Annotated in this window: 53 protein-coding genes and 1 pseudogene; 31 read left to right on the top strand and 23 right to left on the bottom strand. The window is 62.9% G+C overall.

The features are described 5' to 3' along the window. Positions 1–747 precede the first annotated feature (747 nt). Positions 748–2,670 carry a potassium transporter Kup gene (locus H3V53_RS18375; RefSeq protein WP_336599176.1) on the top strand — a complete coding sequence of 641 codons (1,923 nt, stop codon included), beginning with the start codon at positions 748–750 and terminating at the stop codon, positions 2,668–2,670. Positions 2,671–2,737: 67 nt separating this feature from the next. Here H3V53_RS18375 and H3V53_RS18370 read toward each other — a convergent pair whose 3' ends face one another. From H3V53_RS18370 to H3V53_RS18360, 3 genes are all read right to left on the bottom strand, one after another. Beyond that, the gene (locus tag H3V53_RS18370; protein WP_336599175.1) at positions 2,738–2,884 is read right to left on the bottom strand and encodes a hypothetical protein; all 147 of its coding nucleotides are present in this window, start codon (positions 2,882–2,884) and stop codon (positions 2,738–2,740) included. Between the two features lie 174 nt (positions 2,885–3,058). Next, positions 3,059–3,775, bottom strand: a complete 717-nt coding sequence (locus tag H3V53_RS18365; protein ID WP_054924571.1) for a PIG-L family deacetylase — start codon at positions 3,773–3,775, stop codon at positions 3,059–3,061. Positions 3,776–4,106: 331 nt separating this feature from the next. Continuing rightward, positions 4,107–4,694, bottom strand: coding sequence for a nucleotidyltransferase family protein (locus tag H3V53_RS18360; protein WP_336599174.1), 588 nt, complete (start codon positions 4,692–4,694; stop codon positions 4,107–4,109). 251 nt (positions 4,695–4,945) lie between these two features. On the opposite strand from H3V53_RS18360, the gene H3V53_RS18355 reads away from it, so the two are divergent. Beyond that, a complete protein-coding gene (locus H3V53_RS18355; protein WP_336599173.1) occupies positions 4,946–6,367 on the top strand; it encodes a DUF1254 domain-containing protein in 1,422 nt (473 codons plus the stop codon). A gap of 142 nt (positions 6,368–6,509) precedes the next feature. On the opposite strand, the gene H3V53_RS18350 is transcribed toward H3V53_RS18355, so the two are convergent. The 7 genes from H3V53_RS18350 to H3V53_RS18320 all read right to left on the bottom strand — a co-directional run bounded on the left by H3V53_RS18350 (position 6,510) and on the right by H3V53_RS18320 (position 16,334). Continuing rightward, positions 6,510–8,735 (bottom strand): xanthine dehydrogenase family protein molybdopterin-binding subunit, encoded by a 2,226-nt coding sequence (locus H3V53_RS18350; protein WP_336599172.1) that lies wholly within the window; start codon positions 8,733–8,735, stop codon positions 6,510–6,512. Continuing rightward, a complete protein-coding gene (locus tag H3V53_RS18345) occupies positions 8,732–9,733 on the bottom strand; it encodes an FAD binding domain-containing protein (protein ID WP_336599171.1) in 1,002 nt (333 codons plus the stop codon). The genes H3V53_RS18350 and H3V53_RS18345 overlap by 4 nt, the downstream gene beginning before the upstream one ends. Before the next feature lie 11 nt (positions 9,734–9,744). Beyond that, positions 9,745–10,521 (bottom strand): (2Fe-2S)-binding protein, encoded by a 777-nt coding sequence (locus tag H3V53_RS18340; protein WP_336599170.1) that lies wholly within the window; start codon positions 10,519–10,521, stop codon positions 9,745–9,747. A gap of 498 nt (positions 10,522–11,019) precedes the next feature. Next, positions 11,020–12,312, bottom strand: a complete 1,293-nt coding sequence (locus H3V53_RS18335) for an aspartate carbamoyltransferase (protein ID WP_336599169.1) — start codon at positions 12,310–12,312, stop codon at positions 11,020–11,022. A gap of 232 nt (positions 12,313–12,544) precedes the next feature. Beyond that, positions 12,545–14,614 carry a putative bifunctional diguanylate cyclase/phosphodiesterase gene (locus H3V53_RS18330; RefSeq protein ID WP_336599168.1) on the bottom strand — a complete coding sequence of 690 codons (2,070 nt, stop codon included), beginning with the start codon at positions 14,612–14,614 and terminating at the stop codon, positions 12,545–12,547. Between the two features lie 212 nt (positions 14,615–14,826). Next, positions 14,827–15,252 carry a rhodanese-like domain-containing protein gene (locus tag H3V53_RS18325; protein ID WP_336599167.1) on the bottom strand — a complete coding sequence of 142 codons (426 nt, stop codon included), beginning with the start codon at positions 15,250–15,252 and terminating at the stop codon, positions 14,827–14,829. A gap of 107 nt (positions 15,253–15,359) precedes the next feature. Next, positions 15,360–16,334, bottom strand: a complete 975-nt coding sequence (locus H3V53_RS18320; protein ID WP_336599166.1) for a D-2-hydroxyacid dehydrogenase family protein — start codon at positions 16,332–16,334, stop codon at positions 15,360–15,362. Positions 16,335–16,664: 330 nt separating this feature from the next. Here H3V53_RS18320 and H3V53_RS18315 point away from each other — a divergent pair, with 330 nt between their 5' ends. From H3V53_RS18315 to H3V53_RS18305, 3 genes are all read left to right on the top strand, one after another. Next, on the top strand, positions 16,665–16,961 hold the full coding sequence (locus H3V53_RS18315) for a hypothetical protein (protein WP_336599165.1): 297 nt from the start codon (positions 16,665–16,667) through the stop codon (positions 16,959–16,961). A gap of 80 nt (positions 16,962–17,041) precedes the next feature. Then, the gene (gene ftrA / locus H3V53_RS18310; RefSeq protein ID WP_336599164.1) at positions 17,042–18,007 is read left to right on the top strand and encodes a transcriptional regulator FtrA; all 966 of its coding nucleotides are present in this window, start codon (positions 17,042–17,044) and stop codon (positions 18,005–18,007) included. Between the two features lie 63 nt (positions 18,008–18,070). Next, a complete protein-coding gene (locus H3V53_RS18305; RefSeq protein ID WP_336599163.1) occupies positions 18,071–18,649 on the top strand; it encodes a nitrogen fixation protein NifQ in 579 nt (192 codons plus the stop codon). A gap of 51 nt (positions 18,650–18,700) precedes the next feature. Here the strand turns inward: H3V53_RS18305 and oxlT are convergent, their stop codons facing one another. From oxlT to H3V53_RS18285, 4 genes are all read right to left on the bottom strand, one after another. Further along, positions 18,701–19,978 (bottom strand): oxalate/formate MFS antiporter, encoded by a 1,278-nt coding sequence (oxlT, locus tag H3V53_RS18300; protein ID WP_336599162.1) that lies wholly within the window; start codon positions 19,976–19,978, stop codon positions 18,701–18,703. Between the two features lie 108 nt (positions 19,979–20,086). Then, positions 20,087–21,718, bottom strand: coding sequence for a gamma-glutamyltransferase family protein (locus tag H3V53_RS18295; protein WP_336599161.1), 1,632 nt, complete (start codon positions 21,716–21,718; stop codon positions 20,087–20,089). Positions 21,719–21,853: 135 nt separating this feature from the next. After that, a complete protein-coding gene (locus H3V53_RS18290; protein ID WP_419539519.1) occupies positions 21,854–22,525 on the bottom strand; it encodes a GntR family transcriptional regulator in 672 nt (223 codons plus the stop codon). Between the two features lie 65 nt (positions 22,526–22,590). After that, a complete protein-coding gene (locus H3V53_RS18285; protein WP_054924553.1) occupies positions 22,591–23,157 on the bottom strand; it encodes a MarR family transcriptional regulator in 567 nt (188 codons plus the stop codon). 321 nt (positions 23,158–23,478) lie between these two features. Between H3V53_RS18285 and H3V53_RS18280 the strand changes: the two genes are divergently transcribed. The 9 genes from H3V53_RS18280 to H3V53_RS18240 all read left to right on the top strand — a co-directional run bounded on the left by H3V53_RS18280 (position 23,479) and on the right by H3V53_RS18240 (position 32,852). Then, entirely contained in the window at positions 23,479–24,741 is a 1,263-nt protein-coding gene (locus H3V53_RS18280) for an amidohydrolase/deacetylase family metallohydrolase (protein ID WP_336599160.1), read from the top strand. A gap of 17 nt (positions 24,742–24,758) precedes the next feature. After that, positions 24,759–27,167 (top strand): xanthine dehydrogenase family protein molybdopterin-binding subunit, encoded by a 2,409-nt coding sequence (locus H3V53_RS18275; protein WP_336599159.1) that lies wholly within the window; start codon positions 24,759–24,761, stop codon positions 27,165–27,167. Then, on the top strand, positions 27,164–28,000 hold the full coding sequence (locus H3V53_RS18270) for an FAD binding domain-containing protein (protein WP_336599158.1): 837 nt from the start codon (positions 27,164–27,166) through the stop codon (positions 27,998–28,000). The genes H3V53_RS18275 and H3V53_RS18270 overlap by 4 nt, the downstream gene beginning before the upstream one ends. Beyond that, a complete protein-coding gene (locus tag H3V53_RS18265; protein ID WP_336599157.1) occupies positions 27,997–28,515 on the top strand; it encodes a (2Fe-2S)-binding protein in 519 nt (172 codons plus the stop codon). The genes H3V53_RS18270 and H3V53_RS18265 overlap by 4 nt, the downstream gene beginning before the upstream one ends. 25 nt (positions 28,516–28,540) lie before the next feature. Further along, complete coding sequence (locus tag H3V53_RS18260) at positions 28,541–29,164, top strand: SRPBCC family protein (protein ID WP_336599156.1); 624 nt, start codon at positions 28,541–28,543, stop codon at positions 29,162–29,164. Positions 29,165–29,166: 2 nt separating this feature from the next. Continuing rightward, complete coding sequence (locus H3V53_RS18255; RefSeq protein WP_336599155.1) at positions 29,167–30,360, top strand: oxamate carbamoyltransferase subunit AllG family protein; 1,194 nt, start codon at positions 29,167–29,169, stop codon at positions 30,358–30,360. Then, positions 30,357–30,746, top strand: coding sequence for an oxalurate catabolism protein HpxZ (hpxZ, locus tag H3V53_RS18250; RefSeq protein WP_336599154.1), 390 nt, complete (start codon positions 30,357–30,359; stop codon positions 30,744–30,746). Before H3V53_RS18255 ends, hpxZ begins: the two co-directional genes overlap by 4 nt. Then, positions 30,743–31,948, top strand: coding sequence for an amidase (locus tag H3V53_RS18245; RefSeq protein WP_336599153.1), 1,206 nt, complete (start codon positions 30,743–30,745; stop codon positions 31,946–31,948). The genes hpxZ and H3V53_RS18245 overlap by 4 nt, the downstream gene beginning before the upstream one ends. A 73-nt stretch (positions 31,949–32,021) precedes the next feature. Next, a complete protein-coding gene (locus tag H3V53_RS18240; protein WP_336599152.1) occupies positions 32,022–32,852 on the top strand; it encodes a phytanoyl-CoA dioxygenase family protein in 831 nt (276 codons plus the stop codon). Between the two features lie 52 nt (positions 32,853–32,904). On the opposite strand, the gene H3V53_RS18235 is transcribed toward H3V53_RS18240, so the two are convergent. The 6 genes from H3V53_RS18235 to H3V53_RS18210 all read right to left on the bottom strand — a co-directional run bounded on the left by H3V53_RS18235 (position 32,905) and on the right by H3V53_RS18210 (position 39,108). Then, positions 32,905–33,804, bottom strand: a complete 900-nt coding sequence (locus H3V53_RS18235; protein WP_336599151.1) for an amino acid ABC transporter ATP-binding protein — start codon at positions 33,802–33,804, stop codon at positions 32,905–32,907. After that, complete coding sequence (locus H3V53_RS18230; RefSeq protein ID WP_336599150.1) at positions 33,801–34,460, bottom strand: amino acid ABC transporter permease; 660 nt, start codon at positions 34,458–34,460, stop codon at positions 33,801–33,803. Before H3V53_RS18230 ends, H3V53_RS18235 begins: the two co-directional genes overlap by 4 nt. Next, positions 34,457–35,101, bottom strand: coding sequence for an ABC transporter permease subunit (locus H3V53_RS18225; protein ID WP_054924541.1), 645 nt, complete (start codon positions 35,099–35,101; stop codon positions 34,457–34,459). Before H3V53_RS18225 ends, H3V53_RS18230 begins: the two co-directional genes overlap by 4 nt. Before the next feature lie 21 nt (positions 35,102–35,122). Further along, positions 35,123–35,992 carry a transporter substrate-binding domain-containing protein gene (locus H3V53_RS18220; protein WP_336599149.1) on the bottom strand — a complete coding sequence of 290 codons (870 nt, stop codon included), beginning with the start codon at positions 35,990–35,992 and terminating at the stop codon, positions 35,123–35,125. A 538-nt stretch (positions 35,993–36,530) separates the two neighbouring features. Continuing rightward, entirely contained in the window at positions 36,531–37,223 is a 693-nt protein-coding gene (locus H3V53_RS18215) for a phosphatase PAP2 family protein (RefSeq protein WP_054924544.1), read from the bottom strand. A gap of 220 nt (positions 37,224–37,443) precedes the next feature. Continuing rightward, complete coding sequence (locus tag H3V53_RS18210; protein WP_336599148.1) at positions 37,444–39,108, bottom strand: alpha-amylase family protein; 1,665 nt, start codon at positions 39,106–39,108, stop codon at positions 37,444–37,446. A 48-nt stretch (positions 39,109–39,156) separates the two neighbouring features. On the opposite strand from H3V53_RS18210, the gene H3V53_RS18205 reads away from it, so the two are divergent. Together H3V53_RS18205 and H3V53_RS18200 are read left to right on the top strand one after the other, a co-directional pair. Then, complete coding sequence (locus tag H3V53_RS18205) at positions 39,157–40,737, top strand: alpha-amylase family glycosyl hydrolase (protein WP_336599147.1); 1,581 nt, start codon at positions 39,157–39,159, stop codon at positions 40,735–40,737. 304 nt (positions 40,738–41,041) lie between these two features. Further along, positions 41,042–41,452, top strand: coding sequence for a hypothetical protein (locus H3V53_RS18200; protein ID WP_336599146.1), 411 nt, complete (start codon positions 41,042–41,044; stop codon positions 41,450–41,452). A 57-nt stretch (positions 41,453–41,509) separates the two neighbouring features. On the opposite strand, the gene H3V53_RS18195 is transcribed toward H3V53_RS18200, so the two are convergent. Together H3V53_RS18195 and H3V53_RS18190 are read right to left on the bottom strand one after the other, a co-directional pair. Continuing rightward, positions 41,510–42,544: a DUF3466 family protein gene (locus H3V53_RS18195; RefSeq protein ID WP_336599145.1), complete on the bottom strand. Its 1,035-nt coding sequence runs from the start codon at positions 42,542–42,544 to the stop codon at positions 41,510–41,512. 361 nt (positions 42,545–42,905) lie between these two features. Beyond that, entirely contained in the window at positions 42,906–43,529 is a 624-nt protein-coding gene (locus tag H3V53_RS18190; protein ID WP_336599144.1) for a lipid-binding SYLF domain-containing protein, read from the bottom strand. Positions 43,530–43,970: 441 nt separating this feature from the next. On the opposite strand from H3V53_RS18190, the pseudogene H3V53_RS43660 reads away from it, so the two are divergent. From H3V53_RS43660 to H3V53_RS18120, 15 genes and pseudogenes are all read left to right on the top strand, one after another. Next, positions 43,971–44,792 (top strand): annotated as a pseudogene (locus H3V53_RS43660) (histidine kinase dimerization/phospho-acceptor domain-containing protein); the annotation flags it as partial. A gap of 301 nt (positions 44,793–45,093) precedes the next feature. Next, positions 45,094–45,306, top strand: a complete 213-nt coding sequence (locus tag H3V53_RS43655; RefSeq protein WP_419539518.1) for an ATP-binding protein — start codon at positions 45,094–45,096, stop codon at positions 45,304–45,306. Further along, positions 45,300–45,935: a response regulator gene (locus H3V53_RS18180; protein WP_054924533.1), complete on the top strand. Its 636-nt coding sequence runs from the start codon at positions 45,300–45,302 to the stop codon at positions 45,933–45,935. The genes H3V53_RS43655 and H3V53_RS18180 overlap by 7 nt, the downstream gene beginning before the upstream one ends. Positions 45,936–46,014: 79 nt before the next feature. After that, on the top strand, positions 46,015–46,413 hold the full coding sequence (locus tag H3V53_RS18175; RefSeq protein ID WP_336599142.1) for a response regulator transcription factor: 399 nt from the start codon (positions 46,015–46,017) through the stop codon (positions 46,411–46,413). Between the two features lie 259 nt (positions 46,414–46,672). Beyond that, positions 46,673–47,047, top strand: a complete 375-nt coding sequence (locus H3V53_RS18170; protein ID WP_054924531.1) for a DUF3302 domain-containing protein — start codon at positions 46,673–46,675, stop codon at positions 47,045–47,047. A gap of 12 nt (positions 47,048–47,059) precedes the next feature. Next, positions 47,060–48,214: an HlyD family secretion protein gene (locus H3V53_RS18165; RefSeq protein ID WP_054924530.1), complete on the top strand. Its 1,155-nt coding sequence runs from the start codon at positions 47,060–47,062 to the stop codon at positions 48,212–48,214. Further along, complete coding sequence (locus tag H3V53_RS18160; RefSeq protein WP_336599141.1) at positions 48,181–49,623, top strand: TolC family protein; 1,443 nt, start codon at positions 48,181–48,183, stop codon at positions 49,621–49,623. Before H3V53_RS18165 ends, H3V53_RS18160 begins: the two co-directional genes overlap by 34 nt. A gap of 407 nt (positions 49,624–50,030) precedes the next feature. Beyond that, entirely contained in the window at positions 50,031–50,414 is a 384-nt protein-coding gene (locus tag H3V53_RS18155) for a response regulator (RefSeq protein WP_054924528.1), read from the top strand. Between the two features lie 148 nt (positions 50,415–50,562). Beyond that, entirely contained in the window at positions 50,563–51,129 is a 567-nt protein-coding gene (locus H3V53_RS18150; protein ID WP_336599140.1) for a lipid-binding SYLF domain-containing protein, read from the top strand. Between the two features lie 164 nt (positions 51,130–51,293). Next, the gene (locus tag H3V53_RS18145) at positions 51,294–52,583 is read left to right on the top strand and encodes a paraquat-inducible protein A (RefSeq protein ID WP_336599139.1); all 1,290 of its coding nucleotides are present in this window, start codon (positions 51,294–51,296) and stop codon (positions 52,581–52,583) included. Beyond that, positions 52,552–54,192, top strand: a complete 1,641-nt coding sequence (locus tag H3V53_RS18140) for a PqiB family protein (RefSeq protein ID WP_336599138.1) — start codon at positions 52,552–52,554, stop codon at positions 54,190–54,192. The genes H3V53_RS18145 and H3V53_RS18140 overlap by 32 nt, the downstream gene beginning before the upstream one ends. An 89-nt stretch (positions 54,193–54,281) precedes the next feature. Continuing rightward, complete coding sequence (locus H3V53_RS18135; protein WP_336599137.1) at positions 54,282–54,779, top strand: PqiC family protein; 498 nt, start codon at positions 54,282–54,284, stop codon at positions 54,777–54,779. A gap of 49 nt (positions 54,780–54,828) precedes the next feature. After that, on the top strand, positions 54,829–56,019 hold the full coding sequence (locus H3V53_RS18130; protein ID WP_336599136.1) for a patatin-like phospholipase family protein: 1,191 nt from the start codon (positions 54,829–54,831) through the stop codon (positions 56,017–56,019). Between the two features lie 55 nt (positions 56,020–56,074). After that, complete coding sequence (locus H3V53_RS18125) at positions 56,075–56,521, top strand: glycine zipper family protein (protein ID WP_336599135.1); 447 nt, start codon at positions 56,075–56,077, stop codon at positions 56,519–56,521. An 89-nt stretch (positions 56,522–56,610) separates the two neighbouring features. Beyond that, positions 56,611–57,009, top strand: a complete 399-nt coding sequence (locus H3V53_RS18120; protein ID WP_336599134.1) for a hypothetical protein — start codon at positions 56,611–56,613, stop codon at positions 57,007–57,009. Positions 57,010–57,056: 47 nt separating this feature from the next. Here the strand turns inward: H3V53_RS18120 and H3V53_RS18115 are convergent, their stop codons facing one another. Then, on the bottom strand, positions 57,057–57,323 hold the full coding sequence (locus H3V53_RS18115) for a hypothetical protein (protein WP_054927303.1): 267 nt from the start codon (positions 57,321–57,323) through the stop codon (positions 57,057–57,059). Positions 57,324–57,671: the final 348 nt, after the last annotated feature.

Here is a 57,671-nt window from a genome sequence, read left to right as displayed (position 1 = left end):
CTGTCGGGCATGGCGGGCTCCCTGTTCGTCGATGAAACGCATCGCGCCGGCTCGTTGCGTCGGGCACGGCGCGGGTGTGGCGAAGTCCGGCGCAGCGAAGGGCAGCTGTCGAAACGGTATCGAACGTTCGCGGCGACGGGCGTACGCGGCGCTACACGCCACCTGCGTCACACGCGCACGCAGCCGCCGCGGCGAACGCAAGCCGATTGCGATACGCACAAGCGATACGCACACGGCAACGATCACGCGCGAACGCGCTGCGTCTGGGTGTCAAACCCAGAGACGTCAAACAGGATGCACGAAGGATGAGACTGCGACGCGCACCGTCTGCCTGCTGGCAAGACGGCGGCTAGATGAGGAAGGCGCGGACGTCTTGCCGTTCAGGCGGCGAAACTGTTCGAAAACGTACTACTGCAACTGTCCAAGGCAACGCCCCTCGAATTTCAAGATAAGAGAATTTTATGCCTGCGCGCGAAGCCAAGTCAATCGACTTTCTTAAGCAGAACGGAAATATGCGGCCCAGCGCACATCGCGCATGAGCACGTCGCGGACGCCCCCAAGGGCCAGCGCACCCCGTCGAACGGAGCCCCGCAGCGCCGCTGCGCATTTCGCCCGCCGCTTCCTATACTGGGATCAGCCGGAAGCACAAGGACTGGCCAAACGCGTTCAATAACGTCCGATTATTCATCCGGCTTTCAGATCGCCTGATAAAAGCTAACGAACGCGCCGCGATCAATGGAGGGAGACATGAGCCTGTCAGTCACGCATCCGGACGCGGGCGCCATCGGCGCGCCTGCACCGCATAAGCCGGCGCTGCGCTCGCTGGCGCTCGCGGCGCTGGGCGTCGTCTATGGCGACATCGGTACGAGCCCGCTGTACACGCTCCAGACCGTCTTCGAGCCGTCGAGCGGCCTGCCGCTCACGCCGCTGAACGTGATCGGCATTGTGTCGCTGATCTTCTGGTCGCTGACGGTGGTCGTGTCGCTCAAGTATGTCGCGCTGATCCTGCGCGCCAACAACCACGGCGAGGGCGGCATCATGGCGCTGCTCGCGCTGGCGGCGTCGTCGGTGGCGAACCGGCCGAGGCTGCGTCACGTGCTGCTCATCGTCGGCGTGATGGGTGCGTCGCTGTTTTACGGCGACAGCATCATCACGCCAGCCATCTCGGTGCTGAGCGCGGTCGAAGGTCTGGAAGTCGCCGCGCCGTTTCTGAAGTCCTGCGTGATACCCGTCACGCTGGCCGCGCTCGTCACGCTGTTCGTGATGCAGAAGCACGGCACGTCGGGGATCGGCGCGGTGTTCGGGCCCGTCATGGTGGTGTGGTTCGCCGTGCTGGCCGTGGTCGGCGTGAGCAACGTGATCGCCGCGCCCGCGATTCTCGCGGCGCTCGATCCCCTTGCCGGGCTGGCATTCTGCCTGCGTCACGAATGGCTCGCGTTCGTCGCGCTTGGCGCCGTGGTGCTGTCGCTGACGGGCGCCGAGGCGCTCTACGCCGACATGGGGCACTTCGGCGCGCGGCCAATCCGGCTCACGTGGTTCGGTCTCGTGTTCCCCGCGCTTGCGCTGAATTACCTTGGCCAAGGCGCGCTGCTGATCTCCGATCCCACCGCGCTGCAAAACCCGTTCTACCGGCTTTTTCCGCAATGGGCGCTGTATCCGATGATCGTGCTCGCGACGGTCGCCACCGTGATCGCTTCGCAGGCCGTGATTTCAGGCACCTACTCGATGACCAAGCAGGCGATGCAGCTCGGCTTCCTGCCGCGCATGAACGTCGTGTACACGTCGGAGCGGGAAATCGGCCAGATCTACGTGCCCGGCATCAACTGGACCTTGCTCGCCGCCGTGGTGGCGGCCGTGCTGGGCTTCGGCTCGTCGACGGCGCTCGGCTCCGCGTACGGCATCGCCGTGACGGGCACGATGCTGATCACGACGCTGCTGACCTTCTTCGTCGTGCGCTATGCATGGCATTACAACTGGCTGCTGTGCGTGTTCGCGACCGCGTTCTTCTTCGTGATCGACGCGATGTTCTTCTCGGCGAACCTGCTGAAGATCGTCGAAGGCGGCTGGTTCCCGCTGCTGATCGGCTTCGTGATGTTCACGATCATGGCGACGTGGGGCCGCGGATGGGAAATGATGCTCGCCGAAGCGCGCGTGCGCGCGGGCACGACGCCGCTGAAGACCTATCTGCACACGCTGCTCGCCCGCGACCCCGTGCGCGTCGACGGCACGGCGATCTTCCTGACGCCGAACCCCAACAGCGTGCCGCATGCCCTCGTCAACAACCTGATTCACAACCGTGTGCTGCACAGGCGCGTCGTGTTTCTCACGGTGAACAACGATGAAATACCGTGGGTCGCCGAACAGGAGCGCGTGAGTGTGACGCCCGTCTGCGAAGGCGGCTACCAGCTGACGATCCGCTACGGGTTCAAGGACGAAGTCGATCTGCCGAAGGCGCTCGAAGCGGCGAAGGCGCTAGGTCTCGACGTCGAGCCGTGCGAGGCGTCGTACTTCCTGAGCCGCGCGACGGTCGTGCCGACGCCGGGCGCGGGCATGGCGATGTGGCGCGAGCGGCTGTTCGCGGTGATGCTGCATAACGTCGGCAACGTGGCCGCGTATTTCAAGCTGCCTGCCAATCGCGTGATCGAAGTCGGCGCGCGCGTCGAGATATGACGCGGCGGCGCAGCGGCGCCGCGCGTGCGCGTCGCTGTCTCTGCGCCAGGTTACGCGCAACCGCGCGTCATCGAACGACGGGGTCCTTGTCGGGCGGTCCCTCCGGGCGTTGCGGCTCGTCGTTGTGATGACCCGGCGACGGCGGCGTGAGCGGGTCGCCTTCAGGGTCGCGCGTCGGATCGGCGTGCGGGTCGGGAATCGGAGTGGTATGCATAGTGACCTCGTGGCGTTGTCGTCGTGTAGCGTGGCGTTGCATGGCGGGCGTGGACGGATTCGCGCTGCTCGGGCGGCAGGGTTCGAAGCATCCTGCTCTCACTAGCGTAGGCGATGACGGGCGACGCTGCTGACGCGATCGGCCGTGTTTCGCTGCGGCGCCCGGATCGCTGATTCAATGCCCGGCCTTGCGTGGGCGCTGCCGGTCGACGGCCACCCGCCAGTAGCGCTCGGGGGCGAACACGTCGTCGTAGCCGCCGGGGCCGAAAGCGCGCAACTGGCTCTCGTACGCCGACACCGCCTCGCGCTTGAGCCATGCCTGACGTTCGCGGTCGAGCGTGTGATCGGCGGCAGGGCTGGCCGGCGTCGCGACGATGCCGCGCTCCGTCAGATCGACCAGCCGTTGCTGCACGAGCCCCGGGATCGGCCGGTAGATCGCTTCCTCGTACGCGAACCATTCGAGGTGCAGCAGGCGCGGCAGGATCTCGCAGCACGCTTCGAACACGCGGCCGTGATCGTCGTGAAAGAGGCCGAGCGGCATCAGCAGCGTGTTGGCCGTCGAGCCGTAGATCGCTTCTTCCAGCGCGGACGCGAGCCGGCTGATCGACGGCGAATCGCCGTACTGCGCGTCGCGAAACGGCAGCCGCACGGGAATGGCGTCGAGCACGGACAGCGCGTTGTTGTCCTCGACAGTGCGCGCGCGGATCGATTCGTGCGCGCTTGCGAAGCCTGCTTTCCCGTCCCATTCGGTGTGCATGTCCTGCTCGGGCGGCGCGGCGAACACGGTGCAGACGGCGGCATCGGCATGCGCGGCAAGCAGGGCGCCGCAACTGAAGACGGCATCGTCGAAATGCGGTGACACGATGAAAAGACGCGGGCTGGTTTCGCTCATGAGGTCCTGGCAAGAAGGCGGGCGGGTCGTGCGGCATGAGCGGGGGCGGGCCAACGTCGCTCCGCGGCATCGCGAAAGATGCATGGCTTCGAGGACAGCTTAGACCACCGGCGCAATGCCTGCTCGCCCGTTTTCGCGGTGCAGCAGTGTCGCAATCGGCATGCCCGGACGTCGCACACTCCTGTATTTCCTCACCTTTGGTTCGTCGCGCGCTCCCGGACCTTCTCACCCGAGCAGCCATCGTCGCGATCCGATCGGGCCGACAGGTCAGACGGTCAGACGGCCGAGCGCGTTGTCGGACTCGCGCAGTCGCGCGCGAGGTGCGGATGCTTTAGAGGCTGCGCAGGTCGTCGGGCGTATCCACGTCGCTCAGGATGCCGGGATCATCGACGTCGATGCGGTGCACCGCGTGCGTCGCGAACAGCGCCCGCGCGCCCGTGTCGCCGTCGAGCGCGAGCAGCGCGTCGCGATGCTCGATGCCGAAGCCGACGGGATGCCCGCGCTGTCCCCGATAAAAGGGCGCGACGATCGATGCGCCGGCGTCGACGGCCCGCGCAACGGCCTCGATGGTCGTCACAGCGATGCGCGGCATATCGGCGAGCGCGACGACCCAGCCATCGGCTTCGTCGCTTGCCTCGATCCCCGCCGCGAGACTCGCCCCCATGCCGCGCTCGGCGTCGGGGGAAAAGATCACGTGGCAGCCGGCGTCGTTGAGGACGCGGGCAAGCATTTCCGAGCCCGGACGCACGATTGCGATCACATAAGGCACGACGAGCAGCAGCCGATGCGCGGCTTCATGGGCGACGGGCGTGCCGTCCGGCAGACGCGAGAGGAGCTTGTTGTGGATGCCTTCCGGGTCGAAGCGCGTTCCGTATCCGGCGGCGAGGAGCACGCCGGTGGCGAGCGAAGCGTAAGCCATGGGCGGCACCAGATGGAGGAGTGAACAGTGATTGTGCGGCGCAACGGGGGACGCAGGCAAGGTGTTTGTTTTTTGCCTGTGGGCGCCGGACGATCCGTCGGCCGCCTGGATCACCGGAGATCGCGGCATCGAACCCCGCGTCGTCGCCGTTGCGGCTACGCGAGCGTGCAACTGTTCGACACGGAACTGGACGCTCCAATCGAACTGGTTTATTAAAAGTCGCACCCCTGATTAATTTCGAGAGTTGAACAATGCGAACCTGGTTGTTGTCGGCGCTTGGCGCCTGCCTGATCATGATGGCGCCGCTTCACGCGTCTTCCGCGCAGACGCGCATCACCGAACCCTACGCCCGCATGGTCGCGCGCGACGCGTACTTCTGGGCATGGCCCCTCGTCAACATCTACAACCGGCGCAAGGCCTTCGAGCAGGCGCCTGAGGTCGGCTTGATGAACGGTGTGCTTCCCTTCGCGCCTTTGAACCGGATGTCGATGCTGCATGACTACATCGAGCCCGATCAGCGCTGGGTCGCCTGTCCCAACCAGGACACCGTGTATGGCGCCGGCATCGCTGCACTCGACAAGACGCCTGTCGTGATCCAGGTGCCGGATTTCGGCAACCGGTTCTGGGTTTATCAGATTGTGGATCTCAGAACCGACAGCATCGCCGAGCTGGGCAAAATGTACGGCAGCAAACCCGGTTTCTATCTGATCGCGGGCCCCAACTGGAAAGGCACCGTGCCGAAGGGCATCCAGAAGGTGTTTCGCTCGACGACGGGAACGGCCTTTGTCGTTCCTCGCCTCTTTCAGGACGACACCGAACAGGACCGTCGCAAGGTGCAGGCGGTGATCGGGGGAATCGGCATGTATCCGCTTGCCGAATACGATGGCAAGGTCAAGTGGCGCGACTGGACGAAGCTGCCGCGCCTCGTGTCGCCGACGGCGGGCAACGGAAGCGGCGAGACGCAGTGGGTGTTCCCCGACACGTTCTTCGACGAGCTGCCCGCCGTGCTGCGAGACGCGCCACCCATGCCCGGCGAGGAAGCCAGATATGCAGAAGCGCTGGCCGTCGTGACGGCCGCGCAGAAAGATCCCGCCCTGAAGAAAGCGATCGTCGATGAGGCGGGCAAGGCCGACGCAGAGGTCGTTCGTCCCCTGCTGCAGTTCCAGAACTTCGGCCTGCCGCTGCCGTATCACTGGTCGACGATCGACAACGGCGCCGCGTTCGGCACCGACTACTTTACGCGAACGGCAGTCGCCAAATCCAACATCCTCGTCAACAAGGCGCGCGAGACGAAGTACTTCTATCAGGACCTGGATAGCGGCGGGCAGCGCCTGAATGGCGCCAACCGCTACACGATGACTTTCGGCGCGGGCCAGGCGCCGCCCGTCAGCGGATTCTGGTCGCTCACGCTCTACGACGCCGATCACTTCTTCGTCGAGAACGCCATCAAACGCTACTCGGTCGGGACGAAAACAAGGGATCTGCGCAAGGCAGCGGATGGCTCCGTGACCATCTACGTTCAACCCGACAAGCCTGCGGACCCCGCGCAGCGCGCGAACTGGTTGCCATCCCCCGCGAAGGGCGATTTCTCGCTCTATATCCGCACGTATGGACCGGCGCGGGCGATTGTGCAGGGAGCATGGACACCGCCTGCCGTGCGCAAGGTTCAGTAGCACGGCCTGCGATACCCGGTTCGCATCGAGCCGTCCCAAAGACCCGCCCTGGAGAAGCGATCTGTGGCGTGCCCCGCCGGCACAGGCATGCGATGCGACGCACAGGAACCGCTGACGGGTGCGCGTGTGCGGTACCCGTCAATCAAACCCTGACGGGCGCGATCACCTTGTCGAGCGTAATCGGCAGATCCCTCACGCGCACGCCCGTCGCGTGATATACGGCATTGCCGATGGCAGCCACCACGCCCGTGATCCCGATCTCGCCGATCCCGCGCGAACCCAGCGAGTTGATGTGCGGATCGGGCTCGTCGAGCACGACGACATCGAGCGTGCCGACATCCGCGTTCACAGGCACGTGATACTCCGCGAGATTGGCGTTGATGAAGCGGCCGTATTGCGCATCGAGCGTGGTCTGTTCTTCGAGCGCCGCGCCGATGCCCCATACGAGGCCGCCCATCAGCTGGCTGCGCGCCGTCTTCACGTTCAGCATCCGCCCGACGTTGTAGACGGCGGTGATCTTGGCCACGCGTATCGTGCCGAGGTCGGCATCGACGTGCACTTCGGCGAACACGGCGCCCCACGAATGGAACGAGTAGCGCTGCTTCTCGTCGCCGGGCTTCGTATCCGAGGTTGCTTCGATCGGCTGGCCGCCCGCGCGCGCCAGCACGGCCGCGATCGGGTCGCGCTTCGACGGGTCCGATCGGCTCGTCACCCAGCCGTTCTGCACGGTCACGTCGCCTTGCGACACGCCGAAGAGGGGCGAACCGCGATCGGCGAGCGCCATTGCGACGAGTTTGCCGCGCGCCTCGTCGCACGCGTCGCGCACGGCGGGCGACACGCTCGCGACCGACTGCGAGCCGCCCGACACGGGCGCCTTCGGCAGCGACGAATCGCCGAGTCCGAAGCGGATGTTCTCGGGCGCGATGCCGAGCGCATCGGAGGCGACCTGCGTCATCACGGTGTACGTGCCCGTGCCGAGATCCTGCGTGCCCGACACGACCATCGCCGTGCCGTCGGGCAGGATGCGCGCGATCGCCGACGCCTCGCTGCGATTCGCGGGATACGTCGCCGTGCCCATGCCAAGGCCGATCAGCGTATTGCCGTCGCGCATCGAACGCGGCTGCGGCTTGCGGCGCGACCAGCCGAAGCGCTCCGCGCCCACGGTGTAGCACTGGCGCAGCGCCTTGCTCGACCACGGCTTGTTTTCCTGCGGATCGGTTTCCGCGTAGTTCTTCAGGCGCAGCGCGAGCGGGTCCATGTGCAGCTGATACGACAGCTCGTCCATCGCCGTTTCGAGCGCCCACGAGCCCGTCGTTTCGCCCGGCGCGCGCATGAAGGTCGGCGTGCCCACGTTCAACTGCACGAGGCGGTGCGTCGTCACCTGGTTCGGCACGGCGTACATCATCCGTGTGACCATGCAGCAGGTTTCCGTCCAGTCCTCGATCGTCGACGTGTTCGAAAAGCTGTCGTGCCGCATGGCGGTGAGCGTGCCGTCGCGCTTCGCGGCGAGCACCATGTGCTGCTCGGTGAACGGCCGCCCGCCGACGGGGCCGAACATCTGCGGACGTTCCAGCGCGAGCCGCACGGGGCGTCCTGTCTGCCGCGCGGCCATCGCGCACAGCACCACGTGCGACCACGCGGAACCCTTGCTGCCGAAGCCGCCGCCGACGAACGGCGAGATCACGCGCACGTCGTCGGGCGAGATGCCGAGCGTCTTCGCCACCGCCGTGCGCGTGCCCGTCACGCCTTGCGTCGCGTCGTAGAGCGTCAGGTGCGGGCCGTCCCAGACGGCCATCGTCGCGTGCGGCTCCATCGGGTTGTGATGCTCCATCGGCGTCGTATAGACGGCATCGACGCGCACCGCGCCCGCCGCGAGCCCCGCGTCATAGTCGCCGCGCGACGTGTCGGTCTGCCGGCCCTGCGGCTTGTCCGGCGCGTGCGCGTTGGGCTTCGCCGCGTCGAAATCGAGCGCGGCTGGCTGCGCGGCATACGTGATGCGCAACTGGCGCGCGGCGTCCGTCGCATGTTCGAGCGTATCCGCGACCACGACGGCGACGGGCTGGTTGTTGTAATGAACCTGGTTGTCCTGCAGCAGCGACAGATGCCGTCCCGCCGGCGGCGCGAGCGCGGGCCGCCCGTTGTTCGGCAGCCGCGGCGCGTTCTGATACGTCATGACGAGCAGCACGCCGGGCAATGCCGACGCGCGGCTCGTATCGATCGACGCAATCGTGCCGCGCGCGATCGTGCTGGTGACGAGCACGCCGTGCGCAAGACGCGCTTGCGGAAATTCGGCCGCGTAGCGCGCTTCGCCCGTGACCTTCAGCAGACCGTCAGTGCGGTCCAGAGGATGACCGATCATCGTGCTCATGCGACACCTCCCGAACGTCCCGCTGCCTGATTGACTGCGCGCACGATTGCGTTTTGCGCGAGCTGCACCTTGAAGACGTTGTCGCGCTGCGGCCGTGCCTCGCTCAACGCGGCGGCGGCTGCGTTGCGCAGCGTGGCGTCGTCGAGAGGATGGCCCGTGAGCATCTGTTCGGCGGCCGTCGCGCGCCACGGTTTGTGCGCGACGCCGCCTAGCGCGATGCGCGCGCTGCGCACGTCGTTGCCGTCCATCTGCAACGCGGCCGCCACGGACACGAGCGCGAACGCATAGCTCGCGCGGTCGCGCACTTTCAGGTAATGCGCGTGCTCGCTGTAGATGGGCGGCGGCAGATCGACGGATGTGATCAGTTCGCCCATGCGCAGTGTGGTATCGAGATCGGGCCGTGCTTCGGGCAGCCGGTGAAACTCGCCGAACGGAATCACACGTTCGCCTTGCGGCCCGCTCACGCGCACGGTCGCGTCGAGTGCTGCGAGCGCCACGCTCATATCCGACGGATTCACGGCGATGCACTGGTTGCTTGCGCCGAGAATCGCGTGCGTGCGGTTGTGGCCGCTGATCGCGGCGCAGCCGCTGCCCGGCTCGCGCTTGTTGCAGGCGGTGAACGCGGTGTCGTAGAAGTACGGGCAGCGCGTGCGCTGCATCAGGTTGCCGCCGACGGTCGCCATGTTGCGCAGCTGCGCCGACGCGCCCGCGAGCAGCGCCTGCGACAGCAGCGGATAGCGCTCGCGCACGAGGGCATGGTTCGCGGCGTCGCTGTTGCGCACCAGCGCGCCGATGCGCAGGCCGCCGTCCGGCAGCGTCGACACGACATCGAGCCCCTGGATGCGCGTGATATCGACGAGCTTGACGGGGCGCGTCACGCCGCCCTTCATCAGGTCGAGCAGATTGGTGCCGCCGCCGATGAACATCGTGCCCGGCTGCTGCGCGGCGCGCACGGCGCCGGAGATGTCGCTGGCGCGTTCGTAGGAGATCGCATCCATGATGGCCTCCTTTAAGCGACGTCGCTCGTCTTGATGACGAACGTGGTGTAGGTGTCGCCCGTGCCCGCGCCGACCGTGCCGCGATGCGCGGACTGCACGGCGGCGACGATGTTCACGTACGCGCCGCAGCGGCAAATGTTGCCGCTCATGCGCTCGCGGATTTCCTCGTCGGTCAGTTGCGGCGGGCGTCGGCGCACGTCCGCCGTGACCGTGCTGGCCGTGCCGGCGTCGAATTCCGACAGCAAAGCGGTCGCCGAACAGATTTGCCCCGGCGTACAGTAGCCGCACTGAAACGCGTCCTGCTCGATGAACGCGCGTTGCACCGGGTTCAGCGTGCCGTTGCTGGCGAGCCCTTCGATCGTCGTGATGGCTTCGCCTTCGTGCATCACGGCGAGCGTCAGACACGAGTTGATGCGGCGTCCGTTGGCGAGCACGGTGCACGCGCCGCATTGGCCGCGGTCGCAGCCTTTCTTCGTGCCCATGAGCCCCGCGTACTCGCGCAATGCGTCGAGCAGCGTGACGCGCGGTTCGAGTTGCAGCGCGTAATCGCGTCCGTTGATGTTGAGCTTCACGGTCCGCGCGGGCACCGTTGCGCGCGCAACGCTCTGGCTTGCGGGCGGGGTTTGCGTCTGCGCGTGAGCGTGTGGCGCGGCGCCGACGGCCGCCACTGCCGCCGCCGATTGCAGGAAGCGGCGGCGCGAACTGCTGGAAGGCGTGGTGTCGTGGTCGTCGTGGGTGTCCGTGTCGCGATGCGGGCAGCCACCCTGACAGTCGATATCGTGGGACATGATGTTCTGCTTGCTCCATATAGGTTCGATGCAGACTTGCACGGCGTCGAACCCATAGCAGGTGTTCGCTGCATGGCAAGCCTTGTCGATGAGCAATTTCGATGCCGCTCGCGCGAAACACATTGCGAAAACACGATCAGACGCGAACGCGGCCGCCAGCATCGACAGACGATGCACTGACACGCGCGATGCCGCGCTGACAAGCGGCGCACGCGACGCGCCATCGCTTTACGTTTTGCTTGACGCGCGGCGGACGAATGCGCGCCGCGTATTTCGCGTATCGCAAGCGAATCTTCATCGTGGCACAGCGTGCGGGACGCGGACGTGACGCGAACATGGCGCGAAGATGGCGCGGCGATGTCGCACGCGAGCGCTTGCGCCGGTGCTTCATTCAGCGCTTCGTCCAGCGCCGCCATGAACAGGCTTTCAACAACAAAAAACGCGCCCTGAAGTTCAAGGCGCGTTTTGTTCGAATGCGGTCCGAAGCGTGTGGCTCGTTCAGTCGATGCCATGAAACACGGCGTCGTCCGGTCCGAGATACGTAGGAGGACGCCATGCGGCGTCGCGCATCGAATGCTGCACCAGCTTCTCGACGCCGAGCAGCACCGCGAAAATCGCCATCCGCACGGGAATGCCGTTGTCCGTCTGACGGAAGATCGCGAGACGCGAATCGTGGTTGAGGTCGGTGCTCAGGTCGTTCGCGCCGGGGCGGCTGTCGCGCGGCAGCGGGTGCATGATCAGCGTGTCCGGGCCGCACGCGGTATCGACGAGCGCCTGGTTGATCTGGAAGTCGGGCGTGTAGCCTTCGAACGATTCGTCGGCGAAGCGCTCCTTCTGGATGCGCGTCGCGTAGACGACGTCCGCGCCGCGCAGGCCGTTCTTCAGGTCGCTGGTCTGCTCGACCACGTGGCCGTTGCGCGAAATCTGATCGACGATGTACGCGGGCATTTCGAGCGAGTGCGGCGAGATCAGCGTGAATTTGATGCCGCGATACAGCGCCAGCAGCTTGACGAGCGAATGCACCGTGCGTCCGTACTTCAGGTCGCCGACCAGCGCGATATGCGCGCCGTCGACGATCTTGCCCAGACGCGAGAACTCGCGCTGGATCGTGTACAGGTCGAGCAGCGCCTGGCTCGGATGCTCGCCGGGGCCGTCGCCGCCGTTGATGACGGGAATGTTGGTGGCGCGCGCGAATTCGGCCACGGAGCCTTGCTCCGGATGACGGATCACGAGGGCGTCGACGTAGCCGGCCATCACGCGGCTCGTGTCGTAGATCGACTCGCCCTTGGCCATCGACGAGAACGTGAAGCCCGTCGTGTCGCACACCGAGCCGCCGAGGCGGCAAAACGCCGCGCCGAAGCTCACGCGGGTTCGCGTGCTGGCCTCGAAAAACAGGTTGCCGAGCACGGCGCCTTCGAGCACGCGCGAGATTTTCCGGCGGCGCGCGATCGGCTGCATGATGTCGGCGACGCGGAACAGGGCTTCGACGGAATCGCGCGAAAACTGGTCGACGGACAGCAGTTGCGGCTTGCCTTCGAACAGCATCTGGCTGGCGAGCGACTGCGAATCTACGCTCTGCGTATGCTTTTCGGCGGGTGCGCCATTCACGACGATTTCCGACACGAAACGCTCGACGATGTCCGGCATCGCGCGCGATTCCTGCGAGTCGTCGGGCAGCAGCCACGTGTCGAGCGCCCGCTTGGACACGCCGATGCGCGCCGCGAAGCCGTCGCGGGTGAGGTTCAGACGCCGCATCGCGTCACGGAGAAAGGCCTGTTGCGGGACGCTCATGGGCTGCCTCTTTTCGTCGGGAGATTGACTGGATATACGCGATGCGTATATTAATTCGCTGAGCGGGGAAGTCAAGGGATTTCGCGCCGAACCGGCAACGTCACAGGCAAACCGGCTGCGAGACGCTCCTGACGCTGAGCCATCGCGGCCCGATCGCAGGCAACGTCTCGCTGGATGCGCCGCTTGCGCCCACGTCCGGGCAGCGAGCGCGGCGGTGCTTGTCAGGCGGCGTTCAGGCCGCCGTCATGCGCGTCTGCAGCAGTTCGCTGAACGCATCGGCTGTGAGCGGCTTGCCGAGCAGAAAGCCCTGCATTTCGTCGCACTGCAGGTCTTTGAGCTTGTCGAGCTGCGACGCCGTCTCGACGCCTTCCGCGACCACATCCATTTCCAGCGAGTGCGCGAGCGCGATGATTGCCTGCACGATCGCGCTGCCTTCATGGCCGTCGGCGTCGAGCCCGTTGGTGAAGAAGCGGTCGATCTTCAGCTGCTTCACGCGAAAGCGCTGCAGATAGGCGAGGCTCGAGTAGCCGGTGCCGAAATCGTCGATTGAAATTTCGAAGCCGCACTCCTGGAACTCGCGGATCATTTCGGTTGTCTTGGCCGCGTCCTGCATCGCGACCGTTTCCGTGATCTCGAACATGATCTGACTGCATTCGACGCCTTCCTCGCGCACGATGCCGAGCGTCTTCGCGACGAGATCGGGCTGGGCCATCTGGCGCGGCGACAGGTTGATCGCGATCTTCGTCGGCGGCAGGCCTGTCGTTTCCCAGCGGCGAATCTGGCGGCAGGTTTCGCGCACGACCCAGTAGCCGATCTGGACGATCTGGCCCGAGCGCTCGGCGATCGGGATGAAATCCATCGGCGCGAGCACGCCGATCTCGGGATGATTCAGGCGGATCAGCGCCTCTGCGCCTGCCACTTCGCCGCTGTCGCCGCGGAACTTCGGCTGGAAGTGCAGCGAAAAATAGCCGTTGCCGAGCGCCTCGTGCAGCGCGCTCTGGATTTTCAGCGTGCGCATCGCGGCTTCGTTCATGTGCGCCTCGAAGAAGCGATACGTGCTGCGGCCGCCGCGCTTCGCCTCGTACATGGCGGCGTCGGCGTGCTTGAGCAGTTCGTCGACGGAGTCGCCGTTCTGCGGATACAGCGCAATGCCGATGCTCGGCATGATCTGCAGCGTCTGGCTTTGCGTGCTGATGCCGCTGCGCATCCGTTCGAGCACGCCTTCCGCCATTTTCTCGGCCTCCTGCGGCGCGCCCAGGTTTTCGGCCAGCACCACGAATTCGTCGCCGCCAAGACGCGCGACGGTATCGACGCCGCGCACGCATTGCCGCAGGTTGTGCGCGAACGCCTTGAGCACTTCGTCGCCGAACGCATGGCCGAGTGAATCGTTGATCGTCTTGAAGCCGTCGAGATCCATGAAGAGAATCGCGAAGCCGCGATGGCTGAGCTTCGACGCCCGAATCGCGCGCTCGATGCGCTCGGTCAGCGTGCGGCGGTTGGGCAGATCGGTGAGCGTGTCGTAGGTGGCCAGGCGCACGATCTGGTTGTTCAGCGTCGACACCGAGCCCGCGAGGAACGTTGTGCGCGCATCGAAGCGCGACAGGATCAGCGTGACGATCAGAATGGCGAACGTGAACAGAATGATCGTGGTGGCGAGCCACTGCGCGTTGACGCCGCGCGCGGCGCCGCAGATCGAGCCGGGCAGGAAGTCGGCGGCCGCCATGCCCGTGTAGTGCATCCCCGTGATCGCGATGCCCATCACGCCCGCTGCGCCGATGCGCTTGAGCAGCACGCGATGCTGGGTCGAATCGCGCAGCGTGTGCGCGATCCACAACGCGGCGATGGAGGCCGCGATCGCGATGGCGATCGACGCGGCGAACAGCGCGGGACGATAGTGGATGCCCGGCTGCATCTGCATGGCGGCCATGCCGGTGTAATGCATGCCCGCGATGCCGACGCCCATCAGCACGCCGCCCAATGCGAGGCGCCGCGCCGAGAGCCGCGCGCGCGCCACCTGCACGAGCGCGAAGTACGACACGACGATGGCGATGCCGAGCGAGCAAGTGGTGATCGCGAAGTCGTAGCCGAGGGGAATCGGCAGCGAGAAAGCGAGCATCGCGATGAAGTGCATCGACCAGACACCCGTGCCCATCGCGGCCGCGCCGCCGACGAGCCACAGATGGCGCATGCGTGCCGATGCCATCGTCGAGATGCGTCCGGCCAGGTCCAGCGCCGTGTACGAAGCCAGTGTTGCGACGGCAAGCGACACGACAACCAGACCCAGATCGTAAGTGCTCTGCATGTCAGTTCCGTCGCGAAAGAGATTTTCCTCGACGGGTTAACGGCACGCTATTTAAAAAATTGAGCGGGACTTTGAAATGTCATTCAGAAACTTTTTTAATCCATTTCGGCGCATTTCATTTTGAAGCGTCGTAATCGCATGAAATCGACGGCTGAAAGAAATGGAAGAGATTTCATTAAGGCAAACGTAAAAGCCCAGGGTTCTTGTTGCATTTACGCACCGTTAGCCGAGGCCTGCGTTTGCAGCGCGAAGCCTTCGTCCAGCCAGCCGGTCACGCCGCCGATCATGATTTTCACAGGGCGGCCGAGCTGCGCGAGCCGGATTGCGCCGCGCGTGGCGCCATTGCAATGCGGACCGGCGCAATAGGTAACGAATAGCGTATCGGCCGGATATTCGCGCAATTTCGATTCGACGATTTTCCGATGCGGCAGATTGATTGCCCCCTGAATATGACCATGCGCGAATAGTTCGGGGCTGCGCACGTCGAGCAGCACGAAGTCCGCGCTGCCCGACGCAAGGCTGTCGGAGACATCCCAGCAGTCGGTCTCGAAGCGCAGCGACGACTCGAAGTGCGCGAGTGCATCCGCGCTGGCGGCGGCGGGCACGGCACTCACGATGGAACGGGTGGGGGTGGACATGCGGTTCTCCCGGTGTTTCGTTGACGATGCGTCGATTATCGGCAGCGAAAGGAGCGGGCGTAAGTGGCGCGATCGACAACAACCGGTAACATCGCGCCACGCGAGCGTCAGCGGGACGGCGGCACGTCGCGCGTGGGCAAATCGTCCAGCCAGCGGCGGACATGGCGAACGGTATCGCCGTAAAACGTGCGATAAAGCTCCTTCGAAACATAGCCGATGTGCGGCGTCGCCAACGCGTTGGGCAGCCTGCGAAGCGGATGATCGGGGGCGAGCGGCTCGGTGTCGTAGACATCCACGGCGGCGCCCGCAAGGCGGCCCGTTTCGAGCGCGTCGACGAGCGCGGCCGTGTCGACAATCGGGCCGCGCGACGTGTTGACGAGGCGGCTCGTGCGCTTCATGCGCGCGAATTCCGGCGCGCCGACGAGATGATGCGTGCGCTCGCTCAACCGCACGTGAATCGACAGATAGTCGGATGTGGCGAAGAGTTCGTCCTTCGTCGCGTACTTCACGCCGTGTTGCGCGGCCGTGTCCGGCGTGAGGTTCTGACTCCACGCAACGACGTTCATGCCGAACGCCTGCCCGATCTTGCCGACAGCCGACCCGACGCGGCCCAGACCGAGCAGGCCGAGGGTTTTGCCGGCCAGTTCGTCGCCGACCGAAATCTGCCAGCCGCCGCTGCGCAACGACTGATGTTCCTGCGGAAGGTTGCGTGCCATTGCCAGAATCAGCGCCCAGGTGAATTCGATCGTGGGTGTCGACGCGTAGCCGGTGTGCAGAATCTCGATGCCGAACTCGGCGGCGGCCGCCTCGTCGATCGACGCGTTCCACGTGCCCGTCGATACGATCAGCTTCAGACCAGCAAGGCGCGCGAGGATGTGTCGCGGCAACGGCGTGCGTTCGCGCATCACGCAGACGATATCGAAAGGCAGCAGCCGGGCGATGACGTCATCGTCGGTAGCGACGTGATCGTTGAACACGGTAAGGTCGACGCGTTGGTCGAGTGAAGACCAGTCGGCCATCTCGCGGCTGACGTTCTGATAGTCGTCGAGAATGGCGACCTTCATGCGGGACTGCGTTGTCATGGGAAAGCAACTCCTGATGGACGAAAGGGTGAAAGTCCGGCGACATCTGCGCTGCGCGGCAGACTTCGCAGCGGACTTCATGTAGGCAGATGACGCGAGCGCACGGAATGCCGTCGCCAGCACGCGTCGTGTTGCAGCCATCAGACTAAACGCATGTCACCGTAAAGATCGCGGCCTCGCAGGGAGAATATGTTTTTCATTTTGAGCCGCCAATCGCGCCTGCCGCCGGGTCGCATTCGATGCGGGCGGAACGTTCGACGCCGCTAACTTTTGCCTAAATATCCGCTTCTACAGTATCGCCATCGTCACTCTTTTGGCGCGAGGCGGATCATGAACGGAAAGGCCAAACCTCTCGAAGCTTACGAAGCACACTTCAACAAGGCAGCGTTGCCTCATGTCGGACGGCGCATCGGCTGGCTGGCGGCGGCTGTCGTCTTTATCGGCCTGCTGATTGCAGTGAGAGTCACGGCGATGCCGCCCGTCGTGCTCGCGAACAATCCGGATTGTCTTCGCGACGTCGCGCGCGACGAACACACGAGCGTCGCCGACATGTTCCGGAATTCCTTCGGGCAAGGCGCGCTGAACCGGGCTTCCATCGTCTGCTCGCAAGCGCCTGGCGCGTCATAGGCGCGCTGGGCGAACCCAAACGCATCACGGCGATTGCACGCACGCGTGGCGCGATTGCCAATCTCCGGTAACATCGCGCCATGCAAGATCATCTCGTTGCGGCGCTCGTCTACGACCGCCTGTGCACCTTCGAATTCGGCTGCGTGACCGAACTGTTCGCGCTCGAGCGTCCGGAACTCGGCGTCGAGTGGTATCGCTTTGCCGTGTGCGCCGTCGAGCCCGGGCCGATCCGCGCGGCGGGAGGCATCGTCATCGCGGCGCCGTACCGGCTGAAGATGCTCGAACGCGCATCGACGATCGTCGTGCCCGGCTGGCGTGATCCCGACGAACGGCCGCCCGAGGCGCTGCTGAAGAAAATCCGCGCGGCCGTCGGGCGGGGCGCGCGGGTCGCGTCGATCTGCTCGGGCGTGTTCGTGCTGGCGGCGGCGGGCGTGCTCGACGGCAAGACGGTCACGACGCACTGGCGCTACGCCGATAAGCTGCAGCAACGCTATCCGCAACTGCACGTGCAGCCCGATGCGCTCTATGTCGACGAAGGGCAGCTGATCACGTCGGCGGGTTCGGCTGCGGGGCTCGACATGCTGCTGCATCTCGTGCGGCGCGACTACGGCAGCGCGATTGCGAATCGCGTGGCGCAGCGGCTCGTCGTGCCGCCGCATCGCGAAGGAGGTCAGGCGCAGTTCGTGCCGCGCCCGATGCCGCACGACGACAGCGGCCGCCTCGCGCGTCTGATCGATTACGTGCGGGCCAATCCCGCGCACGCGCATACGCTGAAGTCGCTGGCCGCGCAGGCGGCGATGAGTCCGCGCACGCTGCAGCGGCAGTTTCGCGACGCGACAGGGATGGCGCCGTACGACTGGCTGATCCGCGAGCGCGTGGCTATCGCGCGCGAGCTGCTCGAGTCGCCTGCCGGCTTGCCGATGTCGCGCGTCGCGCAGATGGCGGGCTTCGGGTCCGAAGAATCGCTGCGGCGGCATTTCAGACGCATTGCGCTGACGAGTCCGGGCGCATACCGGAAGAAGTTCGGCGCGACGGGCGCGCGGTAGCGACGCTGCGCTATGCTGCCCGTGCCGACGGCGAATGTCGTCGATAAAGATGGAGGCGATCCGATGACAGCGGCTGCACACCACGCGCGCGACGCCGAAGCCGCGCGTCTGCTCGATCACGCGCCCCAGCGCGATGCCGATACCGTGATGTTCGCGCGCCTCGTCGGCGCGAAGCTTGCGAGCGGCGAAATCCTGCATCTGGGCCTGGCGCGCGCGGCGCTCCACGCATTGCTCGCGCGGCATTTTCCGGGTGCGACGCGCCCGCACGCCGTGCCCGAACGCATCGCCGCGAGCGGCCATCAGGCGTTTGTCGACGCGATGCGCGCGCTGCTGCTGCGGCACGAGGCCTTCTTTGCACCAGACAATGCCGACGCGCACTGTCTCGCGACGATCATCGCCAGCGCCTGTTTGCGGCCCGATCATCTGTGGCGCGATCTCGGCCTCGATGGGCGCGACGACGTGACGGCCATCCTGACGCGTCACTATCCGCAACTCGTCGCGCGCAACGTTGACGGACTGCGCTGGAAGAAATTGCTCGCGCGCGAACTGGCGCTCGAAGCAGGACGCGAGCCGGCACCCGCGCCCGGCTGTCCGGGCTGCGAGGATTACGGCTTCTGTTATCCGTCGCGCGACGGCGGCTGACGAAACGCTTGCGCGCGGACGTTCGCGCAGACCGGTCCGACGTTCATGCCGTCACTTGCTCAGCATGCGTGCGCGCATCGGCTTTAGCACGAACAGCGCGAGCAGTGCGGTGCCGATGTCCAGCGTGATCGCTACGCTGAACACGGGCACCCAGCTTCCCGCATGCTGATGCAGGAGCGCCGCGAGCGGCCCGCCGAAGATCGAGCCGATGCCCTGCGAGATGTAAAGCCAGCCGTAGTTCTCGGTGGCGTGGCGGGTGCCGAAAGTATCGGTGAGCGTGGACGGGAACAGCGAGAAGATCTCGCCCCAGCCAAAGAACACCACGCCCGAAAGCAGCACGAACAGCACGGCGTTGTCGCGCGTCAGGAGCCACAGCGCCATCGCAACACCTTCCAGCGCGAATGCGACGAACATCGTGTTTTCGCGGCCGAAGTGATCGGACACCCAGCCGAACAGCGGACGCGTCAGGCCATTCGTGAAGCGGTCGATGGTCAGCGCGAGCGGCAACGCGGCCATGCCGAACACGATGACCTTCGTGATGCCGAAGTCTGCCGCGAAGGTGGCCATCTGCGAGGTGACCATGAGACCCGAGGTGGACATCATCGTCATCATCGCGAACATCAGCCAGAAGAGCGGCGATTTGATCATCTGCGAAGGACGAAGGTTCGGCACACTCGAGGCCGCCTCAGCCGACGCTTTCGCCGGTGCCATATCGCGCGGTACGCGCAGGCCTTGCGACGCGACGAAGCCGACGATCGCGAACGCAATGCCGTAAATCCACAGCGTGGCGTCGATGCCGTGCGCCGCCAGCGATGCCGAGATCGGAAACGTCGTCACGATCGCGCCCATGCCGTAGCCCGCCGCCACCGCACCCGCGGCGAAGCCGCGACGGTCCGGGAACCAGCGCACCATCAGCCCGACCACGCCGACATACACGATGCCCGTGCCCAGACCGCCGACGAGACCGTACGTCAGATAGAGCATCGTTGTGCTCGTGGCCATCGACGCAAGCACCCAGCTCAGGCCCGACATCACCGTGCCGACCGAGATCAGGATACGCGGACCGAAGCGGTCGATGAGCTTGCCCTGAAACGGCGAAAAGAACGTCTGCAAGATGATGAGCAGAGAGAAGGTCACCTGCAATGCCGGCAGCGGCACGCCGAGTTTGGCCGACAGCGGCTTGGTCAGCAGTGTCCACACGTATTGCGGGCTTGAGATCGCCATCATGCAGAGCAGGCCGAGGCCGAGCTGAAGCCAGCGGTTATGTGTCGCGGCGGTGGGCGCGCTTGCTGCCGCCTCGTCGTGCATCGTCTGGATGCGTGTGTTCATATGCGTTCCCCGGTTGCGTTGCAAATCAATGAGACATGCCGTCGCCGTCCGGCGAAACACCGGACGGGACGATGAGACAACGTTCAATAGCCGATGCGTCATGAAGCTTTACCAGCCTGCGGCGGCGCCGTCGCTGCGTGGATCGCTTCCCGCCTCGAATAAACCATCAGGATGACGAACGATTGCGCCTGCGTGACCCATCGCTTCGTCGTAGGCGGGGAGCACTTCCACGTCGTGGCCGAGCGCGCGCAACGCGTCGATGGTCTGGGCGGGGAAGCGTGCTTCGAGCTTGAGCGAATCGGTGGACTGGCCCCAGGTGCGGCCAAGCAGCCAGCGCGGCGCATCGATCGCGGCCTGCGGATTCCAGCCGAATCGCGCGATGCGCGAGAACACCGCGCTTTGCGACTGCGGCTGGCCATCGCCGCCCATGTTGCCGTAGACCATCGTGCGGCCGTCGGTGAATTGGGCGAGCGCCGGATTGAGCGTGTGGAACGGGCGGCGGCCCGGCATCAGCGGATTGAGCGACGACGCATCGAGCGAGAAGCTGCAGCCGCGGTTCTGCCAGTTGATGCCCGAGTTCGGCAGCACGATGCCGCTGCCGAACTCGTAATAGATGCTCTGGATGAAGCTGACCGCGATGCCTTCGTTATCGATGACACCCATCCAGACCGTGTCGCCGGGGCCACGGCCTTTGCCCCACGGCGCGGCGTGCGACATCGACAGCTCGCTCGCCATCGCGTCGAGTGCCGCGTGCCCGAGCTGCGCAACGGGATCGATTCGCATATGGTCGGGATCGGTCACGTGTTGGTCGCGCACCCTGAAGGCGAGCTTGGTCGCCTCTACGCACGCGTGCACGAAATCCGGGCCGAGCGGGTCCATGTCGTCGGTGAGCACGCGATCCAGCACGCCGAGGATCAGCAGCGAGACGAGCCCTTGCGTCGGCGGCGGCATGTTGTAGACGGTGCCGAGCGTGTGCGTGAGCGCGAGCGGCGCACGTTCGCGCGCGCGATGCTGTTCGAGATCGTCGAGCGTGATGAGCGTTTCCAGCGACGCAAGATCGCTCGCGATGCTGCGCGCCAGATCGCCGCGATAGAAATCGTCGAGACCGGCATCGACGAGCTGTTGAAGCGTTGCGGCGAGACGCGCGTCGGCGAAGCGCTCGCCGCTGCGCGGTGCGCGCGAATCGGGCAAGAATGTCTGCGCGAAGCCGGCCACGTTTTCCAGTTCGCCGCGCTTGCTCGAAATGCATTCGGCGTGGCTGCGCGTGACGGGACTGCCGCGCTTCGCGTAATGGATGGCGTCTTCGAGCAGCCGCGCGACAGGCAAGCGGCCGCCGAGCGTGTCTTTCGAGAAGCGATGCGCGAAGTCCCAGCCGGACACCGTGCCCGCCACCGTGTTGGCCGCGAGCGGGCCGCGTGCGGGAATCGCGCTCAAGCCGAGTGCGCGATACGTGTCGATGTCGGCGCGCATCGCCGCCGCGCCGCACGCCTCGATGCCGACGGGCGCGTGACCGGGACGCGAGATCAGCCAGAAGCCGTCTCCGCCGATGCTGTTCATGTGCGGATACACCACCGCGATGGCCGCGGCGGCGGCGATCATTGCCTCGACTGCGTTGCCGCCTTCGCGCAGGACGGCGAGGGCGCTTTGTGACGCGAGCGAGTGCGGCGCGACGGCCATGCCGCGCGATCCGCGCGTGGGATTCAGTGTGTTGGCCGCGACGCGCGCGTGTTCCAGAAGCATTGACGTTTCCTTGTATACAACGGAAAGCGTCAACGCGAGATCCGTGCCAAGGTTTGGTGAAAACCCTGATGATGCTTGCGCGATAAGGCTTTGAGCGCGTTAACGTGGCAGCCGGAGTAACGGCCTGCGATGTCGTCAGATGGTGCGGCGAGGCCTTGCCGGTGCGTGCGCGGCCGCGTTGCGCCCTGTGGTGGTGCGCGCCGCGAGCAATCGCGCAAGGGTGAGACCGCGGACGCTCGCCTGGCTGCCGCCAATGTGACGCGAGACCAGTTCGACGCTCAAGGCGCCGTCGCCGCAGCGAATGGCGTCGAGGATGGCGGCATGCTCGTCGTAGGTCTCGGCGATGCCGTCGCCATGGACGAGATCGAGTCGACGCACGACGCGAATGCGGTCGGTGACGCGCTGCATCGTCGAGATGAGTTCGTCGTTGCCCGCGGCCGCGACCAGCGCATGGTGGAGTGCTTCGTCCAGTTCGACAAGCTTGCGGCCGTCGGTGATGCGCCGCGCGCGCCCGACTTTCCCGTCGAAGCGCTTGTTATCGATCGGTACGACTTCCCAGCCGCCGCGCACATAGCCTTGCATCAGACCATCGCCTTGCAGGCGCTGCAGCGCTTCCCGCGCGGGCGTGCGCGAGACCGCGAAGCGTTCGGCGATAGCGCCTTCCGTGAGCCGGTCGCCCGGCAGAAGATGCATATCGAAGATTTCTTCGCGCAGCGCGTAGTACACGCGATCCGCCCGCGAGAGCGTGGCGGGCGGCGCGATAACGGGAAGCAACTCGGGCGTCATGTTCAGCTTGATGTCTGGCATGACCGGAGAGCTTATCAAAGGACGGCAGCGCGAAAAAAAACGCACGCGTGCGACGTGCGGAGTAGTCAGGGCGCGTCGGCTTCGCTTTCGTCCTGTGCGAGCAATTGGCTGTCGGGCAGCCGGAAGGGCACGAGATCCTCCGAGTGATTGGCTTCCACCAGCCGGATCATCTGGAGCATGAACACATCGCGCTCGACGGGTGACAGATGCGCAATGGTGCGATCGTGCGCGCGCTGCACGGCGCCCGCCATTTTCCTGACCAGACGTTTGCCGGCGGGCGTGAGCTTGACGAGCCGCAGCCGCTTGTCATGTGCTGCTTGCGTGCGGGTCACGAGCCCGCGCGCGTTGAGTCGCGGGATGACTTCGGCGACGCTGGAGCGCTCGAGTCCGACTTCGATGGCAAGCGAGTTCTGATCCATCTCGCCGAGCGATTCCAGCGCGGTGAGCAGGCTGTATTGCACCGGCGTGATGTTGAATTCGCTCGTTTCCTGCACGAACAGGAACGTGTGGATCTGATGCATGCGGCGGATCAGAAAGCCCGGGCGTGAAAAGAGCGGCGAGCGCGCCTGCCGCTCGGCAAGCTCCGCACGGACGCTTTGAATGTCGATGTGATCGGTGACAGTGGTTCGCATATGAGCGATGCAGAAGAAAAAGGTCGAGCGCTTCAATGCGCATTCTAGGATGAATTCGTCATCCGTCGCAAATGTGAGGTACACCAACGAATCACCATAAGCATGCATTGCGCGTGCACATGGTGCGGGCGTGCTCCGGCGCCGTCCGAGTTGGTGCGAGGCCTCGACCCGAAATGCGTGGTACGGCACGCATTGTGGCTCAATGGCGCTTGTTAACCCGATGATTAAACACGAAAAATTCGACTATTCAGGCGGCGCTGAAAAACCGGCACACAATTTGCGGTACACCACGCATCATCCAACTCGCCTGGCGCACCGTACATGTCACAAGTTCTGCTCAAAGGGGGCCGCGTCATCGACCCCGCCCAGAAGATTGACGCTACGCTCGACATTCTGGTGGACAACGGCGTCATCGCCGGCATCGGCCACGATATCGCGATCGACGCGCCTCACGCGGACCTGATCGACTGCAGCGGGAAGCTGGTGCTGCCCGGCCTCATCGATACGCACGGCCACGTCTATCAATACGTCACGGGCCGCTTCGGCCTCAACGCAGACCAGTGCGGCGTGCAATCGGGCGTGACGACGATCGTCGATCAGGGCGGGCCGAGCTGCATCACGATTCCGGGTTTCCGGCATTATGTAGCGCAACGCTCGGCTACGCGCGTGCTGGCCTTCATTTCCGCTTACCTGGTTGGCGGTCTCGAGGGCCATTACTACCCGGATCTGTATCGGCCCGAGTGTCTCGATGCCGATGCCACCATCAAGTCGATCCGTGCCAATGCCGATCTGGTCAAGGGCATCAAGGCGCACGCGGAAATCGGCGGCTTCGCGCGCTGGGGTCTCGACGTGATGAAGATTGCCGCGAAGATCGGTCGCGGCGCCGAACTGCCGCTGTATATCCACTTCGGCCAGTTGTGGCCGAAGCCCGCGAGCGGCGGCCTGCCCGTGCAGGCCGATTCCATCTTCGATCAGGTGGTCGAGACGCTCAAGCCGGGCGACATTCTCGCGCATCCGTTCAGCCGTCATCCGGGCGGTTTCGTCGAGGAGAACGGCCAACTGCATCCACTCGTGCATGAAGCGGTTGCGCGCGGCCTGAAAATCGACGTCGGCCATGGCTCGCATTTCAGCTTCAAGACGGCGCGCATCGTGCTCGATGCGGGCGTCGTGCCCGATACGCTCGGCGCCGACATGCACGGCTACAACACACATGTGCCCGCGCCCGGCGGCACGCCCGACAGCCATCCCGACGAAGAGCATTCGTTCCTCGGCCGCACGCAGTTCAGTCTTGTGAGCGCGATGACCAGCATGCTCGCGCTCGGTCTGCCGCTGCAATACGTCGTCGCGATGGCGACCTGCAATGCCGCGAAGATGGCGGGCATGGAAGACCAGATCGGCTCGCTGCAGGTGGGGCGCGGCGCGGACATCAGCGTGCTCGACGATCGCCGGGGCCGCTGGATTCTGGAGGACAACGAGGGCACGCAAGTCATCACCGACCGCATGCTGTCGCCGTTCTTCTGCCTGCGCGACGGCGTGCGTCACGACGCTGTCTCGCCGACGCTGCCGCTCGCGCGCGCCGCCTGACAACGCGAGGCCACACGATGATCAAACGTCCCCCCACACGCAGCGACGCGCATCGCCCGCAAGGCATCGGCGCTTCGCTCACGCGCAAGGAAGACGAGCGCTTCATGCACGGGCGCGGCGAGTACGTGCCCAACATCCGCATGGTCGGCATGGTCGACGTGGCATTCGTGCGCAGCCCGATTGCGCATGGGCATATCGTCGGCATTGAGAAGCCGCAAGCGCACGCACACGCCGTCTATACGCTCGCCGATCTGGAGGGCGTGAAACCTATCGTCGCGAATTCGGGGCTGGCGGGCTTCAAAAGCTCGCAGCAGCCCGTGCTCGCGAGCGGCAAGGTGCGTCAGGTCGGCGAAACCATCGCGATGTGCGTCGCCGCGACGCGCGCCGAAGCCGAGGATATCGCTGCGCAGGTCTTCGTCGATTTCGAGGAACTGCCCGCCGTGGTCGACATGCTCGATGCGCGCCGGGAAGATTCAGCGCTCGTGCACGAGCACTGGGGCGACAACGTGTTTCTCGAAACCTTTGTCGATGCGAACCCCGACGTCGATCTCGACGCGATTCGCCGCGATGCGCCGATCCGCGTGCATCGCAGGCTGCGCACCGCGCGTCAGAGCATGGCGCCGATGGAAGGGCGCGGCGTCGTCGCGCACTGGGACCGCCGCCTGTCGCAACTGATCGTGCACACCTCCGCGCAAATGCCGCACATTACGCGCACGGGACTCGCGGAATGTCTCGGCCTCGACGAGGGACAGGTACGTGTAATCGCACCCGATGTAGGCGGCGGCTTCGGCTACAAGGGCATTCTGCTGCCCGAGGAAGTTTGCTGCGGCTGGCTCGCGATGCAGCTGGAGAAACCAGTGCGCTGGATCGAGGACCGCCGCGAGCAGCTCACCGCGAATGCGAACTGCCGCGAGCACGATTACGACATCACCGGTTATGCGGACCGCGACGGCCGCTTGCTCGCAGTCGAATGCAATGCGCACGTGGATTCGGGCGCGTACTCGTCCTATCCGTTTTCAGCGTGCCTGGAGGCGGCGCAGGTCGGCAGCATTTTGCCGGGACCGTACAGGATGGATCGTTTTCGCTGCCGCACGTGGTCGGTCGCGACCAACAAGCCGCCGATCCTCCCCTATCGCGGCGTGGCGCGAACGGGCGTGTGCTACGCGATCGAAACAATCATGGACGCAATTGCGCTCGAAGCTGGGATCGAGCCTTATGCGGTGCGTTTGCGCAATCTCGTGCAGCCGCATGAGATGCCCTACGACAACATCACGAAGAAGCATTTCGACAGCGGCGACTATCCCGAGGCCGTGCGCCGTGCGATGGCCGCCATCGACCTGCCCGCGGTGCGCGCGCGTCAGCGGCACGGCGAGCCAGACGGCAGGCGCATCGGCTTCGGCATGTCGGTCTTTTGCGAGCAGGGCGCGCACGGGACGTCGGTGTACCACGGCTGGGGCATTCCGATGGTGCCGGGCTACGAGCCCGCTGTGATCCGCCTCACGCCCGACGGCGTGCTCGAAGTGCGCGTAGGTGTGCATTCGCATGGGCAGAGCATGGAGACCACGCTCGCGCAGATTGCCCATGAAGTGCTCGGCATCGACACCGACCGCGTGCGCATCGTGCTCGGCGACACGGGCGTCACGCCGTATTCCACGGGAACGTGGGGCTCGCGCTCGATCGTGATGGCGGGCGGCGCAGTCGGCCGCGCTTCGAAGGAACTCAAGGAGCGGCTGATGAAAATCGGCGCGCATCTGCTACAGGAACCGGTCAGCGAAGTGCGCTGGGAGGGCGGCGCGGTCGTCGGCAAGGCGGCGCGCCGCACCTTGCGGGAGATCGCGCACACGTGGTATCTCGCGCCGCAATTGCTGCCGCCCGACGTCGACCCGCGCGGCCTCGAAGTCTCGACGTCCTATCAGGCAAAACGCGATTCGGGCACCTTCAGCTATGCGTGTCATGCCGTGGTCGTTGCCGTCGATCCGGCGCTCGGTCAGACCGAAATCCTCGATTACGTGATCGTGGAAGATGGCGGCGTGCTCATCAACCCGATGGTCGTCGATGGACAGGTCTACGGCGGCGCGGCGCAAGGCATCGGCACGGCGCTCTACGAAGCCATGCCGTACAGCGAAGACGGCCAGCCGCTCGCGTCGACGCTTGCCGACTACATCCTGCCCGGCGCAACGGAAGTGCCCGCGATTCGCATCGAACACATGGAAACGCCGGCGCCTTATACGGAGTTCGGGCAGAAGGGCATCGGCGAGAGCGGTGCGATCGGTCCGCCCGCCGCCCTTGCCAACGCCGTGAACGATGCACTGCGCGGACTCGGCGTGCGTATCGACCAGTTGCCGATCACGCCGCGCCTGATCGTCGAAGCCCTCGCGAAGCAGCGTGCGCAGCAAGCCGATGCGCGCAAAGGAATGCCCGCATGAAAGCCGCTACCTACGATTATGCAAAGCCGTTGGCCTGCGACGAGGCGATCGGGCTCATCCGTGTCACGGAAGGCATGGGCAAGTTCGTGGCGGGCAGCCAGTCGCTCGGGCCGATGATGAACCTGCGTCTCGCGCAACCGGAAATGCTCGTCGACTTGCGCGCCATTGCGGCGCTGCGCACATGCGGCATCGAGGGCGACATCGTCACGCTCGGCGCGTGCATCACGCATGCTGAGATCGAGGACGGCAAGGTCGAGACGGGTACGCGCGGGTTCATGGAATATGTCGCGCGCGGGATCGCCTATCGCGCGGTGCGCAATCGCGGCACGCTCGGCGGTAGTCTCGCGCATGCGGATCCCGCTGCCGACTGGATCAATACGATGTGCGCGCTCGATGCAACCTTTCTCGTCGCGGGGCCGGGCGGCGCCCGCGCAATCGGTCATCGGGAATGGATGGCGGGCGCATTCACGACCGCGCTCGAACCGGACGAGATCCTTACGGGTGTGCGCTTTGCGCGGCTTTCACCGACGGCGCGCTGGAGCTACTACAAGTTCAATCGCAAGCCCGGCGAATTCGCCGAAGCCATCGCGGTGTTCATCGACGACGTGGCGCGCGGCGTGTGCCGCGCGGTGATCGGCGCGATCGATGCGCCGCCCTATGCGATCGACGACGCGCGAGCGCTGCTGTGCGACGCGGACCCGGACACCTCGTGTTTCGATGCGCACCTCGAAGCGGCGGGCCTCGAAGCGGGCAGCTACGAACATGAAGTGCATCGCGTCGCGCTCGTGCGCGCGGCGGCGGGCATTCGCAATCAGGACGGGAGAGCAGCATGAACGACGCATTCATCAAGACGATCGAACTCGTCGTCAATCGCGTTCCCGTTGCGGACCGCGTCGAGCCGCGCACCAGCCTCGCGGACTTCCTGCGCGAGCAGCGCATGCTGTGCGGCACCAACATCGGCTGCGAGCAGGGCGTGTGCGGCGCGTGCACGATCGACGTGGACGGCGTGCCCACGCGCTCCTGCATCACGCCGGCGATCAGCTGCGCGGGCAGTGCCGTGCGCACCATCGAAGACTTCGACGACGACCAGACCATGAACGAGCTGCGCGCCGCGTTCACGGCCGAGCACGCGCTGCAATGCGGTTACTGCACGCCGGGCATGCTGATGACCGCACGGGATATCGTCACACGCCTGCCCGATGCCGATGACGCGCGCGTGCGTCTCGAACTATCCGGCAACCTGTGCCGCTGCACGGGTTATGTCGGCATCGTGCGCGCGATTCGACGCGTGCTGGATGCGCGCCGTGCGTGCGCGGACGCGCCGGTGCGGCACGCAGTGACCGTCTGAAACCTCGAATACGGACCGACGCACCATGGAAATCGAACAAAGCTTCAGCGTGCCTTATCCTCGCGACGCCGTATGGGCACGCTTTCACGATATGCCCGGCATCGTCGCATGTCTGCCGGGTGCGTCGCTCACGGCGCCCGTCGACAACGGAATGCTCAAGCTCGCGATGACCGTCAAGCTCGGGCCGATCGTGGCGTCGTTCGCAGGCGACGGCGAAATGAAGCTCGATGACGCACAGCATTGCGGCAGCATCACGGGAACCGGCGTGGATCGCAAGAGCGCGTCGCGCGTCAAGGGCGTGGCGTCGTTTGCGCTGGAAGCGTTGGGGGTGCGCGAAACACGCGTCGACGTGAAGGTCGATTACGCGATCAGCGGCAGCCTCGCGCAGTTTTCGCGAGGCGGCATCGTGAAAGAACTGGCCACGCGCATGACGCAAGCGTTCGCGGACAATCTCAAGGCGAAGCTCGACGAAGCGGGAGCGGCGGAGATCGGCGCCGCAGAGCGGGCCGAGCCGGCACCGGAAGTGCAGGCAGTGGCACGTGCGAGCGTGCGCATGCAGCCCGCGAACGCGCCACTCGATGTCGGCAATCTGTTCTGGAAGATACTGTGGTCGCGCTTGCGCGGACTGTTCAGCTTCGCGAGCCGCTGATCATGCGCGCCCATGATGCCAATGCGCTTGCGCTGAGCCGCGTGCATGCGGTGCGTCCGCAATGGCGCGGCGTCGTGGCGGCGCGCGACGCGGTGCGTGTTCCGGACTTCACGCTGCTGCACGCGGGTCCGCCGTTCGACGATCCGTGCAAGCCCTCCGCGCCAGTGCGCTCGTCGGCGATCCTGTGCTGTCTGTACGAAGGCTGGGCGAACGACGAAGCGCACGCAGCGCGCCTGATCGAACAAGGCGAAGTCCGGCTTGAATGTGCGCAGTCGTATGGCGTGGTCACGCCGCTTGCGGCCGTCGTTTCGCCGCGTACGACGCTGGTTGAAGTCGCCGATGCGAACGAGCCCGCCGCGCGCGCGTGGTCGTTGCTCGGCAGCGGCGCGGGTCCGCAGATCCGTTTCGGCAGTCGCGACGTGCGCATACTCGAACGCATGACGTGGCGCGACACCGTGCTCGCACCCGCACTCGATGCAGCGCTCGCACAGGGTTCGTTCGATCTGCTCGCCCTGGCGCGGGCCGGTTTCGACGACGGCGACGATCTCCATGCGCGCACCTCGGGCGCGAGCGCCGCGCTGCGCGCACGGCTCGCCTCCCGCCTGGATCATGCCGAAGTCGACTCGATGCTGGCGCAGACGCCGCTCTTCTTTCTGACGCTCTGGATGGCCGCGTGCGCGCTGATGCTGTCGGCGGCCACGCGCGATGGCCCGTCGGCGTCGACGCTCGTCGTGGCGCTGGCGGGCAACGGCGAGCGCGTGGGCATTCGGCTCGCGGGTGCGCCGGCGCGCTGGATCACTGCCGTTGCGCGCGCGCCAGAAGGCCCACGCATCGATCCGCAACAGCAGACAGCCGCTGCGCCGCTCACGGGCGACAGCGGCGTCATCGACGCGGCGGGTTTCGGTGCACAGGCACTCGCGTTCGCGCCGGAACCTGCGCAAGCGTTCGGGCCGTATCTGCGCACCGGATGGCGCGACGGGCAGGCACGCGTGCATACAGGACCGCATCCCGCGTTCTGGGAACTGCCCGGTGTGCTCGATGCGGCGCGCGTGGCTCACGAAGGTATCGCGCCCCTTGCCGCGATCGCAATGATCGGCGCCGACGGATGCGCGGGCTTGCTGGGGCGCGGCCTTTATACGGCACCGCCTGAACTCTTCGCGCGTGCCGTGACAGAACTCTCAGTGGATGCCGCATGAGCGTAGAGCCTATCAACGATCCCGAGACGCTTGCTGCCGTCGAAGCTGCATTCGATGCATACGAGCGCGCGCTCACGACTAACGATGTTCCCGTTCTCGACACGCTCTTCTGGAACAGCCCGCATACGCTGCGCTTCGGCGCGACGGAAAACCTGCAAGGTTACGATGCGATCCGCTCATTTCGTGCGCAGCGCCCGGGCAAGGGCCTGGTGCGCACCGTCGTCGATCGCTCGGTCACGACGTTCGGCGCGGACTTCGCCGTCGCGAACATCACGTTCGCGCGCACGGGGGAGGTGCGCGTCGGGCGTCAATCGCAGACGTGGGCGCGGATCGACGGCCAATGGCGGGTAGTCGCGGCGCATGTCAGCTGGATGGACCCGTCATGATGCGCAATGATCTGCTGCAACCGGATTTGCACGGGGCATTCGTTGCCGACGGCTTCGATGCGCTGCCTGCCGCCGCGCAGCCGCCGCGCTCGGGCGACAAGCTCGCGCGCCTGCGCCTCGCGGTGAAGGACGTGTTCGATATCGCCGGGCTTCGTACGGGCAGCGGCAATCTCGCGTGGCGCGACGAGCAGCCGGTCGCCGCCAGAACCGCGCTGGCCGTTCGCGCGTTGCTCGAAGAAGGCGCTCAATGGATCGGCAAAACCGTCACCGATGAACTGACCTACAGCCTCGCCGGCGTGAACGCGCACTATGGCACGCCCGTCAATCCCGCCGATCCTGCGCGCATTCCGGGCGGCTCGTCGTCGGGATCGGTGGTCGCCGTGGCGGCAGAGCACGCGGACATCGCGCTCGGCACCGATTGCGGCGGCTCGGTGCGTTTGCCTGCGAGCTATTGCGGCGTGTGGGGCATGCGACCCACACATGGGCGCATCGCGTCGGATGGCTGTCTCACGCTCGCGCACAGTTTCGACACGGTCGGCTGGTTCGCGAGGGACGCACGCAGGCTCGCCGACGTGTTCGAAGTGCTGGCGCAAAGCATCGTCACGGAGCGCGACGAATCGTTCAACCTGCACGTGCCGCGCAATCTGCTCGCCTGCGTCGATGCGCCTGTGTCGGCGCGCTTCGAAGCATTGCTGCCAGCGTTCGGCGACGCGGTGAGCTTCGTCGAGCTCGAGGCGTCGCTTGCTGATTGGGCTCAGGCGTTTCGTGTACTGCAGGCGGCGGAAATCGCGCAACGCTACGGCGTCTGGGCGCGCGAGCACGCGGCGAGCTTCGGGCCCGACGTCGGCGCGCGCTTTGCGATGAGCGGGACCATCACGTGCGAACAGATCGCCGATGCGCAGCGCGTTCGCGTCGACGCGATCCGCACGATGGCCGATGCGCTTGCGCAAGGCACGTACTGGCTCGTGCCGACCGTGCCGGGCATCGCGCCCCGCGCAGATGCTTCAGCGGAGACAGTCGATCACACGCGCGCGCGTTCGCAGCAGATGCTGTGTGTCGCGGGGCTCGCAGGCCTGCCGCAAGTGAGCATGCCGTGGACGCGCTTCGAGGGCGCGCCTGTCGGCTTGTCGCTGATCGGCGCGCGCGGCGCCGATGAAGCTGTGCTGCGCGCCGCACGCGCGGTGCACGAAGCCCTGCGGTAAGTCTCGCGGGACCTTGCCTGGCGATGGATGAGCAACGCGGTTCTCCGATTGAAGCACACCAAAAGGAACGTCCATGACGAAGCACTTGAGCGAAGCGCAGATCGCGCACTTCAAAGAGCACGGCTATGTCTACCCGATGCGCGCGATCAGTGCGGAAGAGGCCGCGCAATATCGCCGCATCATCGAACAATACGAGGCGTCCTCCGGCGAGGACGTCAACAAGACCCTGAAAATCAAGGGTCATCTGGCGCTGCCCGCGATCGTCGAGCTCGCGCGTCATCGCGTGATTCTCGATGCCGTCGAAGACCTGATCGGGCCGGACATCATGCTGTTCGGCGCGTCCATCTTCGCTAAGAATGGACGCGATCCGCGTTATGTGTCGTGGCATCAGGACTCGACGTATTTCGGGCTCACGCCGCATGAAGAAGTGACAGTGTGGGTCGCGCTCACGCCCGCGAACTCGCTGAACGGCGTGTTGCGCGTCTTGCCCGGCTCGCACAGCGGACCTGACTTGCGGCATGTCGAAACCTACGCAAAAGACAACATGCTCGCGAAAGGGCAGACGCTTGTCGGCATCGACGAGAACCTCGCTGTCGAAATGCCGCTGGAGCCCGGTGAATTTTCGATGCATCACGAACGCACTGCGCACAGCTCGCTGCCTAACCGTTCGGATGACAGGCGTATCGGCTTCGCGTTTTTCTATGTGCCGGCGCATGTCCGCTCGGCTTCGGGCCGGCGTCGCGCGACGCTCGTGCGCGGCGTCGACCGCTTCGATCATTGGGACCCCGACACGCTGCCCGAATACGATTGCGATCCACGCTCGATGAGCGAACTCGCGCAAACGTGGGGCAAATACAAGGACGGGGAAGTGAAGCAGGCAGCGGACATGGCCGCGCCGCAATGAATGACGCAGCCCGGAATCGCGCCGCTCGACGCGCTGCGATTCCGGGATCGCCTCAGGCGAACTTCGAGGTCTCGCTCCAGTCGTCGGCCGCGTGGTGCGGCGCGCGAAAACGCGCAAGAAACTGTCGTGCGCGCGGCGTTTGCGGTGCGCTGAAGAACTGCTCGGGCGGGGCGGTCTCGATCACCTGGCCCGCATCCATGAAGACGACGCGGCTCGCCACCTGGCGCGCGAACTCCATCTCGTGCGTCACGATCACCATGGTCGCGCCTTCCTGAGCGAGCGAGCGCATCACGTGCAGCACTTCGCCGACGAGCATCGGGTCGAGCGCGCTGGTGGGCTCGTCGAACAGCAGGATGTCGGGCTTCATCGCGAGCGCGCGCGCGATGCCCACCCGCTGCTTCTGTCCGCCCGAAAGCCGGGACGGAAACGCGTCCATCTTGCCTGCGAGACCGACGCGTTCCAGCAGGCGTTCGGCCTGCGCGCGCACTTCGTCGCGCGGACGGCCGAGCACGTGCAATGGCGCTTCCATTACGTTCTGCAGCACCGTCAGGTGCGGCCACAGCGCGAAGTGTTGAAACACCATGCCGATGCGCGCGCGCGAACGCGCGAGTTCGGCGTCGCTCATCTTGATCGACGAACCTTCGCGCACGCCCATGCGCCGGTTCGACACATGTACCGTGCCCGCGTCGGGAACCTCGAGCCAGTTCACACAGCGCAGCAACGTGGACTTGCCGCAACCCGACGGTCCGAGCAGGCACACAGTCTCGCCTTTGTGCACGGTGAGCGACACGTCGCGCAGCACCTTGTTTTCGCCGAAGGACTTGGAGATGCCGTTGAGTTGCAGGACCGTTTCGGCGCCCGGCCGCACCGCTTCGCCGCAAGGGCTGGACGAATGCCCGGCTGCGTCGGCTGCGCGCATGATGGCGGGCGGGACGTCGTTCGAAATGTTCATGCTCTGCGTTCCTCGGCAAATCTCGAGAGTAAGCCGCTGGCGCTTTCGATCACGAGGCAGATGGCCCAGTACAGCAGCACCGCCGTGATGAACGCGGCAAACGGAATGAAATAGGTCGCCTGAATGCCGTTCATCTGATGCGTGAGTTCGCCGACCGCGATCACGGTGAGGAATGCGCTGTCCTTGACGATCTGCACGAGCTGATTGCCGATCATCGGCAAGGCGACCGTGAAGACCTGCGGCAGGATGATCCGGCGTACCAGGCCGAAGCCATGAAATCCGTAAGCGCGCGCGGCCTCGATCATCGGCGTGGGCAGGCCGGCCCACGCGCCGCGCAATAACTCGGCCATGTAGGCGGTGTTGTAGAGAATCAGCGCGACGGCGCCGGCCCACCAGTTCGACAGACGAATGCCCGCCGTGGGCAGGCCGAAATAGATCAGATAGACGAATAGCAGGAAGGGCGCGCAGCGCATCGCGTCGACATAGAGCGTCGCGAGCCGCGCGATTGCCGGGCGCTTCGACATCAGTGCGGGTGTGAGCAGCGCGCCGAGCACGAGCGACGCGACGGCCGCCACCACAAGCAGGCCGAGCGTGTCGAGCAGGCCGGACAGCACGTCCGCGCGCTGTTGCCAGACGATCAGAAAGTGCTCCGTCATACGCGAGCCTCCACGGGTTGGCGGCGCTCGATCATGCGTTGCGCCTTGACGAGCACGAACACGATCAGCCCGTAAAGCACGAGCGCGAAAACGAAAGGCGGTAACGGATCATAGGTGCGGGCGCCGACGCGCAGCGCCGCGCGCGTGATCTCGACGATGCCGATGACGGCGACTGCGGGCGTCGACTTGATCTGCAAGGTCATCTCGTTGACGAGGCCGGGCAGGCTGGCGCGCCAGATCTGTGGCATCACGATGCGGCGAAAGCGCACGGTACGCGGCATCGCGAAGGCGAGCGCCGCGTCGTATTGATCGCGCGGAAAGTTGATCAGGGCCGCGCGCCAGATCTCGCAGTTGAATGCGGCCGTGCTGATGGTGAGTGCGAGTATCGCGGCGGGCGTCGGATCGAGCGAGATGCCGAACTGCGGCAGCGCGAAGAAGATCAGCAATGTGAGCGTCACGGCAGGACATGAGCGGATGAGGCTCACATAAGCGACCACGATGCGGTTCAGAAACGGTACACGTGCCCACCGGATCAGTGCGAGGCCCAGCCCCAGCGGGACGCCGAACACGATGCTGACGACCGACAGAACCACGGTCGCCAGCGCGCCCTGAGCGATGCTCCAATAGTCGAAGGCGTTCATCGATGCGGGAGCGCGTAGGCGTCAGTTGACCGACTGCGGCATGTCCTTATAGCTCGAACCGAGCCACTTCTGCTGAAGCTGGTACATCTCGCCGCTCTTGCGCAGTTCGAGCAGCGCGGCATCGACCATCTTCAACACGTCGGTGTTGCCCTTTTTCACGGCCCAGGCAATGTAGGTCGGCTTGCCGATCGCCTGGCCGACGGTGAATACGTCCGGGCGGGTCTTGACGAGCGAATTAAGGCTGATTTGCGTGTTGGCGACAGCATCGACACGGCCCACGCCCAGATCCTGATAGGCCTCCGGGTACGACTGGTATTCGACGATCTGCTTGATGCCGTTTCCACCGTGCTTCTTCTTCAATTGCTCGTCGAACAGTTTCAGGTCCGCGAGCATGGCGCTGCCCGTTTCTGCACCGACTACCTTGCCGACGAGGTCGTCGGGACTCTTGATCGGCGATCCTTTTTTGGTTGCATAGAACGTGATGGATTCGCAGGTCGGGGACGCAAAGTCAAAGGTCTTTTTGCGCTCTTCAGTGACAAGCACGGCGGTGAGCGCCATGTCGTATTTGCCCGTGGTCACGCCGGGCAGAATGCCGGACCACGGCATGATCTGCTGTTTGACGTCGACGCCGATCTTTTTCTTGACGAGCGCGAGCAGGTCGTTGTCATAGCCCGTGTTCTTGCCGTCTGCCACGAACTCGAACGGGTTGTAGTCGTCCTCGGTTGCGACGCTCAGATAGCCGCGCGCCTTGATTTCCTCGGCGGTGGCGGCGTGCGCCGCATGAACGATGCCGAACGTTGCGACGAGCGCAAGCGCACAGGTGCGCAGGAACGCGATGCCGGCGCGCTGTGTCGACTGGGCGGAACCGCGGCGAGTAAGACGGACTGACATGAAGAGCCCCTTTGATAGTGGTAGTCATCGCGCGCAACGCTTCCGATGCGCGCGATCACGAAGGATAAATCGCTGATTCGTTCTGGTACTGGCGATTCTGCTTTTGAATATGCAAGGGGTATGCCAACGATCTGTTTCTCTGTGAACGCCGATGCAGCGGCGGGTGAGGTGAGGCAAGCGTACCGGCGAAAATGTGTGGTGCACCACGCATGTTTGAAAAGCTTTGTATTCGTGCATTGGCGCACCGAGTTGCGACATGCAATGCCGGCAACCGGTCTGTTGACGCGACAGGGGAGTCCGTCGTCGACTATCAGATGCGACAACGCGTACGGCGGGCGTCGCTATTGCTGCGGATGCCGGGCGTAACGGTCATGACAGCGGCCACAGCCGTGGGCGTCGACTCTCCGTCGTATTTGGTGCGCCTCTTCCGAAAACCTGACGAGCCGCTGCCGCGTTCTTTCAAAGACCAAGGGTGTTGGGTCGACGAACCCTTGCAGCGCCACCACCGATACGCTTACGGCACTGCACCACAACGGCTTCATAGGTGTTTGAGGACACTGCTCGCCAGCTTGCGCAGTTCATCGAACTGCGTAACGAGTTCGAGGCAAAGAATAAAAGCCAGCATCGCTGAAGGCCCCGGACGACGTTCGATCCATCGCAACGCCGGCGTCGCGTAGCGCACGCGTATAGCATCTCGCGTCATGAGATAGGTGATTCCGATTCCCACGGCGGCGCCCACCAGCAAATCGGTCGGATAGTGAAAGCCGAGATAGGCGCGCGGAAGGCAAATGATTAACACGGTATAAAGAATCGCCAGTACACCGATGCCACGCCACACGAGGAAAATGCCGGTGGCGACAGCCATCCATAGCATGGCGTGATCGCTTGGGAAGGAACTCCAGGTTGTCAGCAGTGCCTGCTTGATATCACTATCGGCAAAGTGCAGATGCAGTTCGGTGCTATAGACAGGGCGCACTCTGAACGGCAGCCAGTGGGTCAGCAGTCTTCCGACGAAGAGCGCCATGAGACCGCTCAGAAGCGTCGCGAGAACCATTTCCCGCCGCCATTCGCGGCGCTCGTCCTGTTGAAACCACATCCACCACAGCACGGGAATGAGAACGAGACCTTTGAAGGTATAAAGGTCAGCAATGGCTTCTATGAATCGGGTCGTTAAATCGGCGAAGTGTATATTGGACAGATATGTTTCGATTGACGAATCGAAGCTATTCACGGTGGGCAAGGAACTGAGCTGGTCGCGTTGGCGCTAGCATAGCTCATAAATCGCGCAGCATTTCAGATGCTTACATACACTGACAATTTTTACTGCGCGGTTTATCGACAACTTTCACTAACGGCTTACTGCGCGAGTTTCCCTTTGGAAAGGCATCTGGGGCAGAGCAGTGCACACGTGGACACCATCGCAGTCGATGATCCGGCATGTCCATTCTCCTTTAAACCTCAGTGCGCCTGAGCAGATAATCGAGTCCGCCGACGCGATACCACCGATATCCATACGGCTCGAGCACGACCGTATGCCGACCGTTATCGTCTGACCTGCTATGGTCGTCGGAGAGAAGATTAATCAACGTGTCTCTACCCGGCTCGTTGCGGCGCAGGCGAAACCGTACGGTGCACGCCTCGGCGCCGAAGTTATGCACGAAGAGGACGGAGTTGTTGCGCCAGTGATAAGTCAACCCGAGCACATCGGTGCGCGATGTGCGCAATACTTCGAACTCTCCCCAACTGACCTCCGGCACTTCCCGGCGCATGCGGATCATTCGCTCTGTCCAGTTGAGAAACGATTGCGGGTCGCGCCGCTGCTTCGCTACATTGACCCGATCGAAACCGTATGGCCCATCGGATATCACGGGAATGAGCGGTTTCGGATGCTTCGTGAAGCCAGCCTGCGGCTCATTCGACCATTGCATCGGTGTGCGGGCGCACTCGCGTTCGGGCCGGCGCAGATCGTCGCCCATGCCGATTTCATCACCGTAACGGAATACGGGTGTGCCCGGCAAACTCAGCATCAGGCTATAGGCGAGTTCGAGGCGACGTCTGTCGCCCGCTAGCATCGGCGCAAGCCTGCGGCGAATGCCGCGCCCGTAAAGTTGCATGTCGGGATCGGGCCCGAACGCCGCGAAGACGGCCGAACGCTGTCCCGGCGTGAGACGACCCAGGTCGAGTTCGTCGTGATTGCGCAGGAACACGCCCCATTGCGCAGTGGCGGGCCGGGGCTTCGTCGCGAGGAGCGCGGTTATCAGTGGTTTGGTATCGCCGGTCGCAAGCGTGTAGAAAGTGTTCTGGTTGACCTGGAAGTTGAACATCATCGGCAGCCGCTCGCCTTCGTCGCCGAAGTACTCAAGGTCCGTGTTGGGCAGCACATTCGCTTCCGCCAGAATAATTGCGTCGCCTTCGCGCCACTGCAGGAATTCCCGGAAGGTTCGCAACATGTCGTATTGCTCGACCGGCTTTCGAACCTTTGAACCCTTCCTGGCGATCACGAAGGGTACGGCGTCCATGCGAAAGCCGGACACCCCGAGCTGAATCCAGAATCCCATGATCTTCAGCAATTCGGCCTGTACATGTGGATTGGAAGTATCGAGGTCCGGTTGAAAATCATAGAAGCGATGGAAGTACCAGCGCTTTGCGCGCTTGTCGAAGGTCCAGGTCGACTTCTGCACGCCCGGAAACGCGACGCCACGGTTTGCGTTGGGTGGCTTGCTATCTGACCAGACGTACCAGTCGCGATATTTCGAACCGGGATCGCTGCGTGCTTCTTTGAACCACGGATGCTGGTCGGACGTGTGATTCACCACGAGGTCGATGATGACGCGCAAGCCCCGCTCGGCGCACGCGTGCGTGAACTCCGCGAAATCTCCGAGCGTGCCGTATTTCGGATCGACGTTGTAGTAGTCGCTGACGTCGTAGCCGTTGTCGCGACCGGGCGACGGATGGAAGGGCATGAGCCAGATGGTTGTCACGCCAAGCCCTTGCAGATAATCGAGCCTGCGCATGAGCCCCTGGAAGTCGCCCACGCCATCGCCATTTGCGTCCATGAACGTGCCTACCGAAAGGCAATAGATGATGGCGTTCTTGTACCAGAGGTCGTTGAGCATGTCATCCGCGCAAGGCGCCCAGACAATCGATCGGGAAGGGGAACAGCAATGTCGGAGCTGGCATGGTGGCAACGCGGCGTGATCTATCAGATCTACCCGCGCTCGTTTCAGGACAGCAACGGCGACGGCATCGGCGATCTGCCCGGCATCAGCGCACGCCTCGACTACCTCGCGGCGCTAGGCATCGATGCCGTGTGGATCTCTCCTGTTTACCCGTCACCGATGGCCGACTTCGGCTACGACGTCGCAGACTACTGCCACGTCGATCCGATGTTCGGAACGCTGGACGACTTCAAGCAATTATTGGACCGCGCACATCGGCTCGGACTCAGGGTACTGCTGGATTTCGTACCTAACCATTCGTCTGACCGGCATCCGTGGTTTGAGGAGAGCCGCTCGTCGCGCGATGATCCGAAACGGGACTGGTATTTGTGGCGTGATCCGGCGCCCGATGGCGGGCCGCCCAACAACTGGTTGAGCCGTATGGGTGGTTCGGCGTGGGAATGGGACGGCACGACGCGGCAGTACTACTACCATGCGTTTCTGCGCGAACAGCCGGATCTGAACTGGAGAAACCCGCAAGTCCGGCGCGCGATGGACGACGTGCTGCGCTTCTGGCTGGAGCTCGGCGTAGACGGCTTTCGTGTGGACGTGCTTTGGCTGCTGATCAAGGATGCGCAGTTTCGCGACAATCCTCCCAACACCGCATACCGGTTTGGCGAGCCGGACCATCATCGGCAATTGCAGCGATACACCGAGGATCAGCCGGAAGTCCACGACATCGTGCGCTCGATGCGCGCCACGCTGCGCGAGTACGGTGAGCGTGTGCTGATCGGCGAAATCTACCTGCCCGTTCCGCAGCTTGTGAAGTACTACGGCACGGCTGGCGATGGTGCGGACATGCCGTTCAACTTCCAGTTGCTCAACGCGAGATGGTCGGCCGGTGAGATTGCCCGCATGATCCAGGACTACGACAGCGCCTTGCCCGAACACGCGTGGCCCAACTGGGTACTGGGAAATCACGACAATCCGCGCGTCGCGTCACGGATCGGCGCGTCGCAGGCGCGCGTCGCCGCCGTATTGCTCTTGACGCTGAGAGGTACGCCGACGCTTTACTACGGCGACGAGATCGGCATGACAGACGGCGTCATCGCTTCGGATGAGATTCAGGACCCGGCAGAGCGTCGGCAACCCGGCATGGGACAGGGGCGCGATCCCGAGCGCACGCCCATGCAATGGGATGGCGCACTGCCCAATGCGGGCTTCACGGAGGGGCGACCGTGGTTGCCCATTGCGTCGACCGCGAGCGTGCGCGAACAGCTTGGCGACCCGTCGAGCATGTTGTCTCTCTACCGGCGCCTTCTGGATTTGCGGCGCGGTCATGTGGAACTCGTGCAAGGCACGATAGAGAATGTTGCCGCCTGCGGCGACGTGCTGACTTATGAGCGGCGATATCGCGATCAACGTGTTTTCATCGCGCTGAACATGGGCAGCGAAGATGCAATTATGGAAGCGCCAGCGGGCGTCGTGCTGCTGTCGACAGTGACATCTCGCACCGGTCAAGCCATTGGCGAGGGCATCACGCATCTCGCGCAAGGCGAGGCGCTGGTCGCGTCTGTCCGAACGTGAGGGCCGCTATCAAGCGGCGGCGAAAACTGGATATCGAACGCCTCGCTGCCGTTATCGATGAGCGACAACCTTCGATTCGTCAGTCTTGATTCCAGCTTCGCCGTCGGGTTAGTTGGCAGCCGTCCAGGCACAATGTATGCGGGCATCGAGGATGCGGCGGGCGCCGAGCCCGCTTTCCGTACAACGGTCAGGACGCGTCTTTACAAGAGATACGTGCCTGAGTAACTCCAGCCGTAGTGCAGTAAAGCGGCAGATAGCGCCTCTCTTCGCGTTGAGGGGACTAGCATCGTTTTGGAGTTACATCATGAAGGTCCTATTAGCCGCCTGGCAAGCGCTCTGCCTGGCCGGTAACATGTCTCTATCCGTGGCGGCGTTTCTCCTGTGGTTGGCAGTTGCTGCAGTATCTGGCTGGATGCTCGCGCATGTGCCCGACGTCTGGCATGCATATCTCGAGAACCAGTCGGGCACGACCTTCGATGTCGCCGCCTTCGCGTGCTACGCCTGCGTTGCCGGCGCGCTCTTTCTCTGGTTTTCCTGCGGCGTCCTGCGAATGCTCGCCGACGCATATATGGAAATCCGGCTCTCCGCGCGCAAGCGTCGCTCACGACGGGCAGTCTCCACCATACGGCGCCATCAGCCGGTAGCGGCCGAGGCGTCTGTCCGCACAGATAGTCGGCCCGCCGGTGCAGCGACGAAAAACGGTGCGGGACGTTAGCCGATCAATGCGTCGTCATCGGCCGCGGTGAAGTCGATGGCCACGCGATGCGTTGCATCAATTGCCCGCGGGGATCAGCAAAACGGCATGCGCGATACCGTTGACCTGGGCCACACCGACAATCTGCCCAGTGTCGCTAATAGCATTCGCTCTCACCAATATAAGACCGGAACGAGTACTTAGTAGATCGTTTAGATCTTTCATATTGCTGTTATGGTACAGGAAGGCGCGGCTGGTACCGTCGGCCATGATGCAGTCGCCAACGACGTCGCCACGTACGTTGATGCTCCAGGCCTCGCTGTCGGCGCAACCGGTCAGCGTGCCGAGGTCGGTCATGTGCCCGCTTGCCGGATAGAGGAACGCACGGTTCTGTCCCGCTGCATTACGGCTGAAGCCGACGACGTCGCCGCGTGCATTGATCGCGGTCGCGCGGCTGGAAGACCCGCCTGGCAGCGTGCCCAGATCGGTCATGCGGCCGCCCACGGGGTAGATAAATGCATGTGAACTCGAATCTACTGTGTCGGCATAACCGACGACATCACCCCTGTTATTAATGCCCGACGCGCTGCTCGATGCACCACCCGCGAGGATTCCCAAGTCAGTCATACGACCGCCGGCCGGAAGCAGGAAGGCATGATTTACGGTGTCACCCGGCTCGCCAATATCAGCAAATCCGACGATGTCGCCGGCGCGATTGATGCCCGTCGCGTAACTGTTTAATCCGCGTGCAAACGTTCCCAGATCGGTCGTTCGGCCTTCGGCGGAATACAGGACCGCATGGACAGTGTGGGTGGCTGTCTCACTGTGCCCCACTGCATTGCCGAGTGCGTTAATGCCCGTCACCCGGTTGAATGAGCCGCCGGGCAACGGGGATAAAGCAGTGATGTGCCCATGCGCTGCGTGGCGATACGCGCGGACGGCAAAGCTGTCGCCGACGATGTCGCCGCGTTCATTGATGCCGGTTGCGGCCCCATCCGTGAGTGGCCCAAGATCGGTGACGCTGTAAGCAACGGGTTCGGCTAAGGCGCCATGTAGTTGACACACCAGAGTGATGCAGCCGGTGATACACCATTTAAACATTGCACGCCGCATGGTCGGTCTTCCGTTGTGGCATCGTTCCTGGTGCAGGCCTATTGCGTTTGCTGCCGTCCGTTGTTCGCCTTTCCTTTCAAGCGACTTTTCAAGCAAGCCTATTCTGGACGCCTGTTAGCGGTCTCCGTGATTCGCGCATTTCGCGTTCATTACTCGCGCTGCGAATAGTTGTACGGATACTTCATGTTCAAACGTGTCGGCGTGCCGTACAAGTAATACTCATTTACATCCTCACCGTGAGGGCGGCGCCCGCCCAAGTACGGCCGCCTTTCTCCAAGGTACCTGGTTGGTGCGCGCGTCCATCGTTCACCGGACACATGCGACGCCACCGTAACATCGATACCGCGGCGTCCCCGCGTCGTCACCTGCTGATTCTGGTGATCTTTGTCCCTCTTAAGGACGATCCCAACATCAACCCGCGTTGATCGAAAACAGTTGCGTAGACTTCGGACTTTATGGTTTCAGTGTTCAGGTTTTTCGCCATCCCTTCGTCGATGACCACGACAGTCGGCCCCACCCCGATTTCGAAATCTTTGCTTGTTTTAAAGTTGTTGAGTGCTGCGTCTGTCATGAAAAGCATGGCATAGGCGTATTGCTGCACACCTGCCTGAAATCCATAAGAAACGGAGGTCGTCGCATAGTATCCCGTCACCTTGCCGCCTTCGATCAGTTCACCGGAACCGTGTGAGACGCCTGCAAGAAATCCTGCGCGTGTGACGTTCGGAAATATCAGAACGCCCTTGGCTCGGTGAGCAAGAGCGTCCATGTTTGGATGGGTCGACACAAGAGCGAAGAGCGCGGCTCTGGAGTCGGCGTCCATCACTCTGGTGGCACTCGTGGGTTGTATCGTGGGAGGTGGTGCAACAGCCAGCGGTTGTGCGGGTTCCGAGGACGCTTCCGTGGTACCCGTTGAACTCGGGGTGGTGCACGCTGCCATCAACGTCAGAGCTGAAACAATGGCAAGCTTCGTAACAGTTTTCGGCATGGTACACACTCCTTCCGATTTAGCCACGGGCTCAATGCGCCCCGATCTGTAAGTACGACAAGACGAAGTTTGGTATCTCTTTAGCTCGAGCACTATTCATCTTTAGTCTTATATGCCAATGATCCAATGAATCGATGAGGTGCCAACAATTCGTTAACAAGACCGATAAACTGCGAACTTTTTTCGACCGCAACTGCAGCAAGAGGCCACAGAAAAGCGGGGGAGGCGTTTCATGTCATCGGTTACGTGGAAAAACTACCGGCATGCCGGAAAATCGACCTATGATCATTGGAGAATTTGCTGATCGAGATTCGCGGTTGCTGCGTTCGCATTGATAGTTGAAAGCTTGAGAAGGACGCTGCGGCAATTGCATCCGCCCCGTGTGTGTGACCATCCTGGTAACTCAAAAAACAAGTCACGGTTAAACGCAAGGAGAACGTCATGCTTAGCTCCCCAGCGAACTGCCACGACCCGACCGCGCCCAACGGCGAGCGAACCGGCGTCATCGGTTCCATTCGCAGGAAAATTGACACCGGTATCGTACAAAAGATGTTTGCAAACAAAACGATTCTGTTGTCGTCGGCGGTCACTTCGGGGCGAGTTTCTCACCGGTCCAGCGCACGATTTCACTGGCCAGGATGGGGGAGCGGAAGAAAGCAGCCCGGCAGTACGACGATGCGAGCCGAACTGCTGGACAGTTTGCCGATAGCAGTGGTTGCGCTCGATGAGCGAGACACAATTGCATATGCGAACGCGGGCGCAATCGAACTATTCGGCTATCAGGGGAGGGACATGCGTGGCATGCCGGCGGGCGTCCTGTTCCCTGCAACACGCGCTGATTCGCTGCCGTCAGTTCACAGGGGTCTGGCTGCAAGCGACGATCGCGAGAGAAGTGCAATAACGGTCGCCGCCAGGAAGGCAAACAATGCAGAATTTCTTGCGGAATTGACGGCCAACGCATGTGATATTGACGGGGTTCATGTACGCCTGATCATCATTGTCGATCGCAGTGAACGGTACGAGCTATACCGTAGCGCACAGGAACTGGCGCATCTCGCGCGCGTTTCATCGCTCGGTGAAATGGCGGGATCGCTTGCGCATGAACTGAATCAGCCTCTTACGGCAATATTGAGCAACGCACAAGCGGTACAGCACTTTATCGAAAAAGACCCGATCAACCTTCGTGAAGTACGGGAAACCTTGCAGGACATTGTCGCTGACAACTGTCGCGCAAGTGAAATCATTCGACGAATCCGTTCGTTGGTCAGAAAGGGAGAAGTTGAAAATCACAGCCTGGATATGGGCAATCTGATTCGCGAGGTGGTCACGCTGGTACATAGCGACGCGATCGTTCGCGGCATCAAGACGAAGATACATATCGACGATCACCTTCCGCCCGTGCGCGGTGACAAGGTACAGCTCCAGCAGGTTCTACTCAACCTCCTCCTGAATGCCTTCGAGGCCGCGTGCGACAGTCCGCGCTCCGATCGCACGGTAGCGCTCGACGTCGTACCGGACGGGGGGGAACGCGATCCTGATCGCCGTGCGCGATCGGGGTCCCGGGATGACGGTGGACCAGCTCGACACAATCTTCAAGCCGTTTGTTACATCGAAGCCGAACGGATTGGGACTCGGCCTCTCAATCAGTCGCAAGATCGTGCTGATGCACGGAGGGTCGATCTGGGCAGAAAGCGACCCGGACTGCGGTGCCACTTTCTATGTCAATCTTCCAGCTGGGCGCACTGCGGGTAAATCCCCGGCGTGCGATGAATCGTGAACTGCGCAAAACGGGTGTTCATCGTCGACGATGACGGACTTGTTCGTCGTGCTCTATGTCGACTTCTTGGCGCGATGGGCTATGAGGCGGAAGCCTTCGATACCGCCCAGTCGTTTCTGGACAATGCCGATCTCGCGGCTGGGCCAGCCTGCCTCGTCCTGGATCTGCAGCTTCCTGATATGAGCGGCCTCGAAGTGCAGCGCCGGCTAGACATGAGACTACCTATCGTCTTCATTACCGGCCACGGCGACATCGGCAAAAGCGTCGATGCGATGAAAGCTGGGGCCACCGATTTCCTGACCAAACCGATCGATGGCGGAGTGTTGGTCGAAGCGATAAAACGGGCGCTATGTCACGCGAAGAAGGCGTTCGACGATCGCCGTGAACAGGAACATATTCAATCGCGCCTGGCAACGCTTACCCCGCGAGAACGGGAAGTGATGACCCATGTCGTCGCTGGTCGTTTGAACAAGCAGGTGGCCGACAACCTCGGTATTGCAGAGGCGACGATCAAGATACATCGTGCGCGGGTGATGACAAAGATGCAGGCAGAATCACTGGCTGATCTGATCCATCTCGTGGACAAGGCAGGCGAGCGGGCATTCGCGAACCCTGCCCCTCGGGTCTAGAATCAGGGCAGCCGGTAACCTTATTTTGAAGCGTGTTCTTATGTCATGAGAGGTCGACGAAAATGTCGATCCGCGATCAATGCAAAGCACGAGCCCATATGTTGCAATAGTGGACGATGACGCCTCGGTGTGCCGGGCGATCAGGCGCCTGCTTTTATCGATCGATATCGAAGCCGACATCTTTATCAGTGGCGAGGAATTTTTGAGTGCGTGGTCAAAAAAGCCGGCTCGCTCGCCCGCGTGCGTGCTTCTCGACATTCATATGCCAGGGAAGAATGGGTTGGAGATACAACGGCAATTGTCTGGCAGTGGGATTTCGGTGATTATCATGACGGCGTTTGACGAAATCGGGCTACATCAACAAGCACTCTGTTCGGGCGCGGCAGGATATCTTCGAAAGCCGTTTTCTGAGTCGATACTTTTGAGTACGGTGAAGACTGCGTTGCAGGAGGCCGCTTCTTCGGAAACAAAAATCTAAAGATCTTCGCGGGCGCGAGGCGCCTCCCGTGCGACTTCCAATACAGCGATCCCCTCGCGGCCTCGTGCTGCACCATAAAGAGATTTTCAGATCTTAGATGCTCGCATATTAAAAGCTAATGTACTGAATAGCCCGGCAGAATATGACATCTCGGGTATTGCGGGTATCAGACCATGGTTCTATAGCGCTGTCTCCGTGGCCCGCATAATCTTCCAAAGGTAGTGATAGCGCGGCCTGCGCACCTGACAGGGAGCTTGAGATGCTCGGATTTGAACTCGGGTTCTGGGATTACGTGACATTTGCCACGGCATTCCTCGCTGGCGGTGCCGGCATTCTCACCTACATCTGGATTGCGGGCTTGCCGGGACGCATTGCGTTGGCCCGCCACCATCCGGAAGCCGAAGCGGTGAAGCTCATGGGATGGGCAGGACTGCTGCCCACGATCTTGCCGTGGATTCAGGCATTCATTTGGGCCTTCAAACCTACGGACGTCATCGATATCCGGCGTTTCCCACGCGAGGAAGCTCGTGCGATCGAGGAGGAACACGCACGCCTGAGGGGCGTGGCTCCTCCCCCACCCAAAGAACCCCGAAGCGATGCACGGCACACAGACGATAGCAAAGCTAAACGCTGAGGGAGGCAATGCATGCTACTCGGATTTGTACTGCTATTCGCCTATGGCTTCGTCGTCTGGCTGGTTTTCTTCAAGTTCCGTTGGCTCAGGTTCACCATTGGCTGGGGCTTCTTCTCCACGTTCTTCGTGCTGCATCTTGGCATCATATTTCTGGTGGGGCTGCGCTACGTCACTCCCGCGTCAACAGAGGCGCGCGTCATCCAGCACACGATCCAGCTCACGCCGCGCCTGTCGGAGCCGACACTCGTCACGGCCGTACTCGTGCAACCCAATGTTCACGTCAAACAGGGAACACCGTTGTTCCAGTTCGACCGGCGCGTATACGAGGACAAAGTGAAGCAGTTGGAAGCGCAGCTCGCGCAAGCGAAGCAGAACGTACTGGTAATGAAATCCGACGTTCAGGTGGCAACCGAGAAGATCGACAGGCTGAAGAGCGAACTCGAGTACGCCAATTACCAGGAGAAGCTCTCTGCCTCCCTGGCGAAGCGGGGCGCGGGACCAGAGGAGGATGCGCAGAAGTGGCACGCACAGGTAGCGGCGAATATCGCTGCAATCAAGGAAGCGCAGGCTGAGAAAGAGCGTGCGCTGCTCCAGTTCCAATCCGAAATCGGCGGCGTGAATACCACGGTGTCGTCGATCGAAGCCGAACTCGATCAGGCGCGCTTTTACCTCGACAACACCCTGATGGTCGCTCCGGAGGATGGCTACATCATCAATCTGCAGGTGCGGCCCGGGATGGTGTCGGGCGACATTCGCTTCGGCGCGATTGCATCGTTTGTCTGCGATGCCGATCGTTTCGTTTTGGCGCAATTCTTCCAGGAGAATCTGAAGTATGTGAAGCCGGGGCAGCCGGTAGAAGTCGCATTGGATCTCTATCCCGGGCAGATCTGGCCAGGCAAGGTCGCGGCAATCTGGCAAGGAAGCGGCGCGGGACAAATGCTCCCAAGCGGTGCGTTGCCGAATTTCAACGCTGTACCTGGTGAGACCCCACAAGGACAGTTCGCGGTTGCAATCACACTCGACGATCCTGACCAGACCAAATTCCCGATCGGTACGCAGGGGCGTGCAGCCATCTACACGAGCGCGGGCAGCAGCTTCGACGTACTACGTAAAGTCGCGATCCGGTCCTACACGTGGTACAACTGGCTGTATCCATTTTCACCATGATGCGCGCGCGGTCATTAAACGTTGTGCTGGTTGCAGCGCTGACCGCCGGATGTGCGTTGGCGCCGCCACCGCAGCATAGTGAGCTCGTGGACGAGGCCTTGCCCAAAGGCACGAGCATCCCGCCGGCCTGGGCATCGGATGCGAATGCCGACCCAGTTGACGACGGCTGGTTGAAATCACTAGACGATCCAATACTCAATGCGATCGTCGCTGAAGCGCTCGCCAACAACCTCGATTTGCGGCAGGCGGCCGACCGTGTGACGATCGCGCAGCAATCTGTCATTGTCGCGGGCGCACAATTGTGGCCGCAGATCGGTGCAGCAGCAGGCGGGCGAACCACGCATGACTTCGACCACAACAACGACTCGAATACCTCGATCGTTTTGGGCACTGTCGCGTGGGAAATCGATGTCTGGGGCAAACTGCGCGCCCGGCGAGCCGCGGCGGTGGCGGGGTATGAGGCGACAGCGCTTGATTACGCGTACGCGCGACAGTCCCTGGCCGCAACGGTGGCGCAGGCGTGGTACCTCGCGATCGAAGCGAGACAGTTGCTCGCACTCGCTGAATATTCGGTCAATATCTATGTCCAGTTGCTTGACCTCGTTTCGACACGGCGCTCTGCGGGCAAGGATTCGGACCTCGACGTGGCCGACATGCGCGCCAAACTCGAAACGGCCCGCAGTTCCGTCGAGGCCGCACGCCAGTCCTATGGCGACTCAAGGCGCGCGCTTGAGGTGCTGCTCGGCCGCTATCCGGCCGCCGAAATCGACGTCGCGACAACCTATCCTCTCTTGCCACCCCCTCCAGCGGCTGGGCTGCCCGCAGCCTTGCTCGAACGGCGACCCGACCTCATCGCTGCCGAGCGTGAGGTGCTGGCCGCATTTCGTCAGGAGGAAGTGGCGAAGCTGGCGCTGCTGCCTGATTTCTCTTTCTCGTTTACGGGTGGACGGCTCGGTGATCCCCTCTTTTCCTTAATGAGCCTCAATCCGTGGCTGGTGACCGCCGCGATCGGCGCATCTATTCCGATCTTTACGGGCGGTGCGCTGCAAGCCGAGGTCAAGATTGCGACTGCGCAACAGCAACAGGCAGTCGGTCACTACGGCAGCGTTGTGCTAGTCGCATTTCGCGAGGTTGAGGATTCTCTCGCTAATGAGGTGCTGCTGGCGAAACGATTGCCACTCGAAAAGACCGCTGTCGACGCGCGCACCGAAGCCGTGCGAATCGCGACGTTGCAGTACAAGGCGGGTCGCCGAGACCTCTTATGGGTCTCGAATTTGCAGACGGCTGAGCTGGACAGCCAGGCGGCCCTCATCAAGTTATGGGGCCTGCAGCGCAGAAACCGCATTCGCTTGTATCTCGCGCTCGGGGGAAGCTTCGACTCGACGCCGTCGAAAGCGGTATCGCAGTGACGCGTAGCGCAGACGTTGCATTTGCTGCATAGGCACCGTCGATGACTGACTATCGATCAGCAGCGTAATTCGGCTCAGCGGTCATGTCCTGACGAAGTCAGTAGTACTTTGTGCGCGACGCTTTGAGCCTGTGCGAAGCCCACAACCCGTCCGTCGCCCCACAATGCCGTCGCGCTCTTCGGCCCTCATTGGCGCTCGTCGCTGCACCATGCGCGAGTGCACCGGCGTCCAGGATAGCTCAGCTGCTTGTCAACGCGACAAGTTTGGCAGACCTACCTTAACCGGGCAGCAGTGCTCGTCGAGGGTATCTCACCAAAGTCTTATATCGAAACGGGTTATGGCGTTCTAGTGTTTAAGGGTGTCCCGGAACGCATGGATGCCATGGTGCTCTTACTGGACCCTCCGCCATGACTAGACAGAAGCCGTTTGTTGCGGTAGTCGACGACGATACCTCGGTGAATCGCGCGATCCGGAGACTACTGCGCTCGATGGGCGTTGCTGCGGATAGATTTCGCACCGGAGACGAACTGTTGGAGACGATGCGCTCCATTCCTTCATATCGTCCGGGATGCGTAATCCTCGATGTTCAAATGCCGGGCACGAACGGACTGGAAATCCAGCAACGCCTCGTGGCGTTCGGGGCTCCCGTTATTTTCACGACGTCCCACGAAGGTGTCATCGAACGTGACAAGGCGCTGGCGGCGGGTGCGATTGCCTATATCAGAAGGCCATTCGATGACGAGTTGTTTATCAAGGCAGTGCGCGCAGCATTCGCATCAGCACGCAAATAGCGATATTGCGGGCAGGAAGAGAGTGATGGTGCAGCGCTAACGCTATAGCAAGGGATCACACGGTGTTCTTGCGAAGCGTTATCGAAAATTTGACGGGTGTCGCGTCATAAATCGAGGAGTTTTCTCATTTGTGATCGGAGAATGTGTCATGAAAAGATTCCTGCGTTCCATTGTGTCAATTCCTGCTTTGCTGATTGCCTTAGGGTGTTCGACCGAGCAGATGTTGTCTTCAGGAGGTGGAGACCCGCAACTCGAGCAGGCCGCGCGTACGGAACTGGATAAGCTGTATAGCACGACGCCCAAGGCGAAAGAGCTTCAGGGGCATGCCAAAGCGGTTCTGATATTCCCGACCATCTACAAGGCGGGCTTCCTCGTTGGCGCACAGGGAGGAAACGGTGTCATGTTCGATTCCTCCGGAAAGGTGCTCGCATACTACAACGCGACTGCTTTTTCATATGGGCTTCAGGCGGGTGCGCAGGAGTTCTCTGAAGCGATGTTCATGATGAACCAGGACGCAATCAACTACCTCCAGACAAAGAGCGACGGTTGGTCAGTGGGTGTTGGGCCAAGTGTCGTCGTCCTGGATGACGGGGCTGCGAAAGCATTGACTACGACTACGATGCAGTCGGATGTCTATGCGTTTCTGTTTGCACAGGAAGGATTGATGGCCGGCATGGGGGTGCAGGGCCAAAAGATATCGAGGCTCGGACGATAAAGGCGACCAGATGCAAGACAGGGTGGAGAGCATATGGTTACCTTCTTTTTGTACACCGGGTCGTCAAGCAGGTGGGACAACGCGATCGGAAAAGGAAAAAAAGCCGAGCGCACGGTGGTGGCCGCGAGTAGGCAGGAACCTCGCGGCGACACGGGAGTGCAGGCATGAGCAGCGCTCCCCTCATTGCCTGTCACCAGTGCGATCTGTTGCAGCGCCAATCCCCTATCGAGGACAACGGCGCCGCTCGCTGCAGGCGCTGCGGTGCGCCGCTGTACCGCAGCCGTCCCGGTGGACTCGAACAGACGCTCGCGTGCACGTTGGCAGCGCTGGCGACGTTTGCGCTAGCGAATGCGTATCCCGTCGTCGGGCTGTCAGTCAATGGGACGCTTGTTGACACCACATTGCTTGGCGCCGTGCTGGATCTCTACCATGATGGCGTGTGGCCAATCGCAGGTCTGGTTTTTCTGACCACGCTGTTCGTGCCCTTGCTCGACATGCTCGCGTTGCTGTACCTGCTAATGCCGCTGCGTTTCGGCGTCACTCCCCACAGACCCGACATTGCCTTTCGCCTGTTACATCTGGTCGAGCCCTGGTGCATGACGGAAGTATTGATCTTGGGATTGCTGGTAGCGCTGGTCAAGCTTTCGGTCATTGCCACAGTCGTGCCAGGAATTGGACTGTACGCGTTCGGCGTGCAGATGCTGCTGCTCGCCGCGATGTCCTCGCGTTTCGAACCACGCGATATCTGGTTGCGGATCAGTGCGATCAGGAAGTCTGGCGCAACGGCATGTTGGACACCATCCACCGCTTCGGCATCGACCGCGTCTTCAGCCGGCCTTTATGTATGCCATCAATGTGGACTGCTGTCGGCTGCTGCCCGGCTGCATTCGGCGCATTGCCCGCGTTGCCGCGCGCATCTGCATTTCCGCACGCCCGGCAGCATCAGCCGCACATGGGCGTTTCTGCTGGCGGCTGCCGTCCTGTATGTGCCTGCCAACGCGCTGCCGGTGATGGAAACGAGCTCGATATTCGGTGCGGAGAAGGACACGATACTGAGCGGTGTGGTCTACCTCTGGGTATCCGGGTCATGGCCGCTAGCGATCATCGTGTTTGTCGCGAGCATTGCTGTGCCGATGCTGAAGATCATCGCGCTCGTCTTTCTCGTGGTGACGGCTCAGCGTCGCTCGCGATGGATGCAAAGACGCAGGGCGCGCATCTATCGCATCGTCGAACTGGTAGGACGTTGGTCGATGCTCGATATTTATGTCATCACCATGCTGGTGGCGCTCGTCCAGTTCAACGCGTTGGCAACAATTCAGGCAGGGCCGGCTGCAATTGCTTTTGGCGCAGTTGTCGTGCTGACTATGTTTGCAGCGATGTCATTCGACCCGCGGCTGACGTGGGACACCACTGAGGCAGATCATGGACAAGCCGCCCCAGTCTCACGTCGATGATCCGCAGGAACCTGGCGGGCCGGACTTCCCCGCTGTGGAGACGGTCCCTCGGGCCCGCTGGCGCGTGCAGCTGGTGTGGCTCGTGCCGCTTGTCGCCGTTCTGATCGGCGGCTGGCTTGCCATCAAGGCTGTACTCGAACAGGGACCGACCGTCACGATCAGCTTCAACACGGGCGACGGGCTGGAGGCGGGCAAGACCAAGATCAGGTTCAAGAACGTCGAAGTCGGTACAGTCAAGAGAGTGGTGTTATCGGATGACCATACCCGCGTCATCGCGACAGCCGAGATGACCAAGAACGCGTCGGACATGCTGGTGGACGATTCTCGCTTCTGGGTCGTTCGACCGCGCGTTTCGGGCGGCACCGTCTCCGGACTGGGCACGTTGTTGTCGGGCTCGTACGTCAGCATGGACCCCGGCAAGTCGAAAGTCGTGCGGCACGACTTTATCGGTCTCGAGACGCCGCCCGTCATCGCGACGGGCGAGTCAGGACGTGAGTTCGTGCTCAAAGGTGAAGACATGGGATCGCTCGACGTCGGCTCGCCGGTCTTCTTCCGTCGCCTGCAGGTCGGCCAGGTGACGTCATACAATCTCGACCCCGATGGCAAAGGCGTCACGCTGCACGTCTTCGTCAATGCGCCCTACGACCGATACGTGACGAAGGGCACGCGATTCTGGCAGGCGAGCGGCATTGACGTGTCGCTCGGTGCGGAAGGTGTTCGCGTCAACACGGAGTCGCTTGTTTCGATTCTCGTCGGTGGACTGGCCTTCCAGACGCCAACGGAATCCGCCACCACCGAGCAGGCCGCCGCGCGCAGTGAATTTGTCCTGTACCCGGACCGTGCCGAAGCGATGAAGCATCCCGACCGGATCGTCGTTCCGTACGTATTCAACTTCAAGGAATCCGTGCGGGGACTCGTCGTGGGTGCGCCCGTCGAATTCCGGGGCATCCCCGTCGGCGAAGTGACGGCCATCAACACGCGCTTCGATCGCGCAAGGAACGAGTTCAGCATTCCCGTCGAAGTGCATCTATATCCAGAGCGCTTTACGTCGCGTTATGCATCGGGAGAGAGAGGCGGCAGGCTCACGTCCCAACCGGAGAAGCTCGCACAGATACTCGTGGACCGGGGTTTGCGCGGGCAATTGCGCACGGGCAGTCTGCTGACGGGGCAGCTGTATATTGCGCTGGACTTCTTCCCGGACGCGCCGAAAGCCACCGTTGACTTTGCTTCGAATCCGCCAGAACTGCCGACGGTTCCCGGCGGCCTTCAATCCCTGCAGGACTCGGTCTCGAGTCTGCTCGCCAGGCTGAACAAGGTGCCATTCGAGGGTATCGGTAACAACGCGCGGCAGACTCTTGCGGACGCCGACAAGCTCTTGAAGGCCCTTGACTCAGGGATCGTCCCCGACGCACGTGCCACGCTGGCTGCAGCCCGCAATGCGATCGACTCGGCCAACGGCGCACTTCAGCCAGATAGCGTGCTGACGCAGAACACCGTGGAGACGATGCGCGAAATGTCGCGCGCGGCCGCTGCGTTGCGTACGCTTGCCGACTACCTTGAACGCCATCCGGAGGCGGTATTGAGAGGCAAGACGGAGGGCGAAAAATGATGCGCCTTGTTAGCCGTCGAATGTTGATGGCCGTGTCGATGATCGTGGTGGGGGCGTGCGCGAGATCGCCGCGCTCGGAGTTCTACACGTTGAGCGCCGAGCCGATGGACCGCCTCGTTGCAGCCGCGGCGCCGGCAGCGATCGTGATCGACACCGTTACTGTGCCAGACCTGGTCGACCGTCCGCAGCTCGTACTGCGCGTCAGCCAGTCGCAGGTGAGGATCGACGAGTTCGCGCGATGGGCCGAACCACTGAAGAATCAGATTGCCGGCGTGCTTGCGGCCAACCTCGGCGAGCTGTTTCCCGACGCCGTCGTTTTCGGTTTTCCACAGTCGGCGGGTAAGCCGGCTGTTCGGCTGTCGGTCAATGTGCAGGTTTTCGATTCATCCGCAGGACAAGGGACGCAGATGGTTGCATTGTGGTCGATACGCTATCCCGGCGTGACCGGCGCGACCGATGGGAAGATTGCGTTGCATGAACAGGTTAACGGTCCGGGGTACGACGCATTGGTCGACGCGCATAGCCGTGCTCTCGCGATGCTGAGCCGTGAGATCTCGCAAGCGATCATCTCGGGAACGAAAAAATGAAATCCGCTCTGTCAGGTCCGGCATTTTTTTGCCCACATGGTGAAGCACGATGACAGCCAATACGACGGCACTGCCCACGCAGATAGCCGAGAACCTCGGGAAATTCGAACACACCGTGCTTGTATTGCAAGGCGGGGGCGCGTTGGGCGCGTATCAGGCAGGCGTGTTTACGGGGATTACGGAGGTCGGCATTGTTCCCGACTGGATTGTCGGCATCTCGATTGGCGCAATCAACGCGGCGCTCATCGCAGGCAATCCGCCTGAAAGACGGGTCGAGCGGCTGCGCGAGTTCTGGGATCGCGCTTCCGCGCGCACGTCCTTCTTTTCGCATCCTGTGTATGACGCCGCGCGGCCCTGGCTCAATGCATGGAGTGCGGCATCGGTGGTCACGTTAGGCGTGCCCGGATTCTTTGTGCCGCGTATGCCGCCGCCATTCATGGCGGTTCAGGGCGGTGTCGGCGCGCTCAGCTTCTACGACACCCAGCCGCTCAAGAGCACCCTGGAGGAGCTTGTCGACTTCGATCTGATCAATCGCCAGGACGTACGCCTTTCGCTTGGCGCGGTCAATGTGTGCACGGGTGAATCCGTCTACTTCGACAACATCAGAATGCGGATTGCCCCTGAGCACGTGATGGCGAGCGGTGCGCTGCCGCCTGGTTTCCCGCCGGTGCAGATCGATGGGCAATGGTACTGGGATGGCGGAATTTCCTCCAATACGCCGATGTGGTACGTCGTCGATGAGGCGTATCGGGAAAGCGCACTCGTTTTGCAGGTCGATGTGTTCGCCGGCGCGGGGGAATTGCCCAAGAACCTTCAAGAGGTTCAGGAGCGACTGAAGGATATCCAGTATGCGAGCAAAACGCGCTTCAACGCGAAACACGTCCGCAACACAGAGGAGCTAAGAGCGGCGCTGCGTCGTCTGCTGGAGAAGATTCCGGACGCCTTGCGCACCGACCCCGATGTACAGCGCCTGACGGAAGTGAGCACGCGAGGCGCAGTGGCGCTCGTACATTTGACGAACCGTCACGATACCCGATCATCGGATTTCAAGGATTACGAGTTCTCGCGTGCCACGATCGGCGAACTGTGGCAAGGCGGCCTCGATGATGTGCGTGACGGTATCGCGCGACAGGCATGGCAAGACGTAGTGGAGCTTGCGCAAGGAATTCACGTCTACGAATTCACACCGCTCAGTCCGGAAGCGATGAAGCGGCACCCTTCCGGGCCTGGGAGTGACTGAAGAAACTGTTGGAGTTGACGCTATGCGACGTTCTGTCCGATTCCTCGCGGGAATCATGCTCTCGTCTGTATCGGTTGTGGCCTTGAGTGCGCAGCCGATCATCTATCCGGCCCGTGGCCAGAGTGCGGAAAGGCAGCAAATCGACACTCAGGAATGTCACGCATGGGCCCAGAGAACCACGGGTGTCGACCCTGTCGCTGTCGCCGAGCAGATGGCGTACGCGCCTGCGCCGGAACAGCAGCGAGGCGGACTGCTGCGCGGGGCAGGCGGCGGAGCGTTGTTCGGCACCATGGTCGGAGGCGTGGCGGGCGGCCACTGGGGCGAGGGCGCCGGCATCGGCGCGCTGGTCGGCTCGATGGGCATGGGCATGCGAATGCGGCGCGAGCGCCAGCAGGCGGCCATGCAGCAGGAAGGCATGCAGCAGCAGGCATCGGGGCAACTGGCAACCTATAACCGCGCGGTCGCGGCATGCATGACCGGACGCGGCTACACCGTCGAGTAAATGGCGGGCGAACGTCACCCAAGCGCTGGTCGATCAGCCGGCTGCCCTGTTACAGCCTGACCCGTGCACGACATGCAGGAGGACAAGCGATGCGAAAGTTACTGCGGACGACTGCCGCCGCGATTACGGTTTGCGCGGCACCGGCCTGGGTGCTCGGTGCAGACTTTGATGGCAGCAAACCGTTGCTGTGCGCGACGATCGATGCGCATTTCTGCGACATTGGGGAAGTTTGTTACCGCACGCTGCCGGCCATCCTTGGGGCACCCGATTTCGTGCGCCTCAATTTCGCCAGGAAGATGCTGGTCGGTTCACAGCGCAGCACGCCGATCCGCTACATGGAGACGGGCGAAGGGCAATTGATTCTGCAAGGCACCGAGCTGGGCTATGGCTGGAGCATTGCGCTCGACACGAAAACGGGCGGCATATCCGTGACGCTGGTGAACCGCGACGATGTGTTTGTGCTGTTCGGGACGTGCACGCCGTCGTAGCTATGCAGCATGCAGGCCCGGCGGCGCGTCGACTTGCCTGTGCAACCTTAACGGGGAAAGCCCGCGCGGATGTCCTGTCGCGCCCGCTCCTCGCCGTCGCGGATTGCACATTCGGAATCGACGAAGGTTTCTCCTTCGTTGATCCGATAGGCGAGATGGCTTTCATAGACAGGCGCCCCGTCCGACCTCATGATGGCGGCGCACGCTACGTAGCCTGCGATTGCGCGGGAAGAGTCGGCTCCATGGGCTAGTCGAGCGTCGACAATGATCCGGTAGGGCGGTACATCGATCTCCCGGTGCAACGGCGATGACATGATGGCATTCCTGTGGCTGCAAGACGCGAGTCAGCCAGGTGCGTGGCACCGGCCCGGTGTTCCCGATTTTGTCACGCGGTCCAACAGAAGCAATACGACTTTGGTGCAACACAGAAGCCGGATCACGCCGCAACCACACTCGTCCCGCGTCCTGACAAAAACACTCTATACTTTTCTGGCGAGACGCCCGCCGCCAGGTAGGCAGTGCTCTGTGTGAAGCATTCCAGGGGTATCCATCTTTCGGTATTAACTGGAGCAGCACATGAAGAAGTACTTCTTTACCGGCGCCGCGCTGGTCATCCTGACGGGGACTGCGCATGCCCAGAGCAGTGTGACGCTTTACGGCCT

It is taken from the genome of Paraburkholderia bengalensis (genome assembly GCF_037126505.1).
GTDB classification, from domain to species: domain Bacteria; phylum Pseudomonadota; class Gammaproteobacteria; order Burkholderiales; family Burkholderiaceae; genus Paraburkholderia; species Paraburkholderia bengalensis.
Note: the sequence above shows the minus strand (reverse complement) of the source record. Positions and strands in the feature narration are given on the sequence as shown.

Coding starts and splice junctions, on each gene's coding strand:
- H3V53_RS18370 (WP_336599175.1), bottom strand. CDS start 2,884: ATGCATACCACTCCGATTCCCGACCCGCACGCCGATCCGACGCGCGAC.
- H3V53_RS18225 (WP_054924541.1), bottom strand. CDS start 35,101: ATGAACGCCTTCGACTATTGGAGCATCGCTCAGGGCGCGCTGGCGACC.
- H3V53_RS18115 (WP_054927303.1), bottom strand. CDS start 57,323: ATGTCATCGCCGTTGCACCGGGAGATCGATGTACCGCCCTACCGGATC.
- H3V53_RS18260 (WP_336599156.1), top strand. CDS start 28,541: ATGGAAATCGAACAAAGCTTCAGCGTGCCTTATCCTCGCGACGCCGTA.
- H3V53_RS18125 (WP_336599135.1), top strand. CDS start 56,075: ATGCTCTCGTCTGTATCGGTTGTGGCCTTGAGTGCGCAGCCGATCATC.
- hpxZ (WP_336599154.1), top strand. CDS start 30,357: ATGAGCGTAGAGCCTATCAACGATCCCGAGACGCTTGCTGCCGTCGAA.
- H3V53_RS18335 (WP_336599169.1), bottom strand. CDS start 12,312: ATGAGCGTCCCGCAACAGGCCTTTCTCCGTGACGCGATGCGGCGTCTG.
- H3V53_RS18295 (WP_336599161.1), bottom strand. CDS start 21,718: ATGCTTCTGGAACACGCGCGCGTCGCGGCCAACACACTGAATCCCACG.
- H3V53_RS18170 (WP_054924531.1), top strand. CDS start 46,673: ATGCTCGGATTTGAACTCGGGTTCTGGGATTACGTGACATTTGCCACG.
- H3V53_RS18345 (WP_336599171.1), bottom strand. CDS start 9,733: ATGGATGCGATCTCCTACGAACGCGCCAGCGACATCTCCGGCGCCGTG.
- H3V53_RS18240 (WP_336599152.1), top strand. CDS start 32,022: ATGACGAAGCACTTGAGCGAAGCGCAGATCGCGCACTTCAAAGAGCAC.
- H3V53_RS43655 (WP_419539518.1), top strand. CDS start 45,094: ATGACGGTGGACCAGCTCGACACAATCTTCAAGCCGTTTGTTACATCG.
- H3V53_RS18145 (WP_336599139.1), top strand. CDS start 51,294: ATGAGCAGCGCTCCCCTCATTGCCTGTCACCAGTGCGATCTGTTGCAG.
- H3V53_RS18280 (WP_336599160.1), top strand. CDS start 23,479: ATGTCACAAGTTCTGCTCAAAGGGGGCCGCGTCATCGACCCCGCCCAG.
- H3V53_RS18270 (WP_336599158.1), top strand. CDS start 27,164: ATGAAAGCCGCTACCTACGATTATGCAAAGCCGTTGGCCTGCGACGAG.
- H3V53_RS18195 (WP_336599145.1), bottom strand. CDS start 42,544: ATGCGGCGTGCAATGTTTAAATGGTGTATCACCGGCTGCATCACTCTG.
- H3V53_RS18375 (WP_336599176.1), top strand. CDS start 748: ATGAGCCTGTCAGTCACGCATCCGGACGCGGGCGCCATCGGCGCGCCT.
- ftrA (WP_336599164.1), top strand. CDS start 17,042: ATGCAAGATCATCTCGTTGCGGCGCTCGTCTACGACCGCCTGTGCACC.
- H3V53_RS18340 (WP_336599170.1), bottom strand. CDS start 10,521: ATGTCCCACGATATCGACTGTCAGGGTGGCTGCCCGCATCGCGACACG.
- H3V53_RS18235 (WP_336599151.1), bottom strand. CDS start 33,804: ATGAACATTTCGAACGACGTCCCGCCCGCCATCATGCGCGCAGCCGAC.
- H3V53_RS18350 (WP_336599172.1), bottom strand. CDS start 8,735: ATGAGCACGATGATCGGTCATCCTCTGGACCGCACTGACGGTCTGCTG.
- H3V53_RS18360 (WP_336599174.1), bottom strand. CDS start 4,694: ATGGCTTACGCTTCGCTCGCCACCGGCGTGCTCCTCGCCGCCGGATAC.
- H3V53_RS18320 (WP_336599166.1), bottom strand. CDS start 16,334: ATGACAACGCAGTCCCGCATGAAGGTCGCCATTCTCGACGACTATCAG.
- H3V53_RS18290 (WP_419539519.1), bottom strand. CDS start 22,525: ATGCCAGACATCAAGCTGAACATGACGCCCGAGTTGCTTCCCGTTATC.
- H3V53_RS18355 (WP_336599173.1), top strand. CDS start 4,946: ATGCGAACCTGGTTGTTGTCGGCGCTTGGCGCCTGCCTGATCATGATG.
- H3V53_RS18230 (WP_336599150.1), bottom strand. CDS start 34,460: ATGACGGAGCACTTTCTGATCGTCTGGCAACAGCGCGCGGACGTGCTG.
- H3V53_RS18220 (WP_336599149.1), bottom strand. CDS start 35,992: ATGTCAGTCCGTCTTACTCGCCGCGGTTCCGCCCAGTCGACACAGCGC.
- H3V53_RS18285 (WP_054924553.1), bottom strand. CDS start 23,157: ATGCGAACCACTGTCACCGATCACATCGACATTCAAAGCGTCCGTGCG.
- H3V53_RS18210 (WP_336599148.1), bottom strand. CDS start 39,108: ATGCTCAACGACCTCTGGTACAAGAACGCCATCATCTATTGCCTTTCG.
- H3V53_RS18175 (WP_336599142.1), top strand. CDS start 46,015: ATGCAAAGCACGAGCCCATATGTTGCAATAGTGGACGATGACGCCTCG.
- H3V53_RS18165 (WP_054924530.1), top strand. CDS start 47,060: ATGCTACTCGGATTTGTACTGCTATTCGCCTATGGCTTCGTCGTCTGG.
- H3V53_RS18315 (WP_336599165.1), top strand. CDS start 16,665: ATGAACGGAAAGGCCAAACCTCTCGAAGCTTACGAAGCACACTTCAAC.
- H3V53_RS18275 (WP_336599159.1), top strand. CDS start 24,759: ATGATCAAACGTCCCCCCACACGCAGCGACGCGCATCGCCCGCAAGGC.
- H3V53_RS18265 (WP_336599157.1), top strand. CDS start 27,997: ATGAACGACGCATTCATCAAGACGATCGAACTCGTCGTCAATCGCGTT.
- H3V53_RS18120 (WP_336599134.1), top strand. CDS start 56,611: ATGCGAAAGTTACTGCGGACGACTGCCGCCGCGATTACGGTTTGCGCG.
- H3V53_RS18190 (WP_336599144.1), bottom strand. CDS start 43,529: ATGCCGAAAACTGTTACGAAGCTTGCCATTGTTTCAGCTCTGACGTTG.
- H3V53_RS18365 (WP_054924571.1), bottom strand. CDS start 3,775: ATGAGCGAAACCAGCCCGCGTCTTTTCATCGTGTCACCGCATTTCGAC.
- H3V53_RS18330 (WP_336599168.1), bottom strand. CDS start 14,614: ATGCAGAGCACTTACGATCTGGGTCTGGTTGTCGTGTCGCTTGCCGTC.
- H3V53_RS18150 (WP_336599140.1), top strand. CDS start 50,563: ATGAAAAGATTCCTGCGTTCCATTGTGTCAATTCCTGCTTTGCTGATT.
- H3V53_RS18245 (WP_336599153.1), top strand. CDS start 30,743: ATGATGCGCAATGATCTGCTGCAACCGGATTTGCACGGGGCATTCGTT.
- H3V53_RS18130 (WP_336599136.1), top strand. CDS start 54,829: ATGACAGCCAATACGACGGCACTGCCCACGCAGATAGCCGAGAACCTC.
- H3V53_RS18255 (WP_336599155.1), top strand. CDS start 29,167: ATGCGCGCCCATGATGCCAATGCGCTTGCGCTGAGCCGCGTGCATGCG.
- H3V53_RS18200 (WP_336599146.1), top strand. CDS start 41,042: ATGAAGGTCCTATTAGCCGCCTGGCAAGCGCTCTGCCTGGCCGGTAAC.
- H3V53_RS18305 (WP_336599163.1), top strand. CDS start 18,071: ATGACAGCGGCTGCACACCACGCGCGCGACGCCGAAGCCGCGCGTCTG.
- H3V53_RS18205 (WP_336599147.1), top strand. CDS start 39,157: ATGTCGGAGCTGGCATGGTGGCAACGCGGCGTGATCTATCAGATCTAC.
- H3V53_RS18140 (WP_336599138.1), top strand. CDS start 52,552: ATGGACAAGCCGCCCCAGTCTCACGTCGATGATCCGCAGGAACCTGGC.
- H3V53_RS18325 (WP_336599167.1), bottom strand. CDS start 15,252: ATGTCCACCCCCACCCGTTCCATCGTGAGTGCCGTGCCCGCCGCCGCC.
- oxlT (WP_336599162.1), bottom strand. CDS start 19,978: ATGAACACACGCATCCAGACGATGCACGACGAGGCGGCAGCAAGCGCG.
- H3V53_RS18155 (WP_054924528.1), top strand. CDS start 50,031: ATGACTAGACAGAAGCCGTTTGTTGCGGTAGTCGACGACGATACCTCG.